This is a genomic window from Roseibium sp. MMSF_3247, assembly GCF_030733765.1.
GTDB lineage: Bacteria > Pseudomonadota > Alphaproteobacteria > Rhizobiales > Stappiaceae > Roseibium.
Map to the genome: position 1 here is coordinate 168602 of NZ_JASHII010000006.1, position 57333 is coordinate 225934.

56 protein-coding genes and 1 pseudogene (2 of these 57 only partly in view) are annotated in these 57333 nt (G+C 56.3%); 20 read left to right on the forward strand and 37 right to left on the reverse strand.

What is annotated here, in order from left to right:
• The 3 genes in view from RBB44_RS19585 to RBB44_RS19595 are tightly spaced (at most 6 nt apart) and all read right to left on the reverse strand, a layout consistent with a single transcriptional unit that may run on beyond the window.
• A protein-coding gene (locus tag RBB44_RS19585; RefSeq protein WP_306149232.1) for a hypothetical protein crosses the window boundary here: on the reverse strand, positions 1-798 show its 5' portion. The gene continues 117 nt to the left of window position 1, outside the view; 798 of the gene's 915 nt are visible here — the first part of the coding sequence; it begins with the start codon at positions 796-798; the stop codon falls past the left edge of the window.
• Between the two features lie 6 nt (positions 799-804).
• The gene (locus RBB44_RS19590; protein ID WP_306149231.1) at positions 805-1512 is read right to left on the reverse strand and encodes a hypothetical protein; all 708 of its coding nucleotides are present in this window, start codon (positions 1510-1512) and stop codon (positions 805-807) included.
• Positions 1513-1517: 5 nt separating this feature from the next.
• Positions 1518-2312 (reverse strand): TIGR04255 family protein, encoded by a 795-nt coding sequence (locus RBB44_RS19595; protein ID WP_306149230.1) that lies wholly within the window; start codon positions 2310-2312, stop codon positions 1518-1520.
• A gap of 406 nt (positions 2313-2718) precedes the next feature.
• Between RBB44_RS19595 and RBB44_RS25545 the strand changes: the two genes are divergently transcribed.
• From RBB44_RS25545 to RBB44_RS19605, 3 genes are all read left to right on the forward strand, one after another.
• Positions 2719-2928: a Bro-N domain-containing protein gene (locus tag RBB44_RS25545; RefSeq protein ID WP_371932287.1), complete on the forward strand. Its 210-nt coding sequence runs from the start codon at positions 2719-2721 to the stop codon at positions 2926-2928.
• A 168-nt stretch (positions 2929-3096) separates the two neighbouring features.
• Positions 3097-3222 (forward strand): YHYH domain-containing protein, encoded by a 126-nt coding sequence (locus RBB44_RS19600; RefSeq protein WP_306156142.1) that lies wholly within the window; start codon positions 3097-3099, stop codon positions 3220-3222.
• Between the two features lie 295 nt (positions 3223-3517).
• The gene (locus tag RBB44_RS19605) at positions 3518-4567 is read left to right on the forward strand and encodes a hypothetical protein (RefSeq protein WP_306149229.1); all 1050 of its coding nucleotides are present in this window, start codon (positions 3518-3520) and stop codon (positions 4565-4567) included.
• Between the two features lie 25 nt (positions 4568-4592).
• Here the strand turns inward: RBB44_RS19605 and RBB44_RS25550 are convergent, their stop codons facing one another.
• Both RBB44_RS25550 and RBB44_RS19615 read right to left on the reverse strand, forming a co-directional pair.
• Positions 4593-5045 carry a thermonuclease family protein gene (locus RBB44_RS25550; protein ID WP_371932286.1) on the reverse strand — a complete coding sequence of 151 codons (453 nt, stop codon included), beginning with the start codon at positions 5043-5045 and terminating at the stop codon, positions 4593-4595.
• A gap of 236 nt (positions 5046-5281) precedes the next feature.
• Positions 5282-5926 (reverse strand): annotated as a pseudogene (locus RBB44_RS19615) (magnesium chelatase domain-containing protein); the annotation flags it as partial.
• 175 nt (positions 5927-6101) lie between these two features.
• Between RBB44_RS19615 and RBB44_RS19620 the strand changes: the two are divergent.
• On the forward strand, positions 6102-6923 hold the full coding sequence (locus tag RBB44_RS19620) for a cyclase family protein (protein WP_306149227.1): 822 nt from the start codon (positions 6102-6104) through the stop codon (positions 6921-6923).
• Between the two features lie 21 nt (positions 6924-6944).
• Here RBB44_RS19620 and RBB44_RS19625 read toward each other — a convergent pair whose 3' ends face one another.
• Positions 6945-7400 (reverse strand): Crp/Fnr family transcriptional regulator, encoded by a 456-nt coding sequence (locus tag RBB44_RS19625; protein ID WP_306149226.1) that lies wholly within the window; start codon positions 7398-7400, stop codon positions 6945-6947.
• 110 nt (positions 7401-7510) lie between these two features.
• Positions 7511-8194, reverse strand: a complete 684-nt coding sequence (locus RBB44_RS19630; protein WP_008195291.1) for a response regulator transcription factor — start codon at positions 8192-8194, stop codon at positions 7511-7513.
• 192 nt (positions 8195-8386) lie between these two features.
• On the opposite strand from RBB44_RS19630, the gene RBB44_RS19635 reads away from it, so the two are divergent.
• Positions 8387-8926 (forward strand): L,D-transpeptidase, encoded by a 540-nt coding sequence (locus RBB44_RS19635; RefSeq protein WP_306149225.1) that lies wholly within the window; start codon positions 8387-8389, stop codon positions 8924-8926.
• 72 nt (positions 8927-8998) lie between these two features.
• On the opposite strand, the gene leuD is transcribed toward RBB44_RS19635, so the two are convergent.
• The 3 genes from leuD to RBB44_RS19650 form a co-directional block, all read right to left on the reverse strand.
• Positions 8999-9604 (reverse strand): 3-isopropylmalate dehydratase small subunit, encoded by a 606-nt coding sequence (gene leuD, locus RBB44_RS19640; RefSeq protein ID WP_209176411.1) that lies wholly within the window; start codon positions 9602-9604, stop codon positions 8999-9001.
• Positions 9605-9642: 38 nt separating this feature from the next.
• The gene (argC, locus tag RBB44_RS19645; protein WP_306149224.1) at positions 9643-10593 is read right to left on the reverse strand and encodes an N-acetyl-gamma-glutamyl-phosphate reductase; all 951 of its coding nucleotides are present in this window, start codon (positions 10591-10593) and stop codon (positions 9643-9645) included.
• Positions 10594-10687: 94 nt separating this feature from the next.
• Complete coding sequence (locus tag RBB44_RS19650; RefSeq protein ID WP_209176413.1) at positions 10688-11254, reverse strand: peroxidase-related enzyme; 567 nt, start codon at positions 11252-11254, stop codon at positions 10688-10690.
• Between the two features lie 92 nt (positions 11255-11346).
• On the opposite strand from RBB44_RS19650, the gene RBB44_RS19655 reads away from it, so the two are divergent.
• Together RBB44_RS19655 and RBB44_RS19660 are read left to right on the forward strand one after the other, a co-directional pair.
• Positions 11347-16158, forward strand: a complete 4812-nt coding sequence (locus RBB44_RS19655; protein WP_306149223.1) for an NAD-glutamate dehydrogenase — start codon at positions 11347-11349, stop codon at positions 16156-16158.
• A 154-nt stretch (positions 16159-16312) separates the two neighbouring features.
• Positions 16313-17695, forward strand: a complete 1383-nt coding sequence (locus RBB44_RS19660; RefSeq protein ID WP_306149222.1) for an MFS transporter — start codon at positions 16313-16315, stop codon at positions 17693-17695.
• 35 nt (positions 17696-17730) lie between these two features.
• On the opposite strand, the gene RBB44_RS19665 is transcribed toward RBB44_RS19660, so the two are convergent.
• The 5 genes from RBB44_RS19665 to htpX all read right to left on the reverse strand — a co-directional run bounded on the left by RBB44_RS19665 (position 17731) and on the right by htpX (position 26141).
• Positions 17731-19836, reverse strand: coding sequence for a methyl-accepting chemotaxis protein (locus tag RBB44_RS19665; RefSeq protein WP_306149221.1), 2106 nt, complete (start codon positions 19834-19836; stop codon positions 17731-17733).
• Positions 19837-20000: 164 nt separating this feature from the next.
• Positions 20001-21617: a bifunctional phosphoribosylaminoimidazolecarboxamide formyltransferase/IMP cyclohydrolase gene (gene purH / locus RBB44_RS19670; protein ID WP_306149220.1), complete on the reverse strand. Its 1617-nt coding sequence runs from the start codon at positions 21615-21617 to the stop codon at positions 20001-20003.
• Positions 21618-21716: 99 nt separating this feature from the next.
• Entirely contained in the window at positions 21717-23531 is a 1815-nt protein-coding gene (locus RBB44_RS19675) for a heparinase II/III family protein (RefSeq protein WP_371932285.1), read from the reverse strand.
• Between the two features lie 138 nt (positions 23532-23669).
• Positions 23670-25046, reverse strand: coding sequence for a 16S rRNA (cytosine(967)-C(5))-methyltransferase RsmB (rsmB, locus tag RBB44_RS19680; protein ID WP_306149219.1), 1377 nt, complete (start codon positions 25044-25046; stop codon positions 23670-23672).
• 135 nt (positions 25047-25181) lie between these two features.
• Positions 25182-26141 (reverse strand): zinc metalloprotease HtpX, encoded by a 960-nt coding sequence (gene htpX / locus RBB44_RS19685; RefSeq protein WP_306149218.1) that lies wholly within the window; start codon positions 26139-26141, stop codon positions 25182-25184.
• Between the two features lie 145 nt (positions 26142-26286).
• Between htpX and RBB44_RS19690 the strand changes: the two genes are divergently transcribed.
• Positions 26287-26550 carry a DUF1674 domain-containing protein gene (locus tag RBB44_RS19690; protein WP_306149217.1) on the forward strand — a complete coding sequence of 88 codons (264 nt, stop codon included), beginning with the start codon at positions 26287-26289 and terminating at the stop codon, positions 26548-26550.
• Here the strand turns inward: RBB44_RS19690 and RBB44_RS19695 are convergent.
• The gene (locus RBB44_RS19695) at positions 26547-27209 is read right to left on the reverse strand and encodes an SGNH/GDSL hydrolase family protein (RefSeq protein WP_306149216.1); all 663 of its coding nucleotides are present in this window, start codon (positions 27207-27209) and stop codon (positions 26547-26549) included. The genes RBB44_RS19690 and RBB44_RS19695 overlap by 4 nt on opposite strands.
• Before the next feature lie 171 nt (positions 27210-27380).
• Here RBB44_RS19695 and RBB44_RS19700 point away from each other — a divergent pair, with 171 nt between their 5' ends.
• The 4 genes from RBB44_RS19700 to RBB44_RS19715 all read left to right on the forward strand — a co-directional run bounded on the left by RBB44_RS19700 (position 27381) and on the right by RBB44_RS19715 (position 33131).
• A complete protein-coding gene (locus tag RBB44_RS19700; RefSeq protein ID WP_306149215.1) occupies positions 27381-28604 on the forward strand; it encodes an aminotransferase class I/II-fold pyridoxal phosphate-dependent enzyme in 1224 nt (407 codons plus the stop codon).
• Positions 28601-31372 (forward strand): DNA translocase FtsK, encoded by a 2772-nt coding sequence (locus RBB44_RS19705; protein WP_306149214.1) that lies wholly within the window; start codon positions 28601-28603, stop codon positions 31370-31372. Before RBB44_RS19700 ends, RBB44_RS19705 begins: the two co-directional genes overlap by 4 nt.
• 84 nt (positions 31373-31456) lie before the next feature.
• Complete coding sequence (locus RBB44_RS19710; RefSeq protein ID WP_306149213.1) at positions 31457-32095, forward strand: outer-membrane lipoprotein carrier protein LolA; 639 nt, start codon at positions 31457-31459, stop codon at positions 32093-32095.
• A 28-nt stretch (positions 32096-32123) separates the two neighbouring features.
• Positions 32124-33131, forward strand: a complete 1008-nt coding sequence (locus RBB44_RS19715; RefSeq protein WP_306149212.1) for an ATP-grasp domain-containing protein — start codon at positions 32124-32126, stop codon at positions 33129-33131.
• Here the strand turns inward: RBB44_RS19715 and RBB44_RS19720 are convergent.
• Both RBB44_RS19720 and RBB44_RS19725 read right to left on the reverse strand, forming a co-directional pair.
• Positions 33125-33328, reverse strand: a complete 204-nt coding sequence (locus tag RBB44_RS19720; RefSeq protein ID WP_133952789.1) for a DUF1737 domain-containing protein — start codon at positions 33326-33328, stop codon at positions 33125-33127. The genes RBB44_RS19715 and RBB44_RS19720 overlap by 7 nt on opposite strands.
• 19 nt (positions 33329-33347) lie before the next feature.
• Positions 33348-34232, reverse strand: coding sequence for a CoA ester lyase (locus RBB44_RS19725; RefSeq protein WP_209176427.1), 885 nt, complete (start codon positions 34230-34232; stop codon positions 33348-33350).
• A gap of 301 nt (positions 34233-34533) precedes the next feature.
• Here RBB44_RS19725 and RBB44_RS19730 point away from each other — a divergent pair, with 301 nt between their 5' ends.
• Positions 34534-34995: a GNAT family N-acetyltransferase gene (locus RBB44_RS19730; RefSeq protein ID WP_133952787.1), complete on the forward strand. Its 462-nt coding sequence runs from the start codon at positions 34534-34536 to the stop codon at positions 34993-34995.
• Positions 34996-35005: 10 nt separating this feature from the next.
• Here RBB44_RS19730 and RBB44_RS19735 read toward each other — a convergent pair whose 3' ends face one another.
• Positions 35006-36055 (reverse strand): DUF2125 domain-containing protein, encoded by a 1050-nt coding sequence (locus tag RBB44_RS19735; RefSeq protein ID WP_306149211.1) that lies wholly within the window; start codon positions 36053-36055, stop codon positions 35006-35008.
• A 126-nt stretch (positions 36056-36181) separates the two neighbouring features.
• On the opposite strand from RBB44_RS19735, the gene RBB44_RS19740 reads away from it, so the two are divergent.
• Positions 36182-36712, forward strand: a complete 531-nt coding sequence (locus RBB44_RS19740) for a gamma-glutamylcyclotransferase (RefSeq protein WP_306149210.1) — start codon at positions 36182-36184, stop codon at positions 36710-36712.
• A 2-nt stretch (positions 36713-36714) separates the two neighbouring features.
• On the opposite strand, the gene RBB44_RS19745 is transcribed toward RBB44_RS19740, so the two are convergent.
• From RBB44_RS19745 to ftsE, 4 genes are read right to left on the reverse strand one after another with little or no spacing between them, the layout of a single operon-like run.
• Positions 36715-37482 carry a 1-acyl-sn-glycerol-3-phosphate acyltransferase gene (locus tag RBB44_RS19745; protein WP_306149209.1) on the reverse strand — a complete coding sequence of 256 codons (768 nt, stop codon included), beginning with the start codon at positions 37480-37482 and terminating at the stop codon, positions 36715-36717.
• Between the two features lie 55 nt (positions 37483-37537).
• Positions 37538-38269 (reverse strand): YdcF family protein, encoded by a 732-nt coding sequence (locus RBB44_RS19750; RefSeq protein WP_306149207.1) that lies wholly within the window; start codon positions 38267-38269, stop codon positions 37538-37540.
• Between the two features lie 53 nt (positions 38270-38322).
• Positions 38323-39363, reverse strand: coding sequence for an ABC transporter permease (locus tag RBB44_RS19755; RefSeq protein WP_306149206.1), 1041 nt, complete (start codon positions 39361-39363; stop codon positions 38323-38325).
• A gap of 7 nt (positions 39364-39370) precedes the next feature.
• Entirely contained in the window at positions 39371-40030 is a 660-nt protein-coding gene (gene ftsE, locus RBB44_RS19760; protein ID WP_133952781.1) for a cell division ATP-binding protein FtsE, read from the reverse strand.
• A gap of 196 nt (positions 40031-40226) precedes the next feature.
• Here ftsE and RBB44_RS19765 point away from each other — a divergent pair, with 196 nt between their 5' ends.
• Genes RBB44_RS19765 through RBB44_RS19775 form a run of 3 tightly spaced genes read left to right on the forward strand, consistent with a single transcriptional unit; the run spans position 40227 to position 42141 of the window.
• Positions 40227-41180: a zinc-ribbon domain-containing protein gene (locus RBB44_RS19765; RefSeq protein WP_306149205.1), complete on the forward strand. Its 954-nt coding sequence runs from the start codon at positions 40227-40229 to the stop codon at positions 41178-41180.
• A gap of 2 nt (positions 41181-41182) precedes the next feature.
• Complete coding sequence (gene hpt, locus RBB44_RS19770; RefSeq protein WP_306149204.1) at positions 41183-41743, forward strand: hypoxanthine phosphoribosyltransferase; 561 nt, start codon at positions 41183-41185, stop codon at positions 41741-41743.
• A 2-nt stretch (positions 41744-41745) separates the two neighbouring features.
• Entirely contained in the window at positions 41746-42141 is a 396-nt protein-coding gene (locus tag RBB44_RS19775) for a response regulator (protein ID WP_008196491.1), read from the forward strand.
• 77 nt (positions 42142-42218) lie between these two features.
• On the opposite strand, the gene RBB44_RS19780 is transcribed toward RBB44_RS19775, so the two are convergent.
• The 4 genes from RBB44_RS19780 to argH all read right to left on the reverse strand — a co-directional run bounded on the left by RBB44_RS19780 (position 42219) and on the right by argH (position 47984).
• A complete protein-coding gene (locus RBB44_RS19780; protein WP_306156143.1) occupies positions 42219-44810 on the reverse strand; it encodes a TIGR02302 family protein in 2592 nt (863 codons plus the stop codon).
• 138 nt (positions 44811-44948) lie between these two features.
• A complete protein-coding gene (gene lysA / locus RBB44_RS19785; RefSeq protein WP_306149202.1) occupies positions 44949-46223 on the reverse strand; it encodes a diaminopimelate decarboxylase in 1275 nt (424 codons plus the stop codon).
• Between the two features lie 48 nt (positions 46224-46271).
• Positions 46272-46496: a hypothetical protein gene (locus tag RBB44_RS19790; protein ID WP_306149201.1), complete on the reverse strand. Its 225-nt coding sequence runs from the start codon at positions 46494-46496 to the stop codon at positions 46272-46274.
• 102 nt (positions 46497-46598) lie between these two features.
• Positions 46599-47984, reverse strand: coding sequence for an argininosuccinate lyase (gene argH / locus RBB44_RS19795; RefSeq protein ID WP_306149200.1), 1386 nt, complete (start codon positions 47982-47984; stop codon positions 46599-46601).
• Between the two features lie 41 nt (positions 47985-48025).
• Between argH and RBB44_RS19800 the strand changes: the two genes are divergently transcribed.
• Positions 48026-48688, forward strand: a complete 663-nt coding sequence (locus RBB44_RS19800; RefSeq protein WP_133952776.1) for a TlpA disulfide reductase family protein — start codon at positions 48026-48028, stop codon at positions 48686-48688.
• A gap of 58 nt (positions 48689-48746) precedes the next feature.
• Here the strand turns inward: RBB44_RS19800 and RBB44_RS19805 are convergent, their stop codons facing one another.
• From RBB44_RS19805 to RBB44_RS19845, 9 genes are all read right to left on the reverse strand, one after another.
• A complete protein-coding gene (locus RBB44_RS19805) occupies positions 48747-48959 on the reverse strand; it encodes a hypothetical protein (protein ID WP_008196545.1) in 213 nt (70 codons plus the stop codon).
• Positions 48960-49001: 42 nt separating this feature from the next.
• Positions 49002-49259: a hypothetical protein gene (locus RBB44_RS19810; protein ID WP_133952775.1), complete on the reverse strand. Its 258-nt coding sequence runs from the start codon at positions 49257-49259 to the stop codon at positions 49002-49004.
• Positions 49260-49579: 320 nt separating this feature from the next.
• On the reverse strand, positions 49580-49777 hold the full coding sequence (locus RBB44_RS19815) for a putative motility protein (RefSeq protein WP_055673057.1): 198 nt from the start codon (positions 49775-49777) through the stop codon (positions 49580-49582).
• Positions 49778-49858: 81 nt separating this feature from the next.
• Positions 49859-51346 (reverse strand): acyl-CoA synthetase, encoded by a 1488-nt coding sequence (locus RBB44_RS19820; RefSeq protein WP_306149199.1) that lies wholly within the window; start codon positions 51344-51346, stop codon positions 49859-49861.
• 14 nt (positions 51347-51360) lie between these two features.
• Positions 51361-52242, reverse strand: coding sequence for a 3-hydroxybutyryl-CoA dehydrogenase (locus tag RBB44_RS19825; protein WP_133952773.1), 882 nt, complete (start codon positions 52240-52242; stop codon positions 51361-51363).
• A gap of 136 nt (positions 52243-52378) precedes the next feature.
• Entirely contained in the window at positions 52379-53311 is a 933-nt protein-coding gene (locus tag RBB44_RS19830) for an electron transfer flavoprotein subunit alpha/FixB family protein (RefSeq protein ID WP_306149198.1), read from the reverse strand.
• A 23-nt stretch (positions 53312-53334) separates the two neighbouring features.
• Positions 53335-54084, reverse strand: a complete 750-nt coding sequence (locus RBB44_RS19835; protein WP_008197339.1) for an electron transfer flavoprotein subunit beta/FixA family protein — start codon at positions 54082-54084, stop codon at positions 53335-53337.
• A 161-nt stretch (positions 54085-54245) separates the two neighbouring features.
• Positions 54246-55052, reverse strand: a complete 807-nt coding sequence (locus RBB44_RS19840) for a hypothetical protein (protein WP_306149197.1) — start codon at positions 55050-55052, stop codon at positions 54246-54248.
• Complete coding sequence (locus tag RBB44_RS19845; RefSeq protein ID WP_209002679.1) at positions 55049-55591, reverse strand: RNA polymerase sigma factor; 543 nt, start codon at positions 55589-55591, stop codon at positions 55049-55051. Before RBB44_RS19845 ends, RBB44_RS19840 begins: the two co-directional genes overlap by 4 nt.
• Positions 55592-55680: 89 nt before the next feature.
• On the opposite strand from RBB44_RS19845, the gene RBB44_RS19850 reads away from it, so the two are divergent.
• Together RBB44_RS19850 and RBB44_RS25555 are read left to right on the forward strand one after the other, a co-directional pair.
• Positions 55681-56589 carry a hypothetical protein gene (locus RBB44_RS19850; protein WP_306149196.1) on the forward strand — a complete coding sequence of 303 codons (909 nt, stop codon included), beginning with the start codon at positions 55681-55683 and terminating at the stop codon, positions 56587-56589.
• Positions 56590-56617: 28 nt separating this feature from the next.
• On the forward strand, positions 56618-56977 hold the full coding sequence (locus tag RBB44_RS25555; protein WP_371932284.1) for an RT0821/Lpp0805 family surface protein: 360 nt from the start codon (positions 56618-56620) through the stop codon (positions 56975-56977).
• 51 nt (positions 56978-57028) lie between these two features.
• Here the strand turns inward: RBB44_RS25555 and RBB44_RS19855 are convergent, their stop codons facing one another.
• Positions 57029-57333 carry the end of a rhomboid family intramembrane serine protease gene (locus RBB44_RS19855; protein WP_306149195.1) on the reverse strand. It continues 388 nt past the right edge of the window, so only the last 305 of its 693 coding nucleotides appear in the window; its start codon lies off the right edge, out of view; its stop codon occupies positions 57029-57031.

The window sequence follows — 57333 nt, forward strand, 5'->3', positions numbered from 1 at the left end:
CTTCGAAAACTGTATTTTACCAATTTGTTCCTCAATCTCCGCATGTATTTTACTCAACTCAATGAGGGGTTTTTTGCTTACAAAAAAAACTAAAGTAATTTCTACTTCTTCTGCATCCCAATGGGGTGAAGCAACAACTCTAATTTGCTCGATTGATCTGTAAATTTTACCGTGATCTGAGTCTTTCTCATGTTTTTGGATTATTCGGCCACGCCACTTGCGTAGTGCAGCAACAAATTCATCCGGGAAGGCAAATCGACCGTACTTTCTTTCCAAATCATTCGCGAACTTTTCTCGGCGATCCACAGATGTTATGCCCTCTACCCGGCTCCACCTTCCGAGTACAGATTTTTTAACTGACATCATCCTCGATAAATCTACGATGATATCTGAAGTAGGACTGTGTTCGAGTATCGCGAATGTTGGTGTAGTTCCTTTCTCTACTGCCTTGAGTAAATCCGAGTCCACTTTGACCAACGGGCAAACCACTACGTCCTCTCGACCAGGGCCGTCGTTAACAATATCGCAGGTCTGCGTTACTACGACCAACCCTTCGACATCTTTAGCGACGGCTTGTATCTGATCGTCCTCGACGATGAGACAAACAAAGTCCCGTGTATCAACTGTATAGTCACCCTGTCGCCAGGCCAAATGAGGTTGTTCGCTGTCAGTTTGATCTTCTTGTTCATTTGAAGCCACACCGGCGGCGGCAACAGCAGGCGACGGTGCAATGACATCTGAAGCCAGAGATGCCTCAGCAGGCACTCCAGCTTCGGCTTGCGGTAAACTCTTGGGCAATGCGAATTACCTTTTCAGCAAAGAAATCCTTTTGTTGATCCCACCGGTCAAAATCCGGCCTTCGCTTTCTTGAGCTTGATCGGAAATATTTTGGGCAATCTCATACCAGTTAGACGGCATTCCACCCAAAACAGGAGTCCTGTCCCTATCAATATGGGGAATCGGCGCGGAGTGTCCGATGCCTGGGCCCAGCAAAGATTTCAGATCTTCGAAACATTCATCACGAAGCATCGCTATCCCGGTCAATCCGCCAGGAAAAGAGTTGTGAAGAAGTCTGTTGTTGTTGTCCCCGGCGTTACCGCTGTCCACATAGCGAATAGTCGCCAGGACCTTTCCGAGCTTGTCTCTCTTGGATGGCCTGATATTCCCACCCGCAACCCAACTGTGAACAGATCGCCTAGACACACACATTATGTCCGCCAATTGTTCGAACGTAAGCTCAGTCAGGCGGCGAATTTCATGTATCGCATCTACGGCCTCGACTGCGACTGCATAGCTTTCTGGCAATCGCACCCGTCCAATTTCTGACGAGGTGTTAGTTCCGCGTCGATATTCATTTGATAGCTCTGCAGTAGTGCCTTTCCCGATGTCCACTAGAGAGTCAATATATTTAGGGCTGTTAAGCCAAAGATCTGATGCTTCGGCACTTTGATATTGTGCGGTTAGATAAGTCTCTTGAACATCAGCAGGGTGATATGCGGCAGCCTCAAGCATATACATTATCCTTCCCTATATTCATTTAGAAAATCGTCTGTTACAGCCCACCGGAAAAATGCGTACGCCCGCTCCGCCAATTCTCGTGAGACGGTGACCGCATCTTGAGAGTGAATCTTTCCATTATATAATTCAGGGGTAGTATAGACATCAATATCTAATACCCATGACTTTTTGTCTAACGGGCTCAGGAGCTGCTCATACACAGAATTAGCGGGCACAAATCCCCAGCGGGCGATTAATTCACCGTTTGATACTTTTGCAAAAAATTCAGTCATAGACCTATCGATATTCTCAGAAAATTCTGAAGCGAGAATCCCCACCACATGTTGGTTCAGAATTTTTTGCAGACGTCGTGGTTCTACAGTCAATATCCGATCTATGTAGCGAACTCCAATTCTCTTAATTGGATCAATTCCAATTGTTTTCTGCGCTGAGTTTACAACTTTTCCTATTCGATCAACAAAATCATTCCGTGATGAGTAATTAAGTGTTTCAATAGAAACAAAATCATGAGTTAAACTGACTCTCCAGATCGTATTCTCGTCGTAAAAACGCCAAAGAGTCTCTTTTTTTACTTCCGGCCTACTCCCCGCAAGACTAACAACCTCAACCTCCTCCTTCCTTAGAACCGGATAAATCTGTCGAATCTCCTCCTGGAACGCCGCAATGAAACGCTCATCAGAAATCGACAACACGTCATTGAATTGAACTTGACAAAGCACCCTAGCCAACGGTGCGTTTTTTAGCGGAATTTCCTTGGGTGGATCGCCAGCCAGGGGAAAAATTTGGTTAACCATCACAGCCTCCGAATCACACCCATGTCTATACCATGTGAAGTGGGATGTGAAGTAGTGGTTGCATACCTGATAATAGATTAATTATTCGTGATCTTGGTTAGGGCGCTGGGCAGTGCACCGCGGCCGGGGAAAGCAATTACACAATTGATTGGTCTTGAATTTTTAAAATTGGGCAGTGGTAACACACCAGGTCAGCAACTGCCTTCGCGAGTATCTAGGAAATGGTTTCAGCCGGAACTCCGCGCAGGGTGCGAAGAAGTTTCGTGATGACCAAGCTGACAACCTTCAACTTCCAGTACAATGAGATCCGTGTAGGCGAAATCAATGGTGAGCCGTGGTTCCCGGCTAGGGACGTGTTAAACGCCCTCGACAGCAAACAATAGACAATCATCTCTCTGAAAGCATTGTGAATTCGGAATTGAGTAGGTCTGACCTACCGATTGGCCGGGGACCACGTCCGCTTCTTGTCGCGAAGTCTGGAGTCTACAAGCTGATTTTCAGTTCCGATAAACCTGTCGCTCGTCGGTTCCATAACTGGCTGGCTAAGGAGGTTATTCCATCGATAGATAAACACGGCGCATACATCTCTGCCCAAAAGAATGTAGGGACCGGTTAAATGACTCGTGAAGAGTTGGTAGCCAAGGCGCTAATGGCTACGAACGACACCTTGAGAGAGATCGAAGAGCGAGCAGAACGTCATTTCACGTAAATCGTTTCTCTGGACATTCTGCACCCATCGAATAATTTGGTTGTGCATATTTGTGAAACAACCAAAGGGATTATTATGAAGACCGCTCTTATTGCCGTTCTATTCGCATTTGTTTCCTCTACGGCCTTTGCACATAGCGGAGGAACGAATAGTCAAGGATGTCACAACAACACTAAGACTGGCGGTTATCACTGCCATTGATCGGAAGACTGCGGACCGAACAGTCAGCGTAGCCTCAGAGGACCACCTCTGGGGCTTTTTCGAACGCGAACAGTACAATGACCGGAGATTAACTCGGCAACGATGAGGTCATTGTGAAACAGATTCACAAAAGTGGTACGGCCGCAACACCTAGCCTCTACAAACTGGTCATGCGCCCGGACAGCGAGCTTCAGGAGGTGACCACATCCCTTCGCTCAGTATTTTTGCTATTGCATATTGACGGAGATTCACAGCGCTCGTTAAATCAAACCATTGATTCAATGGAGGTTTTGAAGTGGCAGTACCCCGTTCTCTCGCTGTTACAGGATCGCTGACGAACGATATCATCGATGTGTCTAGCTACCTTGAGTACTATGGACTTTCAGGCGACGACACATTCAACACCAGCAGCTCCATCTATGGGAGTTTGTTGTCCGGTGGCCTTGGCAACGACAACTACAATATCGCCTACGGCGCGAACGTGATTGTTCATGACACTGGAGGCATTGATACGATCACGTCCTACAGCACATACCTTTCCGATCCATATCTTTACATTGGCTTCCTAGACAATGCTCATATGGTCGCTGCAAACACATTAACCGGACAGTTTTTCGCTGTTGCTGATTGGTTCGACCCTGAAAAGCGGATCGACACCTTCCGCATTGCCGACGGCACATACACTTACGATCAGATCAATCACTTCATCCATACAGCCCCCAACTTCTTGGGCTACATCAGCACGGAAAGCTACGGACCAAGCATTCTTGGCACGAGCGTCAACAGTGCTGATGTCCGAAATTTCGTGACCAGCATCACCCAAGACGAGGACAGCTATACAGGGACAGCCTTCACAAGCTATCTACCAAGCACCTTGAACGAAGAAGGCGTCAATCTGGTCCGGTTTTATAACACCGCTCTGGAAGCGTTCTTTTACACGGCGTCTCCAGCAGAAGCAGAAGCAGTCAGAACCATCCTTCCCTATTTCCAGGAGCATGGGCCTGTATTTAACGTGTTAGACGCACACGACACCACCACCGCAGACACGTTGGAAGTCTATCGTTTCCTGAACACCTCCACTGGCGGTCACTTCTTCACGTCCAATCAAGAGGAACGCGACATCATCATCGACAACGTAAACGGTGACGGTTTCCTAGCGAGTCTCCAGTACGAAGGGGTCGCATACAAGGCGTTCAACACCGATGCAGCAGACCGAACAGCAGTTTACCGCCTGTTCGACCCAGAGAGTGGATCCCATGCTTTGTCTGCCTCTTCAGCGGAGATAGTTGGTATGCAGGCCAATGGCTTCCAAATGGAAGGTGTAGCATTCTGGGGTTACAGCTAAACTGCGTGGTCGTAAGGTCAAGGCCTTAACGCAGACAGTATGACGGTAAGTCATATATCTTCGAGATATCTGAACCGGCCTCTCTGGCGGTTGTCTCTGCATCACGATACCGACCTTTTGAGAATGCAGGACAATCACGGGCGTGGCCGGTTTCCACCTGATAACGGTTGATCTCAACACCATCTACAAAACACACGCCGACTGGACGCTTACCGGCTACAGTGCCATCCAAGTGACACACCACGTACTTGCCGTTCACGAGTTGTCTTAGGTTCGATGTCGATTCTGGCCCTCCGGGTTGCGTTTTTCGGGAATTATCCTCTGGAGCGGCTATTCCCTGTAGCCGAACTTCCACTTCTCCGAACAATACACCGTCGCCGTCAATCACAGTACCTAAGCCCGACAGGGTGGCTTTAGTCTCGTAAGCTTGTGCTGTCGCGACAATCAGGGTGAGTAGTATAGAGATCCTTAATAGCATTATTATAAATTATCCTTAAGAGCATGTGTTCGTGGACATAATTAACGTGTAGTGTGCGACTACAGGATACGAAATAAACATTAGATAGGCTTTGAAATTTACTTGGTGATTTATAACCTATCTTCCCTCTAGGTCGCTTTTCAAGTGTCCCCCCATACCCCCGGTCAACCACAGAGAAAACTTTCACAACTGCGTTCAGCTGGGCAAGATGATATGTATTGGTCTTGCATTTACGACAGGAGCAAGTTATGTCCACCGGCCGCCGCGATCTCCAAAGCACGCTTGGCGCTTTCCTGACCCTTGACATCTGCAAGATCCGGTATGCCTTGCGGATCGCCCCGGAGTTTGGCTGCGGGCCTGGAGAGGACCTGCGTTCCCTTGAAATGATTGGCGAGCTGGATCAAGGACCGCGGCGCCAGAATATCCATCTCCCCGTCCGCCCAGGCGGCTTCTCCGCCGCATTCAAACGGACAGATCAGCCCCTTTTCCAATGCGTTTGCGCCCATGGCGGCTGGCAGAACTCCAGCGACGGGAGCCAGGGTCCCATCCAGCGCCAATTCGCCCAGAATGACGTAGTTTTCCAAGAACTCTGCCGGAATTGCGCCTATGGCTGCCATCACCCCGAGCGCGATCGGGAGATCGTAATGGGATCCTTCTTTCGGTAGGTCCGCGGGCGCCAGATTGACCGTGACACGCTTGGCCGGAAGCGCGAGACCTGAGGCGGACAGAGCCGCACGGACCCGCTCCCGGCTTTCTGCCACCGCCTTGTCCGGCAAGCCCACGATGGTAAAGGCGACCATGCCCGGGCCGACATGCACCTGCACGTCGACCGGAACCGCCTCTATGCCTTGGAAGGCCACCGTGGTCACCCGGCTGACCATCAAACTCTCCTATAAATTTAATATGACGGTATTGCAATTTATAAGAGAGAACAAGACGCGTGTTAGAATGGCCATGCGCACTGCCAGTTGGTGCCTATCGGACTTGCCACTTGCCGAAAAGCTTGGACCCTCGCACACTGATTAGGAAGCCAACACGGAACCGGAGAACGAAGCCATGTGCGATCTTTGCATCATCAAGTCGGTGAAAGACAAAATGCTGTCACGGCGCGATGTTTTCAGGGCTGCAGCCGCCGGAGCCGGCGTTGCGGCGGCGACCACTGTTGCAGGCGCTCTTCCGGCAATGGCGCAGACACCAGCGCAAATCCTGGATCTCACACACGAACTCTCTGAAGACTTTCCAACATTTGGGGGTGAGCCTGGATACAGGGCAGAGAAAATCTTCGATTTCGCCAAGGACGGGTACAATCTCTACAGCCTTTCAATCGATGAGCATTCGGGCACACATCTCGACGCACCGCTGCATTTTTCCGCAGATGGGCAATCCGTTGCCGAAATACCGGTCGACAAACTGGTTACGCCACTCTGTATCATCGACATCAAGAAGCGCGCCGCTGATAACCCGGACGCACAAGTCACTCCGGACGATCTCAAGGCGTGGATTTCGGCAAATGGAGACATTCCGAACGGAGCGTGTGTTGCGATGAACTCTGGCTGGAGCGCACATGCGTCTTCAGACATGTTCCGCAATGCGGATGCCAATGGTGTCATGCATTTTCCCGGCTTTCATATAGAAGCGGTTCAGATGCTGATGGAAGAAGCCGACGTTGCCGGGCTTGCCGTTGACAGCCTGTCACTCGATCATGGAATTTCGCAGGATTTTGCCGTCCATTACGTCTGGCTTCCATCCGGCCGCTGGGGCCTGGAATGCATCGCCAATCTTGATGCGTTGCCGCCGAGCGGCGCAACACTCATTGTCGGCGCCCCGAAAAACCGCGGCGGCACTGGCGGCCCGAGCCGGGTCATGGCGATGGTTTAAGGCAGGAGTTAAAAAGAGGGCTTAGCCCTCTTCTTTAGCCCGGCGCTCTGCATTGAGCTGTTCCAATTCGGCCAACTTGTCGCCGATGGGCTTCAAACGGCCCATGGTCGTGCGGAACCGGGCGGCCCGCTGATCGAACAGACGCTGCGCAAGTTCCGGGTATTCGGACACCATGCGTTTGAAGAGTGCTCTGCGAATACGGATGATCCGGACAGGTTCGGCAGCTTCTGCGCGGCAGGGACGCTTGGTTTCCACCAGCAGCGCGCTTTCGCCCAACAGCGTTCCCGGACCGACCTTGTCGACTTCTTCAAAGCCGTCTTCGCCGCGTGTTGACAGCGTCACCAGACCATCGGTGATCACAAGCCCGCCGTCCGCCCGCTCATCCTGATCGAAGAGGCGCAGACCGGCACTGTAATCCATGCTTTCGGCACTGAAGGCGAGCAGGCGAAGCTGATCGTCCTGAAAATCCGAAAACATCGGTATCTTTTTGAGAATCGCTATATCTTGGGCAAGGCTCATGCCCAAGATTTACGCTGATTGATCGTGTCTGTCCAAGCGAATATGCGCTTCACAAACAAGTCTGTGGCTCAAGGGACGAGCTTATAGCCGCCTGCCTCAGTCACCAGAAGCTCGGCATTGGACGGGTCCCGCTCGATCTTCTGACGCAACCGGTAGATATGCGTTTCCAGAGTGTGGGTCGTCACGCCGGAGTTGTAGCCCCACACTTCATGTAAGAGCACATCCCTCGTGACCGGTTTCTCGCCGGCACGGTACAGGAACTTCAGGATCGAAGTTTCCTTTTCTGTCAAGCGCACCTTCGAGCCATTGTCTTCCTGCATGACCTTTGCAGCCGGGCGGAAGGAATAGCGACCGATGGCGAATGTTGCATCTTCGCTTTGCTCGTGCTGGCGCAAATGGGCGCGGACACGGGCAAGCAGCACTGCGAACTTGAACGGCTTGGTGACATAGTCATTGGCGCCAGCCTCAAGGCCAAGGATCGTGTCGCTGTCCCCGTCGTGTCCGGTCAGCATGATGATCGGAGCCTTGAACCCGTTTTTGCGTAGGAGCTTGACTGCTTCACGGCCATCAATGTCCGGCAAGCCGACATCCATCAAAAGAAGGTCGATGTGCTCTTCCTTGGCCATGCCAATTCCGGAGGTCGCCGTGTCCGCCTGAAGGGTCTCAAATTCGTCGTAAAGGGACAATTGTTCGACAAGCGCTTCGCGCAGTTCAGTATCATCATCGACAATCAAAATGGTGCGGGCGGTCATCTTGTCGGGTCCTCGCCAAAAATCTTCAGTGTTCACGCGGGTTTGTGCAATCTACACAAGCGCGTTGCCGTCTCTATGTGCGCGGGAAAGTGTCGCCTTACAAGCAGGGTCCCGTCAATTCTTCTTCACGCGGGCTTTAGCTCCGGTTTATCAAGACCTTTTACGGCACCGAACAAACAAGCAGGATGAACCATGCAGGAGAGCACAAAACCGGCAGATATCCTCGAGGTTCACGCATTACCGCGCGACCGGACCAAAGGAATTCTGCGATGTGGATCGATCACAGTTCCGTGTGCATTGGGCCGTTCCGGCATCATCACACGCAAGCGGGAAGGGGATGGAGCGACCCCGACCGGGACGTTCGAGCTTCTGCAGGTCTACTATCGTGCAGACAGAAGCCAAAGGCCGCAAACGGTTCTTCCCCTTGAAGTTTTGAAGCCCGAACTCGGCTGGTGTGATGATCCGGGCCATCGCCGCTACAATCGTCTGGTGGACTTGCCGTTTCAGGCCAGTCACGAGAAAATGTGGCGTGAGGACAGGCTGTACGACATCGTCGTCGTTCTGGATTGCAACATGTACCCGCCGGTCAAAGGCAAGGGCAGCGCCATCTTCTTCCATATCGCCCGGGAAGATTACCGGCCGACGGAAGGTTGTGTCGCGGTCTCTCCGCAGCATATGCGGCTCATCCTGTCGAAAGTCTCTCTAGGGTGCCGCATGGAGGTGCGGGGATAGGGCACAGCCTGCGCTAACAAAAAGCCCGGCGCAGCGCACCGGGCTTTTGGATTTGCATAGACCAGACGGCGTTTAGACCCAGGGGCGGCTTTCGCTCATCTTGTCTTCAAAAGTGTCGATCTGGCCGGCCTTTTCCATGGTCAAGCCGATGTCATCGAGACCGTTGATCAGGCAATGCTTGCGGAAGTGGTCGATCTTGAAGGCAATGTCGCCGCTCTCCAGGCCCTTGATCTCCTGGTTCTCCAGATCGATCGTCAGGGTGAAGTTGGCGCCGCGCTCTGCAGCATGCAGCAGCGTTTCCAGTTCGTCTTCAGAGACCTGGATAGGCAGAATGCCGTTCTTGAAACAGTTGTTGTAGAAGATGTCGGCGAAGGACGTGGAAATCACGCAGCGGATACCGAAATCCAGCAGCGCCCATGGCGCGTGTTCGCGGGATGAGCCGCAACCGAAGTTGTCGCCTGCGATCAGGATCTTGGCATCGCGGTACGCAGCCTTGTTCAAAACGAAGTCGACATTTTCAGACCCGTCGTCATTGGTGCGCATTTCATGAAACAGCGCAGTGCCGAGACCGGTCCGCTTGATCGTCTTCAAGAACTGCTTCGGGATGATCATATCCGTATCGATGTTGACGATCGGCATCGGTGCTGCGACCCCGGTGAGGGTCTCGAATTTTTCCATGGTTTCCTCTCCTGAAAACGGGTTCCAGCCCGATCACCTCAAGCAGCAAGACTTGTGGTCTGATCAACACCGAGCATGAGATTGAGGTTCTGGACGGCTGCGCCCGACGCGCCTTTGCCGAGATTGTCGTAAACGGCAATGATGGCTGCCTGGGCCCGCGCATCGTTGGCAAAAACATGCAGCCGCAGCCGGTTGGTGTCGTTCAACGCCTGCGGATCTAGATCATCGGAGCGCTCCAGACCATCCAGTGGCGCAACATCGACAAAACCGCCAGGCGCAGCTGCGAAGTGATCGGCCAGAGCAGCGTGTATCTGCTCGCCAGTGGGAACCTTGTCCAGACGTGCAAGATTGAGCGGCACCACGGTCAGCATGCCCTTGTAGTAGTTGCCGACAGCCGGGGTGAACAGCGGCGCGCTGTCCACAAGGCCATATTCGGTCATTTCCGGCAGGTGCTTGTGGTTGAAGCCCAGCGCATACGGGGCAAACATGTTAGCGCTGGCGCCTTTCGCGTCGTAATCCGCGATCATGCCCTTGCCTCCGCCCGAATAGCCGGAAATCCCGTTCACTGTGACCGGAAAGTCTGCCGGGAGGAGACCAGCGGCAATCAGCGGGCGCACAGCAGCGATTAACCCCTGCGGCCAGCAGCCCGGATTGGCGACTCGCATGGCAGCCGCAATGATGTCAGCCTGGTCGGCGTCCATTTCCGCAAAACCATAGGCCCAGCCATCGGCGACCCGATGGGCGCTGGATGCATCAATCACGCGTGTCGTGTCGTTTTCGATGAGCGCAACACTTTCCTTTGCAGCCGCATCCGGCAGGCAAAGGATCGCAACATCTGCCTTGTTCAGGTAGTCTTTCCGGGCAGCCGGATCCTTCCGGCTGTCTTCCGGAATGGAGAGCAGCTCTATGTCGCGGCGCATGGCGAGGCGCTCGCGGATTTGCAAACCCGTCGTGCCAGCTTCACCATCAATAAATACGCGCGCGGTCATGACCCGCTCCTCTCCTCAAGTTCGAGAATTGAAAAACGAGTGGGTCATACACCCAATCGTGGGATTTGTCACCGGTTCGGCGCGCCCCAAGACCTCAACGGGCCATTGAGTGATACTCATCATTCGGGCGCATGTCGCTGGCAGCAGCAACCCGGTTGGTCATATTGAAGAAAGCGGCAACGGAGGCAATGTCCCAGATATCCCGGTCGCTGAACCCGGCATCCCGCAAGCCCTCCCGGTCGCTTTCCAGGATCTCCGCGGGCTTTTCAGTCAGCTTCACCGCGAAATCGAGCATGGCACGCTGCCGGTCTGTCAAATCAGCGACACGATAGTTCATCACCATAAGCTCACCGAGCACCGGATCGCCGGACAACTCGCGCACAGCCGCACCATGAGCTGTGAGGCAATAAAAACAGCGATTGACGGAGGATACCGCAACGGCAATCATCTCTCTCTCAAGCTTGCTCAGTCCGCAGTCCGCAAGCATGAGGTCGTTGTACATGTCGGTGAAAGCGCGCAGCTTGGCGTCATCAAAGGCATAAGCCTGGAGCACATTCGGAACCAGGCCGAGCTTTTCCTGACACAAATCGAAATAGGCCTGCGTTTTTTCACTTAATGTTACATTTGAATCGATTTGCAAGGCAGTGACTTTACTTGACAATTCGGGCCTCCCGTCCTGAAACAATTGTGTCGCGAATATAAAACGATAGCACGCGGCTGAGCCAAACCAAATGACCGCCCAAGGGGAAAAAAATGCCCGACAAGCACGACGTCGAGAAACTCAAGCTGATCGACGCGGTCCACCAGAAACTCTCCAAGAAAGATCCCAATCTCGCTGAATTCGTGAACGCCTTTTATGACCGGGGCGCGGCCGAAGATCTGGTGACCTATTCGGCGGAAGAGCTGACCGGGTTCGCCATGGATGCATGGCAGGACTTCCAATCGCACGATTTGGGCACCCACAGGGTGAGCATTTCCGATCCAAGTTTCAAAACGAAGGGCGGTAAAACCAAAAACCTGACCGTTATCGAGATCGTCAACGACAACATGCCGTTCCTGGTCGACTCGGTTATGGACGAGCTCCAGGACAGCAAGCTGGAAGTACACTTGGTCCTGCATCCGATTTTCATCGTTGAGCGGGACGAGAAGGGTGCCCTGATATCTGCCATCGGCCGGAAAAAGCCGGCGAAGCGGAAGGACCGTCAGGAAAGCCTGATCCATATCCACGTCACCCGTATTGACGATGCCGAACAGCGCGAAGCACTAGAAACAAGGCTCAACACGGTTCTGAACAACGTTCGCTCTGTTGTGAACGATTTCAAACCGATGCAGGAACGCCTCGGCGAAGCGATTGATACCTACAAGACAACGCAAATCCTGGGCAGCAGTGATGAATTGTGGGAAGCCATCCATTTCCTGGAGTGGATGGAGAAGGACAATTTCATTTTCCTCGGCATGCGGGAATACAAGTTCGAAGGCGGCGTTGAAGAGGGTGAACTCTCTCCTCACGAGGGAACTGGCCTCGGCCTTCTCACGGATCCCGATGTTCGGGTCCTGCGCCGCGGCTCCGAGTTTGTTCAGATTACCCCGGAAATCCGCGAATTCCTGAAAAAACCCGAACCTCTGATCATCGCAAAGGCCAATGTGAAGAGCACGGTGCACCGCCGGGTTCATATGGACTATGTCGGGGCCAAGCTCTACGACGACGACGGCAACATGATCGGAGAGCTCCGCATTGTTGGCCTGTTTGCATCAACTGCTTACACTGAGCCTGTCAGCACCATCCCGTTCCTGCGCCGCAAGGTGGCGAGTGTATTGGCGCGAGCCGGCTATCATTCAGAAAGCCATTCAGGACGGGCACTCAGAAACGTTCTTGAAGCTTTTCCGCGCGATGAGCTGTTCCAAATCGACCGCGACCGTCTCTTTGACTTCTCAACAGCCATCCTGCAACTGGACGAACGGCCGCGCATCCGTGTTCTGTCACGCCCGGATAAGTTTGATCGATATGTGTCGATCCTGGTGTTCGTGCCCAGGGACCGCTACACGACCGAAGTCCGGTTGAATGTCGGGACATATTTGGCCTCGGTCTATGAGGGGCGTCTTTCGGCCTGGTATGTAACTTATCCGGAAGGTCCGCTTGCGCGGGTTCACTATATTGTTGGCCGCGACAAGGGAGAAACGCCAACTCCACCACAAGAAGAACTGGAAGCCGCCGTTGCAGATATGGTCCGAAATTGGCCGGATGCGGTGCGGGGTGCGCTTGCCGCAGAATTTGCACCCGCCCAGGCCCGCCAGCTCGCCGACCGCTACGCGCTCGCGTTCCATGGCGGCTACAAGGAAGTCTATAACGCTCAGTCCGCGCTGTTCGACATCGTTCAGCTCGAAACGCTGAGCGACACCCGCAGCACCACAATTACTTTCCACCGTCCGGTCGGCACAAAGGACAACCGGCTGGCGCTCAAAGTCTATCACCGCGGTGCGCCGATCCCACTGTCCGCCCGTGTTCCACTGCTGGAGAACATGGGTTTCAAGGTCATCAATGAACGGACATACCGGATCACGCCGACCAACGCACCGTTCTCATACCTCCATGAGATGACCCTTGAAGCCCACACTGGAGACAGCATCGATTTCAGCGATGCTCTGCAGAGCCGGCTGGAAAGCATGTATATGGCTGTCTGGACTGGACGAGCCGAAGATGACGGGTACAACCGCCTTGTCATGAGCGCCAGTCTCGCGTGGCGCGATGTTGCGATCCTACGCGCACTGTCAAAATATCTACGGCAGGCCGGTATTCGGTTCTCCGAAGACTACATGTGGTCGACGCTGAACAACTACCCAGCCATCGCCTCAACTCTGGTCGATTTGTTCCATCTGCGCTTCAACCCGAACACATCGAAAGAAGACCGCGACGCAGGCGAGGAGCGGCTTGAAGCCGAATTCTCTGCAGCTTTGGAAGATGTCTCCAGTCTGGACGACGACCGCATCTTGCGGCGGTTCAAGAATGTGATTGAATCGATCCTGCGCACGAACTTCTATCAGCTTGATCAGGGCGGCCAGCCCAAGGCGACCTTCGCCTTCAAGATCGAAAGCCGGAAGATTGACGAGCTGCCGCAACCGCGTCCGTTCCGCGAGATTTTCGTTTACAGCCCGCGTGTTGAAGGGGTTCACCTGCGCTTCGGCATGGTTGCGCGTGGCGGATTGCGCTGGTCCGATAGACCGCAAGACTTCCGCACCGAAGTGCTGGGCCTCGTAAAGGCGCAGCAGGTCAAGAACGCCGTGATCGTTCCCGTCGGCGCAAAGGGCGGCTTTGTTCCAAAGCAATTGCCACCTGCGAGCGACCGCGAGGCCTGGTTCAAGGAGGGTACGGAGAGCTACAAGATCTTCATCAATGCGCTTCTTGATGTCACCGACAATCTGGATGAAGACAAGATCCTGCCACCGGACCGGGTTACCCGATTTGACGGCGACGATCCTTATCTTGTCGTGGCCGCGGACAAAGGGACTGCAACGTTCTCCGATACGGCCAATGCGATTTCGGAGGGGCGGGATTTCTGGCTCGGTGATGCGTTCGCATCAGGCGGCTCTGCCGGATATGACCACAAGAAGATGGGGATCACAGCTCGGGGTGCCTGGGAGGCGGTCAAACGTCACTTCCGGGAAATGAACCGAGACATCCAAACGGAGCCGTTCACGGCAGCCGGTGTTGGCGACATGTCCGGCGATGTTTTCGGCAACGGGATGCTGCTCTCCAAAGCGACAAAACTGGTTGCTGCCTTCGACCACCGGGACATCTTCATCGACCCGGACCCGGATCCGGAAATAACCTGGGTTGAGCGGAAACGCCTGTTCGATATGGGCCGCTCGTCCTGGAAAGACTACGACACGAGCCTGATTTCACAGGGCGGCGGCATCTTCTCACGGCAGCTAAAGTCGATCCCGCTGTCACCAGAGATCCGCGCCCTAATCAACCTCGACAAGGCAACGGCAACGCCTCAGGAAGTCATGATGGCAATCCTGAGAATGAACGTGGATCTGCTCTGGTTTGGCGGCATCGGCACCTACATCCGCGCGACGACTGAAACAGATGCCGACGCCGGCGACCGGGCGAACGATCATATCCGGATCACCGCGCCACAACTTGGCGCAAAGGTCATCGGCGAAGGCGCCAATCTTGGCCTGACCCAGCTTGCGCGGATCGAATTCAACAAGAGGGGCGGCCGTTGTAACTCCGATGCGATCGACAATTCCGCCGGGGTGAATTCCTCGGATATGGAGGTCAATATCAAGATCGCCCTCGGAGCCGCTGTAAAGGCAGGTAAACTCGACATCGAGCAGCGAAATGAACTGCTGGCCCACATGACCGATGAGGTCGCCGACCTGGTGTTGCGGAACAACTACTTGCAGACGCTCGCGATTTCCATGACGCATCTGCAGGGAATGGAAGACTTTGGCTATCAGGTTCGCATGATGCGCCAGTTGGAGCGTGAGGGTCTCCTGGACCGCGTCGTCGAGCAGCTGCCGGATGATGTCCAGCTCGATGAATTGCGCAATGCCGGGCAGCTGCTGACCCGCGCCGAACTCGGCGTCCTGCTGGCATACGCAAAAATCACCCTGTACGACGCAATCCTGGAGAGCTCGGTCCCCGATGATGACTACTTGGCGCGCGAACTCTTCCGGTACTTCCCGGACGAAATGGCCGCCGACTACGAAGGTGAAATCAACGGCCACCGTCTACGCCGGGAAATTATCTCCACCATGCTCGCGAACTCCATGGTCAACAGAGGCGGTGCGACCTTTATCACCCGCCTGATGGATCAGACCGGCGCGACAACGACGGAAATCGCCCAAGGGTTCGTTGCCGTGCGCAACAGCTACGGACTAACCGAACTCAACGGAGAAATTGACCGTCTCGACACCAAGATCGACGGTGAGTTGCAATTGGAACTCTATTCGGAGGTCCAATCACTGCTTCTGGAACGCGTTGTCTGGTTCAAGAGGAATGTGTCCTTTGAACAAGGACTGGCAGCCGTCGTGGAGCGGTTCCACGCTGGCATTTCAGACCTTCGCGATCGGCTGGAGAGCTTGCTTCCCGAAGAACCTGCGGCAGAGCTCAAAAGCCGGGTGGAAACCTACGTCTCGAAAGGGGTGCCTGAAGACCTGGCACGCCGGATTGCCTGGCTGCCGGTGGAAGGTGCCATTCCAGACATCGTGATCGTTGCGGAAGAAACCGGAGCGGATCTCGACAAGGCCGCGGTGGCATTCTTCGATGTGGCGCATCATTTCCGTCTCGGCGCAATGAGCGAAATGGCGGGTGATCTGGAAGTCCATGACTATTACGATGGACTTGCGCTCGACCGCGCCCGGGCAACGCTTGCATCGGCCCATCGCGCGATCGCCATCTCTGCGATTCAGACGGACGGTTTTGCCAATTGGCTGGAGAAAAAGCAGTCGGTTGTGAACCGGACCACACAGGCAGTCGCCGAAATTCTCGACGGCGGCTTGAGTGTGTCCAAGTTCTCAGTCGCAGCAAGTCTTCTTGCTGAGATCAGCGACCGGACATGATCTGGGCGGTCATAACCGCACCAGAGGCAGACTAACTGATAAAAAAGGCCGGGAGTTTCGCTACCGGCCTTTTTGGTTGATGAGTGCGCTTGGCTCCGGGCCGTGCCATGATTGACGCTAAAATTCTCAGAGATCCCAGGAGAGCAGATATCTGATGACCGCCGCATCTGATACAGCATTTGTAGGTACGGGCCGGCGCGCAATCGTAGCCTGGGGTTTCTTTGACTGGGCCGCACAGCCCTTTTTCACCCTCATTACCACCTTTGTGTTTGCACCCTATTTTGCGTCCGCATTGGCCGACAATCCCACGCAAGGCCAGAGCCTTTGGGGATATGCCACCGCTGCGGCAGGGTTGGGAATTGCGTTGTTGGCCCCAATCCTTGGCTCCGTTGCCGATGCAACCGGCCGCCGAAAGGTATGGATCTTCTGCTTTTCGATCCCCTTTCTCTTGTGTTGTTGGGCCTTTTGGTACGCCGCGCCGGGCAATCCACATGGCGTCATGATTGCCCTTCTTGCCTTTGCGATTGGAACATTGTCGATCGAGATCGCAGCGGTCTTCAACAACGCAATGATGCCACAGCTGGTCCCATCGACACATATCGGCCGATTGTCGAGTTTTGGCTGGGCACTCGGATATGCAAGCGGACTTGTGACACTCGTTATCGTGCTTGGATTTTTGGCCGCGAACCCTGACACCGGGCGCACGCTGCTCGGGTTCACCCCCCTGTTTGGCCTTGATGCTGCGACCTACGAAGGCGACCGCGCATCCGGGCCGTTTTCTGCGATCTGGTACGTGATTTTCGCTTTGCCGATGTTTCTGTTCGTTCCGGACGCTCCATCACGCGGAAAGATCGGAGCAGCTGTTTCCAAAGGCCTCAGTGATCTGCGGCACAGCCTTCGGCACGCACAGGAAAACCGCAATATCTTCATGTTTCTGATCGCAAACATGGTCTTCAAGGACGGTTTGGTCGCCTTGTTTGCCTTTGGCGGGATTTATGCGGCCGGCCAGCTCGGCTGGGGATCCATCCAGATCGGCACTTTCGGCATCATCTTGACGATCACAGGGACGCTTGGCCTCTTGCTCAGCGGCAAGGTGGACGACCGGTTCGGGCCCAAGATCGTCATCGCCTTTTCGCTGATCGTTCTGATGATCTGTGGACTGGGCATGATCTCCGTCGACAGAACAACGGTGTTCTTTTTCATTCAGACACCAGCCGCGCCGGAAGGTGCGTTGTTCGCGTCCCTACCGGAACAAATCTTCATCACTCTCGGCGCAATCATTGGCGCTGTGTCTGGTCCGCTGCAAGCGTCCTGCCGGAGCCTTCTCATCCAGTTGGCACCGAAAGATCTGATGACCCAGTATTTTGGTCTGCTGGCGCTCTCCGGAAAGGTGACCAGCTTTCTGGCACCACTCGCCGTCGCGGTTGTGACAGCTGCAGCTGATAGCCAGCGGGCTGGTATGTCCGTCATTCTGGTTTTCTTTGCTGTCGGCCTTAGTCTGCTGATGATGGTCAAAGAAAAACGCGCCGGGCAATGACCCGGCGCGCTTTCTCAATCCAAAAATGCTGAAGCTTAAGCGACGTCGCGAACCCCTACGAGGAAGTTGTCGACTTCCTGTTTCAGGCGCACAGCCTCGCTCTGCAGGACGTTGGCCGACTGGCTGACCTGACGAGCCGCGTTGCCGGTATCGTCCGCGGACGCTGCCACCTTGACGATGTTCTGGGCTACTTCCTGCGTACCGTTGGAGGCTTCCTGAATATTCCGCGCGATTTCCTCGGTCGCCAGCCCCTGTTGTTCCACAGAGTACTGAATGCTGGAGGAGATCTCGTTCATCTTCTCGATCGTTTCCGAGATGCCCTTGATCGCATCTACTGAACCTGCGGTCTCGGACTGGACCGATTGAATCTGCAGGGAGATTTCTTCGGTCGCCTTGGCCGTTTGGTTGGCGAGTTCCTTGACCTCGGCTGCAACAACGGCGAAGCCTTTGCCGGCTTCCCCTGCCCGGGCTGCCTCGATCGTTGCGTTCAGGGCGAGAAGGTTGGTTTGTTCGGCAATGTCCGTGATCAGCTTGACCACTTCACTGATGCGGTGCGCTGCTTCCGCCAGACCTTCGATCTTGGCATTGGTCGACTGCGCCTGATCCACGGCATGAGACGCGATCTCTGTTGATTGGGTCATTTGACGCGAGATTTCGCCAACAGACGCCATCAACTCTTCAGCCGCGGAGGCAACTGTTTCCACGTTGGAGGACGCTTCCTCGGACGCAGCGGCCACCGTCGTACTCTTCTCGCTGGTATCATCCGCGCCTGCGGTCAGGGTCACGGAAGCGCCGTTCAGATCCTCGACCTGGGACATGACTGTCGCGGTCAGTTCTGTGATCTTACGATCGAAGTCTTGCGAAATTTCGCTGATCTTTTGGGCGCGGGCGAGCTGCTGCCGCTGGGTCTCTTCCTGTTCGGCTGCCAAGGCTTCCGCCTGCTGTGCCTTGTCGCGGAAGACTTCCAGAGCCTTGCTGATCTCTCCGATTTCATCCTGACGATCCGTGTCATGGATCGGCTCTTCATAGCGGCGGTCAATCAAAGCCTGAATGCTGCCGACTGCACGCTCCAGCGGGCGACGCACAATGTTCGTACCCACAATATAGATCGAGGTTGCCACAACAAGCAGCAGAACAAGACCAACAACCGCGATCATGGTTATGATCTGCGTTGAAGCTGCGTTCAAAGTCGATACCGGTACGTTCACGACCACGGCCATTTTGGCGTCGGTCCGGCCAATGCTGACCGGCTTTACAATCCGCAAAACATCGGTGCCGAGTGTGTTTGAGTAGCCTTCATACACATAGCTCTCGCCATTCTTGACGGCTGCAAGCAACTCATCCTTGACCGCCAGATCGGTATCAGACCGCCCTTCGCTCCACTCTTTACCGAGGAGTGCACCGTCCGGATGCGCGATCCAGGATCCGTCTTGAGAGATCAGATGGACAGACCCTGTACCAAGCGGCTTTTGTTCACCCAAAGCACTCGACAAGGGAGTCAGCATGATGTCCCCACCGGCGACACCAATGACTTTCGAGCCCTCTTTGACCGGAATACCGAAGGACACGCCGGTCACAGTCTTTCCATCAGCTTCCCAGCTGTATGGCTCTGTCACATAGTCTTTGCCGGTTTCGTAAGGAACATTGAACCAGAGGCTTTTGCCGGGCTGATCCATTTCCAGATCACCCATCGGACGGTACCCGAGCTTGCCATCGGCGAGCCTGAAGAAATACGGCCGCCACATGCCGCTCTCGTCGTGCTTTTCAGCACTGACATATTCCGCGTCTTTACCGTCCAACCCATCGAACGGAATAGCACCCCAGGTACCAGAGAAGTCGACGTTCTTGTGCAACGTCTCTTCAACGATCGCCATCCACTGATTGCGATCCTGATTTCCTGTGCTTTTGAGGCCGGTCAGAGCAGCTGCAAGCGATTGAGCGGTGACAAGGCCGTTCTCCATGGTCCGCTGGACCAATTCCGCTTGATCCTCAGCAACGGCATCTGCTTGAGCGACAGCAAGAGATTGCGTCATCTGTGAGGCTTGCCAGCCAATGACCCCGATCCCACCGACCAAGGCCAAGGCAAGCGCTGCAACACTAACGCCTACGAGTTTTGTTGTGACCTTCGCATTTTTAAACACCGGATCTTCTCCGTTAGCCAATCGATTCGCCGCAGCAGTCGCACTGCTGCATTTGCGAACAAATTAACTTGCGGAGATTAACAAGGTATTCAAAAGCCTAGGCGTTATTTCCGAAGCTGAAGAAATGCATCTCCTACCATCAGTAAAAGATGCATTTTGTTCAATCAGTGCCGGAAGTGCCGCATACCGGTCATGACCATCGCAAGACCAGCCTCATCAGCCGCTTTGATCACATCATCGTCGCGCATGGACCCACCCGGCTGAATGACCGCCGTGGCACCCGCTTCGGCGGCAGACAGCAATCCATCGGCGAACGGGAAGAAAGCATCTGAAGCCACGACACAGCCTTTGGTAAGTGGCTCGGACAATCCGGCAGTTTCCGTCGCATCCAAGGCCTTTCGGGCAGCAATCCGAGCCGAATCCACACGGCTCATCTGACCAGCCCCGACGCCAACTGTTGCGCCATCCTTGGCATAGACGATTGCATTGGATTTGACGTGCTTGGCAACCCGGAAGGCGAACTTGAGATCCTGCATTTCCTGATCACTTGGCGCCCGCTTGGTCACGACTTTCAGATCAAGATCATCGACAACGCCATTGTCGCGTGATTGGACCAGCAGACCCCCAGCCACGGATTTCACGAAAAGCCCCTTGGCCCGGGCGTCGGCGAGGCCACCGGTCACCAGAAGCCGAAGGTTTTTCTTCGAGGCAATGATTTCGCGGGCGGCCTCATCGGCATCAGGTGCGATGATGACTTCGGTGAAGATCTTGACGATCTCCTCAGCCGCCGCAGCATCCAGTTTTTGGTTCAAAGCAACGATGCCGCCAAAGGCAGAAACCGGGTCACAGCGGAGCGCTTTTTCGTAAGCGTCTTTAAGGCTGCCGCCTTCAGCAACACCGCAGGGATTGGCGTGCTTGATGATCGCAACTGCGCTCGTGCGCGCCGGGTCGAACTCGCTGACCAGCTCAAAAGCCGCATCGGTGTCGTTGATGTTGTTGTAGGAGAGGGTCTTACCCTGCAACTGCGTTGCGGTTGCCACGCCCGGCCGCTTTTCGCCCGTTTTATAGAAGCCAGCGGTTTGGTGGGGGTTCTCGCCGTAACGCATGACTTCCGAGAGCGCACCGCCGACAGCCCGGTGGGCCGGTGTTGCCTCATCCAACTGATCTGCCATCCAGTTTGAAACGGCGGCATCATAGGCGGCCGTGCGCGCAAATGCCTTTAGGGCCAGTTTCTTCCGCAAGTCGAGCGGTGCCTTGCCGCCATTGGTGTCCAACGCCTCAATAACAGAGCTATAGTCGGCCGGGTCTGTTACCACGGTGACATAGGCATGGTTCTTCGCGGCGGCCCGTGTCATGGCAGGCCCGCCAATATCGATGTTTTCAATCCCCGTTCCATAGTCCGCACCGGACGCAATCACCTCTTCGAACGGATAAAGATTGCCGCAAAAAAGATCGATGCCGGTGATGCCATGATCGGCCATCGCCTTTTGATGATCTTCATCATCCCGGATCGAAAGAAGACCGCCATGCACACTTGGATGAAGCGTTTTCACGCGGCCATCCATGATTTCCGGGAAATTTGTAACTTCAGAGATATCAAGAACGGTCAGTCCGGCATCTTTCAAAGCCTTATAGGATCCGCCTGTCGACACCAGCTCAACGCCGCGGTCCGCCAACGCCTTTGCGAAGTCGACAAGACCGGTTTTGTCAAAGACAGACAAAAGGGCACGTTTGACAGGGACGAATTCTGGAACGGGTACGGCTTTGGACACGATGGCCATGAAGACTGCCTCTCAGCTGGAACGGGGCGGGAAAACGTGGCGCCCCCTAACACGTCTGACTGGAAAGCGGAAGGTTTCAGATCATCCTGGGGAATAAAGTCAGTCCAAAGACGTATCGTCTGCTGCTTCCTCAGCGTCTTCGATTGCGTCCGCGGGCGGATCTTCGAGCGGCAGTTCTTCCGTCTCATCGAAATCGCTGGTTCCGCGCCGGCTCAGTTTGGCCGTGGCTGTTCGCCGGAATTGCCACCCGACAGAGGGCGCTGCCTCCAACGGACCGGAGATGACAATCTGCTCGGACTTCCTATGACCATAAACATCTGAAAGATAAATGCTTTCCTCCAGGGCAATCTCAATACCAGGCGCCTCGAATTCCCACGCTTCGCCGTCACGGCATACCAGCAACAAAGCAGATCCAGCCCGGATCAAGGATGCCTTGATCGCCGGATGAAGATGGAAGCGGATGGTATAGAGCGTATCCGGATCGACAGAGTCGACAGCCTGGAACGTATCGATGCCGTCGAGAACGGTTCCGTCGGCCGACAACCGCAAATCCCGCTGATGCAGGACGTTGAATTCCGCCGTATAGCCGTCGTGAGAGGCAATTACGCGGCAGCCCGCAGCATCATCTTCCCTAGAGACGTCAATCTCCCGCGGCCCGGACAGGATCGGGGCACCGAGCAAATGGCCGAAGGGTTTTTCAGAAAGAAATCGGCAAGAGGAGGTTTCGTCGACCGACGCGGTCGAATGCGCCGCCGTGGACCGGCTCACTTTGCGCCAGACCGGGTTCGATTTTGACGAAACCCCGCAATTGACCACCATCCGATGAGCGCCGGTAGAAAACTCGAACGACAAACATCCGGCGTGGGCATTACCGGAGAGGGCAATTTCCGGCGCAGGGCCCGTGTCGACCAAAACCACCGATGATCCGCCGCTCAAGCGTTGATATCCTGAGTGCGGTGCATTGGTCGGCGGTGCCCCGCGGGCATCATCGTAAGCGAGGATGGTTGCGACCAGATCGCTCGGCGTAGAGCCCATGCCATTGAAGTGGGCAAGCGCTCCATCGCCATGGCGGAAGAACTTCATCAGCGGCATCATCCGGTCAACCGACTGGACCATGGCCGCCGGGACTTCGAGTCCCTGCGCCACAAAGGCCTGACGCACAGGCAAAAGATCGGCAAGGATGTCGATCAAGGCCCGCGGATTTCTTGAGATATGCCCCCCATCTGGCAAGATCTGTCGTGACAGCTCCTGATCGAGCCGGCGAATGCTTTGACGCGCAAAACGGCCTTGTCCCGCCATGGAAATACAGGCTGATGCGATAGCGAGCGCTGCATGAAGCCGCTCAACCCCATCTTCGGTCTCATTGATCGTCTGACGGAGATACTGCACCTGGCGCGCCAGAGACTTGATGAAGGTCCGGTAGAAACTGTGATCACCGTCTTGCAGGATGAACGGAGAGTGCGCAAGCCAGGACAAGATACGCCGCGTGACAATGGGCGCTTCCCACCCGATCGGATGCCAGCGGCCACAATACTTGATCCAATCCTCCGCCAGAGCACGGGCATTCTGCCGCGCGATCTGGCTGTCGGCTGCCCGCAGATCCCTCAGCCATCCAAAGGCATGAAGTTCGCGCTGCCAGTCTTCATGCACCGCCTGAAGCTCAAACGGAGACCGGCCTTGTGTCTCAACGAGATGACCAGAGAATAGAAAACGCCCGCCATAAATATCGGCTGCGTTTGTTGCATCGGCCGTTCTGAGATCTTGTGGGGCAATCAGCAAGCGCTCGGGCACGGCCGAAAATGGCTGCAAGCGGGAGATTGGTCCGCCATGCATCCATTTCCGGGTCCGTTGCCAGATATACAGCGCCACCAGGCCCCAAATGCGCCCGCGCTCAGAAAGGGTGGCATTGCTCACCGGACCATCTCCAACATCGATGGTCTATGCGTGTCTATAACGATCTCCATTCAAGCTGCCGGCCCCATCGTTCCAGCTCAGCCGTTAAGGTTAGCAAATCATTTATAGAATCATGACAGTTGAAGAGTTTATTCCGCGTTAAGAGATCCTGAACCGCGCGGCGAAAAAACCATCCATGCCGAAAAGCCCGGTTTCGGGGCCTGCAGACTGATCCGGCCGGCAGCGAAGATATCCCTCTGGCGTGACACTTTCGGCAAGGCCGCCAATTTCATTTGCGTCGACCGGCACCAACGCCACGCGCTCCTTGTTCCGCTCCAAAAACGCCTCTGCCTGGCCTTCGCCCTCGGCCCGCTCCAAGGAACAGGTGCAATAGACCAGAACGCCGCCCGGCTTGAGCCAAGACATGACGCGGTCCAGGAGAGCTGTCTGAATTTCGCTCAGCTTTTCAATGTCGTAAGGCTTCTTGATCCAGGGCACATCGGGATGACGCCGGATGGTCCCTGTTGCGCTGCATGGCGCATCGAGCAGGATCGCGTCAAACAATGCCTCCGGTTCATACTCCCGCAAATCGGCTGTAACGGTCGTCACAGATAGTCCAAGACGGGTCATGTTTTCCGCAAGCCGTTTAAGCCTGGCCTTTGAAATATCGATGGCCGTTACATCGGCACCGCTGGCTGCTAGCTGTGCTGTTTTTCCACCGGGCGCTGCGCAGAGGTCGGCAACCTGCTTGCCCGAGATATCGCCCAGGAGTTTGGCCGGAAGGGAAGCAGCGGCATCTTGCACCCACCAAGCACCCTCTTCGAACCCTTCCAGTGCATCTACGGCACCTTTTTTGGTGAGCCGAACACTGCCAGCGCCGACAACGACACCATCGAGCTTTTCCGCCCATGCTGCTGGATCGGCTTTCACAGTCAAATCAAGCGCGGCCTCACTCTCATGCGCCTTTGCGATTGCGCGTGCACCTTCCTCGCCATAAGCCTCCTGCCAACTTTCCCAAAGCCAATCCGGAGTGTTGAGCCGGGGGGCATCGAGATCTGACGTGATCTCGTCCCGCTCGCGCCCAAGACGGCGCAGGACACCATTGACCAGGCCTTTGTAAGGCCGGGCCCGGCGATCCATGGAGGCATGATCAACGGCGAGCGACACGGCAGCGCGGTCGGGAATGTCCAAAAACTGCATCTGCGCGACGGCGACATGGAGAATGTCGAGCACCCGCCCAGTTTTTTCCGGAATATCGCGATCCAGCAACCGGCCCAGGATTTCCGCAATTTCACCGCGGTGACGGAGGGCGGCCCCCGCGATGGCGCGCACCAGGGCCCGATCATTGGCGGCCAAGGCCCGGAAACCGGAATGTCCGGATGCCATATCAAGCTCGCCATCCAAGGGACGCTTCTTGTGCACCACATTTCCCAGGATATCGGCGGCGACTTTGCGAGCCGCAAAACCTGGTTTTTCTGACCTTTCAGCCAGAGTACCGTTCGAAGGCTTGTTGTTTTTTTTAGGTGACTTGCTCACGAGATCGTCCTGATGGGCAGACCCGCACACTTCAGCGGGTGTCAAAATCAAGCGCCGCAGTCCGGGCTTCCGGCTGCGGCGCGTTGACGATCATTCTAGATCCAACCCCGGCTGACGCCAAGGTGTTTTCAAAGTTTAGCCCCACGGGCCCTTTGGGCGGGGCGGCTCCTCATAAGACCGGCCACCAGTCGTGCCGCCCCATGGGCCTGATTGCGGAGCGCGGGATTGAGCAAATGTCCCGCGTCCTGCGGTGCCCAATCCGGTTTCCGACAATTTGCGCAGCTCATCAATCCGGTTCTGGGTGTTCGGGTGCGTGGAGAACAGGTTGTCCATGCGCTCGCCGGACAGCGGGTTCATGATGAACATGTGCGCCGTCGCCGGATTGGCCTCAGCATCCGGATTGTGAATCCGCTCTACACCGCCGGATATTTTCGCCAAGGCAGACGCCAGCCACATCGGTTCACCACAGATCTGCGCGCCCATGCGATCCGCGGCATATTCGCGGGTCCGGGAAATCGCCATTTGCACGATCATCGCTGCCATCGGCGCAACGATCATCATCAAGATAACGCCGACAAAGCCCAGGGGATTGTTGCGATTGCCCCCGAAGAGAAAGGCAAAGTTCGCAAGCATCGAGATCGCACCGGCAATGGTCGCCGTGATCGTCATGATCAAGGTGTCGTGGTTCTTCACATGCGCCAGCTCGTGCGCCATCACACCGGCCACCTCTTCCTTGCTGAGCATGTCCAGCAAGCCTGTGGTTGCAGCAACGGCTGCATTTTCCGGGTTCCGCCCGGTCGCAAAGGCGTTCGGCTGCGGGTTGTTGATGATATAGACCTTCGGCATGGGCAAATCGGCATTTTGCGCCAATTGACGGACCATGCCGTAATACTCGGGCGCCGAGCGCTCATCGACTTCCTGTGCATGGTGCATGCGCAGGACCATCTTGTCCGAATTCCAGTAGCTGAACACGTTCATCGCGGCCGCAATCGCGAGCGCGATCAACATGCCCGACTGACCGCCGATCATGAACCCAAGGCCCATGAAGAGCGCCGTCATACCTGCAAGCAACATGGCTGTGCGAACGTAATTCATCGATGCCTTATCCGTTTCCGTTTGAAGCTGCGGACGAAAGTCGCCGCAATCTTTTCTCAACGTTCAAGATGGGGATGCCTGCCATTCTTGGCAAGTTTGTCCTATATAACGCGAAAGTTTTGAAATCTGGCTGACAGCGGAAACCATGACCGACACGAAAGATACGGAAACGGCGCAATTCACGGCAACCGAAGTGCCCTCCCTGAAGACAGACGTGGCCGAAGTTCCAAAACGCAAATTCGAGGATCTGCCGCCTGCGGCCCAGCGCGCCCTTAAAGAAGCCCAAGACCGGCGCAAGGAAATCGACGCCAAACACAACGCCATGGCACCGGAGGTTGACGGCCGAGGCGGCCTGGAGCCAACGCGTTATGATGATTGGGAAATCAAGGGGCTGACGGTCGACTTTTAGGTGTCATCCTTCGCCAGCTTCCGCACTTCCGCTGCAATCGCCTTGGCCAGATCCTTTTGCGGTTCGGCTGCCAAATGAACCGCATCCACGTCGCTCACGGACACAACGCTACCCGTATCGAAAAAGGTAACGCCGTAGGTTTCCGCCAGCGTCTCATAGACGCCCGCCAGCAGCTTGGACTGGGCCACACTGTGGTCTTCTGAGAAAAGGCCGGCATATTCCTTGCCCGTAAAATCCCCAAGCGGCGGCGGCGACATCAAAAGTACTTTTGGGGCGCGACCTTCGACATCATCGGTCGCTTGCGTGGCGGCGAACAGCAGCCGGCCCATCGCAAGACCGATCGCATCAGCGCTCATCTGAAACCGGTCCTGGAGATCATTCGTTCCGAGCATGATGATCAGGATGTCGATTGGCATGTGCGTCTTTCGTACGGTTGCCAAGTGCTCAAGACCGTTTTTATCGCCGCGGGCAGGGTCTTCGAAAACAGTTGTCCGCCCGTTTACGCCCTCTTCGATGACATAATAGTCAGAGCCAAGTTCCTTTTGCAGGAGGCGTGTCCAGCGCTCGTCGTGGCCGTAACGGGCCTTTGTTCCCGGCACAAACCCCCAAGTGAGCGAATCACCGAAACAAACGACGGAGAGGGGGGTTTTTCCCGACATATTAAATCCATAGACCCGCGTGTGAAATCCAAGCCTCGGACCCTAGTGGATCCTTTAAAGTGTGGCAATCGCATGGATATTGGCGGCGATATTCTGCTTGGTTAATAAGAGATTTACCAAGGTCGGGATAGGGTCGAGCAAACGTTTTGCGTAACGACTGCCGGATCTTAAATGACTGCCAGCCAGACCACCTACAAGCGCGGCGCCGCGCTGCCGGGTTCCAACCCTTTCCAACGCCTTGCCGACTTGCTTGACGGGCAAACTCCGGGCTTCGATCCGATAATGATGACGATCGGTGAGCCCCAGCATCCGATACCCGATTTCACGGCAGACGTGCTGGCGGAAAACATGGCCGATTTCCGCCGCTATCCGCCGATTAACGGCACACCGGAGTTCCGCAGCACGATCGCGGACTGGCTCGACAAGCGCTATGGCCTGAATGGCGCCATTGACCCGGATTTTGGCGTCCTGCCGCTGAATGGCTCCCGTGAAGGCCTGTCGTTCGGCGCAATTGCCGCCCGCGATCAACTGGACAAGGGACTGGATCATCCGGCTGTCATTCTGCCGAACCCTTTCTATCAGACCTACGCGGCCGCAGCTCATGTCGCAGATGGCGAGACCGTTCTTCTGGATGCGGTTTCTGAGCACCAGTTCCTGCCGGACCTGGACGGCCTGGAACCGGCGCTTCTGGACCGGACTGTCGCCTTTTACGTTGCGTCCCCGACCAATCCGGAAGGCTCGGTCGCGACGCTGGAATACTGGCAGAAACTGATCGGCTTGGCCCGCAAGCACCGCTTCATGATCTTCGCAGACGAGTGCTATTCGGAAATCTACCGGACAACCCCGCCCCCGGGCGTTCTGGAAGCCGCGCATCGCATGGGCACGGATTTTTCCAATATCGTTGTTTTGAATTCCCTGTCGAAGCGCTCCAATCTTGCCGGGCTGCGGTGCGGATTTGCAGCCGGCGATCCTGTTTTCCTGAAGAAATGGGCAAAATTCCGCGGTCTCGCAGCGCCACAAGTGCCCTTGCCGGCGCAGGCCGTCGCGGTCCGCGCCTATCGCGACGAAGCCCATGTTGAGGAAAACCGACGGCTTTATAACGAGAAATATGAAGCCGCAGAGCGCCTCCTTGGTCCAATCCTCGGCCCTGTAACAACCGAGGCTGGGTTCTTTCTCTGGCTCAATGTCGGAAAGTGGGGAGACGGTGTTTCCGTCACACAGGCCCTTTGGCGCGACACAGGCGTGAAGGTCTTGCCGGGCAGCTATCTGGCATCTGATCAATCAGATTGCAGCAATCCGGGCCGGAATTACATCCGCGCGGGGTTGGTGGCGCCCCTTACGCAGACGGAGATCGCTCTTGAGCGTGTGGCAAACTGGTTGGGAGACAAGGCATGAGACGGGCCAGTGCAGTGCGCGGATCGGGCCGCCGGTCCGCAGTCGATCTTCTGGACACGGAAAGTCCGGCCAAGCGTTTTTTAAGACGGAACCTGACCGGCGCGGCTGGCCTCGGGATCATCTCTATTGCGGCAGCCCTCGCAGCCGCCCTTGCCACCTGGTCTGTGAATGATCCGAGCCTGAACCATGCGACGGGTGGACCTGTGCGCAATGCGCTCGGCGCTCCAGGCGCGATCGTCGCCGACGTCTTGATGCAGACGATTGGCCTTGCGACGGCTGTTTTTCTCGTTCCCCTGGTGTTATGGGGCTGGCGGCTCTTGACCGGCCATGCCCTCGGCATCGGCCGCAAGCGTCTCTTTTATTGGATTCTCGGATCCGGGCTTTCGGCTGGCGCGCTGGCGGCGCTTCCCGTCCCGCAAAGCTGGCCGTTGCCGACAGGCCTTGGCGGGTTCTTGGGAGACATGATCCACGGTGTCCCGGCCATTTTAACCAGCAACCTGACGAGCGGCGCTGCGACAATCATTGGCGGCCTTGGACTCGGCGTTCCAGCCGGTCTTCTCCTTCTTGCGTCTGCTGGCTGGCTGGGCCGCGCAGGTGAACCTGTTGAGCATATCGAGCCACGCAGGACCCCGGCCGGACATGGCAAATCCATCGAAGACGATCTCGGCCTTGATGATGAGGAGGAAGGCGAAAGCCGCTTGTCTCTGATGGCGACGGCTTTTGCGGGACAAGTCAGCCACATCGGCCTTTTAGCGGTGACACAGGTCCGCCGGATGACCGGCTTGAAACGCGCGCCCGTCCATGAAGACGATGAGGACTGGGACGGTATCGACGAGCACGATGACTACGAGCCGGAAGAACCTGCTCAGAAGAGCCGTCTGCAATCGTTCCGCCGAGCACTCACAGGCCGTTTGATGCCGGAAGACGATGACGGTCTGGACGAATTCTACGAGCGCGGTCATATGACTGAGCCCGACACCCATGATCTGGATGATCCCTTTGGCGAGGACGGCGAAGACTTCGGCCCGGACGATTTCCTGATCGACAAGGGCCCGGTCTCTGGCGAGCCGCTGCCAGGTGAAACACCAAGGCCGGTTGGTATTGCAGCCCCAGAACCAGCTCCAGCACCATCCGGGCGAGCAGCTGCTCAACCCGTACCGACCGGCCGTGTCATTCCACCGGCTCCAAAACCGAAACAAAGCAAACGCGCGATCGAGGAAGCGCAGCCCTCTTTCCTCGGTACCCAGGAAGAGTACGAATTGCCGCCGCTGCGCCTGCTTGCAGAAGCCAAGGCCGCCGGCAAGGTTCCAGGTCTTTCTGCGGATGCTCTGGAACAAAATGCCCGTATTCTGGAAGGGGTTCTGGAAGACTTCGGTGTACGCGGCGAAATCATTGAAGTGCGCCCGGGCCCGGTTGTCACACTCTACGAACTCGAACCCGCACCCGGTATCAAGTCGTCCCGAGTTATTGGTCTGGCAGATGACATTGCCCGTTCCATGAGTGCTATTTCTGCCCGTGTTGCGGTCATCCCCGGCAAGAATGCCATTGGCATCGAATTGCCGAATGCGCGCCGCGAAACCGTTTACCTGCGCGAAATGCTCGCCGCTCAGGATTTTGAAAAATCGAAATCCAAGCTGGCACTTGGCCTTGGAAAGACGATCAACGGTGAAGGTGTCGTTGCCGATCTGGCCCGCATGCCGCACTTGCTCGTTGCCGGTACGACCGGGTCGGGTAAGTCGGTCGCCATCAACACCATGATCCTGTCGCTGCTGTACCGGCTGACACCGGATCAGTGCAAGATGATCATGATCGATCCGAAAATGCTGGAATTGTCGATCTATGACGGTATTCCGCATCTTCTGACCCCGGTTGTGACCGACCCGAAAAAGGCCGTTGTTGCGCTGAAGTGGACCGTCCGCGAGATGGAGGACCGCTATAAGAAGATGTCCAAGATGGGCGTCCGCAACATCGACGGCTACAACACCCGGATCAAGCAGGCCCTGGAAAAGGGCGAGGAGATGACCCGCACCGTCCAGACCGGATTTGATCGGGATACGGGAGAGCCGATCTACGAGGAAGAACAGCTGCCGCTGGAGACGATGCCGTATATCGTCGTCATCGTCGATGAAATGGCCGACCTGATGATGGTGGCCGGCAAGGACATTGAAGGCGCGATCCAGCGCCTTGCGCAGATGGCCCGTGCCGCAGGTATCCACTTGATCATGGCAACGCAGCGTCCGTCCGTCGATGTCATCACGGGCACCATCAAGGCGAACTTCCCGACCCGGATTTCCTTCCAGGTCACATCGAAGATCGACAGCCGGACAATTCTGGGCGAAATGGGCGCGGAACAGCTGCTCGGTATGGGTGACATGCTGTTTATGGCCGGTGGCGGCCGGATCCAGCGTGTTCACGGGCCTTTCGTCTCTGATGACGAAGTGGAGGAAGTCGTCAAACACCTCAAGGTTCAGGGTACGCCGCAATATCTGGAAGCTGTGACGGAAGAAGATGAATCTGCCGACAGTCCTTATGATGGCGGCGCGGCCTCCGGCAGCGGAGACAGCAACGATCTTTATGACCGGGCCGTTGCAATTGTTCTGAAAGACAAGAAAGCTTCTACTTCCTATGTCCAACGGCGTCTCTCGATCGGCTACAACCGGGCCGCGTCGCTTATTGAGCGCATGGAGCAGGAAGGCTTGATCAGCGCGGCCAACCATGCCGGTAAACGCGAAATTCTGGTGCAAAATGGGTTGGATGAGGATTTCTGATCCTCGTTCGCCCAAGGTTTGCCATAGACACTTCCTAGTTAAGATGAAACGGTTGAACCTAGCACCAGATTAGGACTTTGAATCATGCTGACTCGCTTCGTTTCCCGCATCGCCAAGTCAACAATCCGGCCGGTCGTCGCTCTGGCAATGGCCGCTGCCATGACCCTGCCGGCTCTGGCCTTGAGCGATCAGGAGCAGCAGACCCTTCAGGATCTGAACGCGTATTTCAACTCCGTGAAGACCATGCACGGCGACTTCATCCAGTTTGGTCCGGACGGGAGCCAGTCGGATGGGAAGTTCTATATGGCGCGCCCCGGCAAGGTCCGGTTCTATTACAACAAGCCTTCCGTTCTGGACATTGTGGCCGACGGCAAGTCGGTATCGGTGCGGGACCGCAAGCTGAACACGCAGGATATCTGGCCGCTTGGACAAACGCCGTTGCGCTTTCTTCTGTCTGATTCCATTGATCTCCAACAAGACACCAACGTGACGAATGTGCTCGTGGAAGAAGATCTCGTCACAGTGACGATTTTCGACAAGACCAAGTTCAACTCCGGAACCCTGACCCTGATCTTTGACGCAAAAGACTATGCGCTCAAGCAATGGACCGTGACTGATCAGCAGGGATACGATACGTCGGTAGCCGTCTATAATGTTGTCTCGAACGGTCCGACCAATCCGGATCTTTTCAAGATCGACTACCTGGCAAATTCACGCCAGTAACTCGAACAAAGCGCAGTCCTATAGGACAATGGATAAAACGCCGTCCCTTCCTTTGGTCCGCAGGATCTTTGCCGACTACTGCGACCGGCATGGCTTGTCGCTCATTTGTGACGAAGGATCAGGGCAGGCGGGCTATATAGAGCTTGCCGACGGACGCCGCCGCTTCTTTCGCGGAACCCACTTCGATCTCAACCCGCTCGGCGCTGCCGAAATCGCAGACGACAAGGCTTACACACTCGGCTTTTTGGAACGGGACGGCTTCACTGTCCCGGATAGCATCCTCGTTCATGGCTCTGACGTCTTGGCAAGCCTGCGGGTTCAAAAGCCCGGGATTGCCGAGAAGATGCACTCGGCCGAGGACGCACTGCAGTTCGCTGTAACTGTCGGATATCCGGTTTTTGTCAAACCGAACAGCGGACAGGAGGGAGAGGATGTGGTGCGCCTGGACAAACAGGCAGACCTTCAGCGCACCCTGACCGATCTCCTAATGCGGCATTCTTCACTTCTCATCCAAAAAGCCGTCGAAGGTGCAGATCTCAGGATCATGGTTCTGGATGGAAAGGTTTTACTGGCACTGGACCGCCAACCAGTTCAGGTGGAAGGAGACGGCAAACGGACCGTCGAACAACTTGCCATCGGTGTCGCCGGCCTGAATTTCCGCGATCCGCGTGTTGAACCTGAAATCACACGGCAAGGTCTTGGCCCCGCGTCCATTCCGGACAAAGGCCAGATAGTCGAGCTTTTGCCGAATAAGAATTTGTCCGCCGGAGCAAAAGCCAAGGATATCACGAACAGCGTTGCGGATGATCTGAAAGAGACCGCAGTTTCGATCTGCGGTAGCCTTGGTTTGCGCTATGCAGGCATCGACTTGATCGCAGAAAACCCTGAAAAGACTGGAAGCCGTTACGCGGTTCTGGAGGTCAATGTAGCGCCCGGGCTCAACCGATATGCCGCCCAAGGCGCGGAAGAACTTGCGAAGGTAACAAGGGTTTATGAGCGCGTCCTCGACGCGCTCACAGGCAAAAGCCCTCAGTAGTCGCCGAGCTTGATGTCCCGGGAATACTCGCCGTCGACTTCTTTCGTGACAGCCTGACCGCAGATGGTTTCACCCTTGGTCGCGTCATAGGTCAAGGACGGGGACCCGCTGAGTTCCCAGCCCTTGTTGAGCGCTTCGGTGACCCGGTGGCAGAACTCGCTGCTGTCGACATTGGTGATGAAGCGATAAAGTTTCATGCGGTACTCTCTGAATTGTCTACGAGCGGGCCGCAATGGCGTCTGCAATCGCAATCACCCGCTTGCCCATGTCCGCATGTAGCCGTTCGACCATCTTTCCGTCCACCTGAATTGCGCCTTTCGATGCATTTTCAGGAAGATCGAATATCTCGTTGATTTTGCGCGCCCAGGCCACTTCGTCCTCAGTCGGGCTGAACGCCGCGTGGCAAGACCCGATCTGTTTCGGATGGATCAGGGTTTTTCCGTCCATGCCCATTTCAGCGCCCTGCGCACATTCTGCTGCAAAGCCTTCCTCGTCCTGGAATGCGTTGTAGACGCCATCTAGGATGTCGATGCCACCAGCCCGCGCAGCCGCGACACAGGTCATCAGCCACGGCATCATGACCGCCCGGCCCGGCGCCAACCGCGCGCGTGTTTCCTTGGCCAGATCATTGGTGCCCATGACAAAGCAGGACAGGCGGACTTCCGGATCCCGCCCGCAGGCGCCAATCGCACCGGCATTGAGCATGGCTTCTGGCGTTTCCATCATCGCCCAAAGCTGGATTGAGCTCGACGCGCCATGCATCGACAAAAGATGCGCGACTTTTTGCAGATCAGCCGGGCCATTCACCTTGGGAACGAGGATCGCATCCGGATTTGCTTTGACGGCAGCCTTCAGATCGTCATCGCCCCAGACAGTGTCCAGACCATTGATCCGGATGACCACTTCCCGCTCGCCATATCCGCCTTCCGAGACCGCAGTCACGATCTGCTGACGCGCTGTTTCTTTTGCATCTGGCGCCACTGCATCTTCGAGATCCAGAAGCAGGCAGTCCACATCAAGGGTTTTCGCTTTTTCGAGCGCGCGGGCATTGGACCCCGGCATGTACAGGGCGGAGCGGCGGGGCTTGAAAGTCTCACTCATGAAAGGCGTCCGTGGTTCTTGTTGCTGCGCAGCACGCTAACGGCAACGATCAGTGGAATCCACTCGCCTTTTGGCTCACTCCGCAGCGGTACCCGGCGCGGATTTCTGAAAGGGCAGATTGAGCGGCCAGAGCGTGGGCTCCGAATTGAAACCTTCCTTTCGCCCCCTTGATTTGGGCAGATGAAATCATGATTTCCGGAAAAATAAACGACCATCAGGCTATTTTGATTCAAGTCCTTGATCACCGAACGCCTTTTGGACATGTTGGGCGTCTCTTCTGTTCCTTATCTCCGGAGATTTCATGAGCAAGACGGAAATCAAGGCTCTCGGGCTGGATGACGCCCATCAGCTTGCCCCGCTCATTGCCGAAAATGCGCAGGCCTTGAAGCGCGGCGCACCGCGCCGGCCTGATGAGTTCTATGCCGAACGGATCCTCGGCGACAAAACCGCAGAGGTACTTGGCGCGTTCAACGGCGATGCGCTGATCGGGTTTGCAGTCTATTTCGACTTGCCGGAACTGATCACAGGCCTCCGGATCGGCCAGCTGGACGATATTTATGTCCACCCGGACCATCGCAATCAGGGTATTGGCCGGAAACTCATCGAAACACTGGTGAGTGAAGGTCAAAGCCGTGGCTGGCTGCACTTACGCTGGATAGTTCCGGGTAAGAATACGCCTGCGGTCGCACTTTATGAAAAGATCGCAGAACCAGATCACCGCAAAAGCTACGTCATTCCGATCGACCGGATTGCCGGCGACTGATCCATCGGCCTCAGGATCCCGCCTGAAACAGGGGTGGGATCCGGCCAAGCGTGACAAATCCCATTCGCATCAGACCGTTGTCGATCAAAAGCGGTATCTCAATCGCGGGATCACCGTGATGGTCCGTTCCAGTCGGTTGAAGACTGGATAGCAGGCTTTCTACAATGCTGAATTCATTGCTGTTCGGCGGAAAGAGTGGCCGGATGGAGTTCAGCATGTCGCCGGGTTGAACGAGGGTAAGCGTCAATGTGCCGGACAAAGCCCCGGCCCCGTCCACAGTCAGATCGCCCCTGCCGCCAAAACGGCTCGCGCCTAGCGCAACTTCAGCCAGGACCAATCGCACTGGCAATTCGCCGCCATTTGCCAGCACAAGCGAGCGCAGGTCGGCACCAGACAACAACGGTGCGCCATTGAGGACCTGTAGATGCATCCGTGCATCCACCGGATTGGTCAGGGACGGCAGCTGTTCCACCATCAAGCCATCAATGGAGAAAAACCCATCGACTGCACCGGTCGTCTCTGGCGATGGACGCAAATGAAATTCAGCCTTTTCGGACACGACTCGTGCTTCGGCGGCAGGGTTTTGAACTCTCAAAGCCGGCTTGGTAACAACGACATCGACCTTACCGAGCGCTTCGGTGGAGTATCTGGCGCTGGCTCGAGCTGTTTCCCAGGTCAAATCACCGGAAACACCTGCCAAGGGCAAAGACACGGCTGCCGGTGTTGCGGCCTCCAGAATGACATGCCAGGGATTGTAGACCAGTGCGACTGCGGTCAGACCGCCCATGGCACCTTCGCTGCCGGACAAATCACGTGACTTCAGATCATCACAGCGAATCTCGTAGCGCCATGGATAGCCGCCAATTGTCAGGTCAGTGCACGTGACTTCTGTGCCTTGCTCGGAGAAGCGGCCGAATTGCATGTCCAGCTGATCGGCCAGAACAGTGCGTCCGTAAGCCCAGGCTCCGGACCAACCGGCAACCACGATGACGATGACCCCGATCAGAACAAGGTACTTACGTTTGCTTGGTGTTTTTCCGGCGGCAGTATCAGAAGACACGAATGAATTCTCCTTCAGACATCAAACAAATCGCGGCAGCATTGAAACGACCGGCAACGCTTGGTATCCCGGCATGTCCGTAACCACATGGCTTGAGACCGGGCGGCAGCGAAGAGACAGGATGATATGAGCGATTTTTGGGTGTTTGGCTACGGGTCATTGATGTGGAACCCGGGATTTGACCACTTGCATGCCGAACCTGCCCTTCTGCACGGCGCCCATCGGTCCTTATGCGTTTATTCGTGGGTCCACCGGGGCACTGAAGCCCGGCCTGGGCTTGTCTTCGGACTCGACAATGGCGGCACCTGTCGGGGCATGGCCTATCAGGTCGCAACGGAGAACTGGCCGACAACGCTCGAATACCTTCGCGCCCGCGAGCAAACGACCATGGTCTACAAGGAGCACTGGCACAACATCTCTCTGGACAGTGGCCGGAAGGTGGAAGCCCTGGTTTACATGGTCGATCATGACCATCCGCAATATGCAGGTGCCTTGCCCCTGGAGAAACAGCTCGAAATCGTCAACGGCGCCGTCGGGAAATCCGGACCGAACCCGGAGTACGTCATCAACACGGCGGCTCACCTCGATGAGATGCAGATCACCGATACCGGGCTGACTTGGCTCGCCGAACAGTTAAAAACTGTCACGAAACGTTAGGGTCAGGCACCTGTCGAGGCTGGAATGTTTTTCAAAACCGGCGACGGGTTATCGGCGGAGCGGGCTTCCTCGATCAGGCGATTGCTGGCGGTTTCGATCTTTTCGATCATTGTGTCGTAGAGCTCTTGCGCTTCCAAACCCGGCAGGATTGGCGGCAAGATCTCGACAATGACCGTTCCAGGGTGAACCATGAAGGATGCCCGCGGCCAATAAACGCCCGCGTTATGCGCGATAGGGACAACAGGGCACTCCAGGTTCTTGTAAAGATGCGCAATCCCGAACTTGTATTTGGGCTCCGCACCGGCGGGACGGCGCGTGCCTTCCGGGAAAATCAGAATCTGGCGTTTATCTGCAATCTTTTCCTTCGCGGCTTCCATCATAGCAGCGAGTGCTTCGGAGCGTTTGCCGCGATTGATCGGGATCTGATCGAACTTCATTGTGTACCAGCCGAAGAAAGGCAGCCAGTTGAGTTCACGCTTCAGGATGAATGCCGGCCTTGGAAACAACGGAATAAGACCCACGGTTTCCCATGCGGACTGGTGTTTCATCGCCGCGATGTAACCAACACTCGGCAGGTTTTCCCGGCCGCGGATCTCCACATTGAGTCCCGCCACATATTTCATCAGAAGGATCAACGATTTGGACCAGACATGCGGGATCCACCAGCCCCATTTGCGGGGCAACAGGAGAACCGGCAGATACAACAGCATCTGAATCAGCGTGACTGAGTAGAACAGGATCTGAAAAACCGTTGAGCGCAGTACGAGCATGGGACCTGTGAAGCTTGCAAGGATCAACTGCCGCTGAAACGCCGCAGATAAGAGCTCAGCTCATGCTGCGCACGGCAATACGAAGTCGTGCGACGGTATACTTCACATATTCGCGGATGAGAAGACGGATCGTGGCGGGCTTGGTGTGCCAGGCCTCAAGTTGAAGATCCTTTGCAAAGACCGGGTAGCCGATCAGCGTCACATCGGGCAGCGCACCGGACAGTTCTGCAGTTGCGCGTGGCAAATGATACGCGCTTGTGACCACAAGGAGAGAATCAAACCCGTTCTTGCGAACCCAGTTTGCAGTCTCGGTCGCGTTGCCAGCCGTGTTCAACGCAACCCGGTCCAGCTCCACGCTGCCTTCTTCCAGCGGTTTCGCAGATGCGGTGACGACAGCAATCTGTTTCCGCGTAGTTCCAGGATGCACGCCCGAAATGAGAAGGCGTCCGGCATGGCCTTCCTCGAGCAATCGGACGGCCTCGCTGACACGTTCCTGACCACCGGTCAAAACCACGATCGCATCAGCCTGCGGGCTCAAAGGAACGGTTGCCGTTGAGACCCTGTTGGCAAAGTTCGCAAATTGGATCGTTGTTCCAACGACGAAAACGGTGACACACGCCACAAGAAACGTTCGCAAAGCGAAACGTCGTTTTTCCCGTGCATCTTCCGTCACAGAGGCGCAAGAAGCGGAACTCCCCGGCGCATGTCCGCCAGGGTCGAGCCGGGTGACCGGCAGGGTTGTCCCGTTTTTGCCGCCCGCATCAATCGCGGGATCTGCCTGTGTCATAAGGAGACCGTAGAAGATGATTCGGCCAATTTCGCGGCATTTTCATGCAAAAATCAATCCACTTTTGCCAAATGTGCCTTCACCGCGAGACCGGATGTCAATGCCGTCAGCACGGCGACCAGAAACACAACACCAAAGACGCCAAAGTAGCCCGGCAGACTCACAGATACTGTCCCAAATAGGGCGGAGAGCTGGTCGGAACCAGCCTGTCCAGTTCCCTGGCGGGTCATCATATCCAAAAGCACAAAGCAAGCGATCGACGCCAGGCCGCCCGAAACGCCACCCTTTAGGCCCAGCACAAGGAAGTGCCGCTGGAATTCCCGGGCAATGAAGGTGTCTTCTGCGCCGACAAAATGGAGCACGGAGACAACGTCCTTGTTTCCAGCCATCGCTGCCTGCGTTGCAAAGACAACACTGAGGACCATGGATCCCAAGACAAGAAGCATGATCGCAAATCCACCAGCAACGACTGTTCCAGCCATCGCAGATAGTCTGGATGTCCAGACCGAATGGTCATCTACGCTCGCGCCCGTCACATTCTGGCGGATGGTCGCCCGGAGTTGCTCAAGATTCAAAAGGGATGGATCTGCAATGGTAATCTGAATAAGCCGCGGCACCGGCAAGCCGTCGAGCTGCAGACCATCGCCAAGCCACGGCTCCAAGAGTGCCTTTGTTTCGGAATCTGAAAGCGCGCGCACGCTATCAATTCCGGAGAACTCTTGTGCAAGCGCAACAGCCTTGTCGATCTCGCGCAGCATATCGACGCCTTCTGTCGGGCGGATCTGGATCGTGATCTCGCGCACGAGATCGTTTTGCCACGCGTCGGCGGCATCCCAGACGATCGATACCGCACCAACCGTCAGGCAAGCGAGGAAACTCATAATCGCAACAACGAGCGTCAGCGCGCGCCCTGCCACCGACTGCGGTGGTACAATCGCTGCGGATGGACGGAGTTTTGCGGCATCGCCTTTTGGGGCCGATTTCGATTTCGGCGCGGGCTTACGGGCAGGTTTCTTGGGCCGGCCCGTCTTCCGCTGCGGCCGGACTGAGATTTCCGGAGCTTTTTTGCCGTCTTGGTTTTTGGACCCTGCCATTGCCAGCCTAATCGAAAATGGTAAGGCGACCCTCGGCAAGAACCATCCGCCGGGCATCCACCTGTTCCAAGAGTGCAATATCATGCGTTGCAATGACAACGGACGTTCCAAGTTTGTTGAGTTCGATAAAAAGGCGCAATAGACGCCGGGCAAGGGGCGGGTCAACGTTGCCGGTCGGCTCATCCGCCAGCAGGACTTCCGGACGGGTGATCAAAGCGCGGGCAATCGCGGCGCGCTGCTTCTCTCCGCCGGACAAGACTGGCGGTAAAACATGCATTCTGTCGCCAAGCCCAACCCATTTCAGCAGGTCGATCACATCGGAGCGATATTCAGCTTCGTCCTTTCCGGCGACCCGAAGTGGCAAGGCAACATTTTCGTAAGTCGTCAGATGATCCAGCAAGCGGAAGTCCTGAAACACTACCCCAACCTTGCGCCGGAGGGCTGGCAGTTCCTGCTTGCTGATCACACTCATGTCGCGGCCAAACACGTTGATCAGCCCGCGCGTCGGGCGCAAGGACATGAACAGCAGCCTGATCAAACTTGTTTTCCCGGCACCTGACGGCCCGGTCAAAAACTGAAAGGATTGCGGCTCGATCTGAAATGTGAGGTCCTGCAGGATCTCCGGACCCATGCCATATCTTAATCCGACATTTTCGAAACGGATCACGCCCGCGACTCCTGTTGATGGGCTGCACGCTAACCGCGCGCCGTTAACGAAGCATTAAACATATAAAGGTCCACTATGCGGTGGAAAGTCCGTGATCGAACGCACTGGCCGTTGTCCAATATTTCATGCCGGAATCCACGCTGATCGATTACACTGTGACACAGTTTGAAGATGCCATGGCGAAAGGTCTTCTCAGATGAAGATCACCTGTCCGGACTGCAATACCTCCTACGGAATTAAACCTGAAGCCCTTGGGCCAGAAGGTCGCAGTGTGAAATGCGCCAAGTGCGGCAACCGGTGGTTCGTGTCTCCCAAAGATGAAGACAAGGACACGGCCGCATTCGAAGCGGATGCCGCGGAAGACGATAGCCCCGGCAAACCGGCGGCTGACAAGAAAACAGACACCGCCAAGGACGAAGAAGATTGGGCCGCCGATGCTGATGCTGGCGTAGACGATCAGGATGACTTTGCCGCAGAGGACGACCCAGGGCCGGTTGCGGACGTCAAGCCACCGAAAAAGGACACATCGCCGTCCAAGGCTGAGGCCAGCTCTCAAAAATCAGCCGCAGAAGCGGCACCAGACGCCGATCCCAAATCCGCAGATATCGAGACGCTGGCAAAGCGGCCCAAGATCATAGTCAATCCGGACAAGTTCCGGACAAACAGAATTGGCGCAATCATTGATTGGCTCTTGCGGCGGAACTACCGCCGTATTGGGGGCGTATTGCTGCTCGGCGGAGCGCTTGCCATGACTGTAATGCTGGTTTTGATGCGCGATACGTTGGTCAAACAATCCCCGGACCTTGCGAGCCTGTACAGCATGGTCGGCCTGGATGTGAACTTGCGCGGATTGGAATTCAGAAATCTCAGAACATTTATGGAAGTAGAAGACGGGCGGCGTGTTCTTGTAGTAGAAGGCTCCATTCGAAACCTACAGAAAGAAAGAAACAGCGTCCCCGCGGTCCGGTTGTCCATACGAAGCGCAGACTTTCAGGAGGTTTATGCCTGGACCGTCGAACCCCGAACCAAAAACCTGAACGCCCTTGATGAAACCCGGTTCAGAACCATTTTGGCGGATCCGCCGGACGGGGCTTCCGACATTCAGGTGCGGTTCGTAGATCGCGACCAGCGCAATATTGTTCTCGAGTGACCATGACAGCCAACATTTTCACGCTTTATGACGAAGACACCATTGCAGAGCGGGTCGCCTCGCTCGCGGGGGAGATCACCAAAGCCGATCCGGACCGCTTGCTGGTGGTCGCCGTTTTGAAGGGAAGTTTTATCTTCGCAGCCGATTTGGTGCGCGCCATGCACCGTGTGGGTCTTGAACCAGAGATGGAGTTCATCCATCTATCTTCTTATGGAGCTGGCACCGAAAGCCAGGACATCCGCATATTGCGCGATGTCGAAAGTGACGTTAACGGCCGGGACATAATTCTCGTGGATGATATCCTGGAATCCGGCCGGACACTGGCGTTTGCGAAAGATCGATTGATCAATCGGGGCGCCAAATCGGTACAGATCGCAGCCTTGCTGGACAAGCCTGAGCGCCGCAAAGCTGCCATATCTGCTGATTACGTTGGCTTTACCTGTCCTGATAAGTTTGTCGTCGGATACGGTATGGATATGGGGCACGCCTGGAGGCAATTGCCCTTCATTGGTTACGTGATTCCGCCAGAGGCGGAGGCAACGGACGACAAGACGGGAGAGTGAGCATGGCTCGCATTCTTCTTACAGAAGATGATGAAGCAGTGCGCAGCTTCGTGAAAAGAGCGCTGGAACTCGACGGCCACACTGTGGACCCGGCGGAGGACGGCGGCGAAGCTGTGGAGATCCTGACCAGAGAAAAGGGCAGCTACGACCTGCTCCTTTCCGACATCAAAATGCCTGTGATGGATGGGATCGCATTGGCGCTTCACACAGCGCGAGACTACCCAAACCTCCCAATTCTCCTGATGACAGGCTTTGCAGACCAGCGGGAGCGCGCCAGCGGGCTCGATGCTCTCGTGCATGACGTGGTCACAAAGCCGTTTTCTCTTGCAGATATTCGCGCTGCGGTTCGTGGTGCAATCTCGGGTGTGCAGCCACAGGCGAACCGCCGTTACGCCTAAACGTTTACAGCAGTGATCGAATAAAAAACCCCGCCAGGAGCGGGGTTTTTTGTGCTTTACTATATACCGAACTCAAGTCAGTACCGCTTCAACAGGCGCTCAAGGTATTCCAGCTCAAGCTGCGGGCGGGAGGGATCTGAGAACCGCCGGCGCAGTTCTTCGAGAATCCGCCGGGCCCGCTGAACATCAATCTCGTCAGGGATCTGAACACGATTATTGAAGTCAGGCCCCTCGGTTCGGCGCGGACGGCCGAGCGGATCCTCGTCCATCGGCGACGGTCCGCTTGGATTTCCAGCTCCTTCGCCCTGGCCCATCATTTGTTCCGTCATGCCTTGCGCGCCGCGCCGCAAAGCATCCAGCGCATCACCCTGCTGACCGAGCGCTTGTTGTCCCTGACCTTCGCCGAGCGACTCCTGGGCTTGTCCCATGGATTCACCCGCCTCACCGAGCGCCTGGTTCTGACCCATGCCATTCTGGTTCATCTGCTCCATGAGTTCCTGGAGCTTTTGAGCCAATTCGCCCTGGCCCTGCTGAAGCTGATCCAGCATCTGCTGTAGTTGCTCTTGCGTGAGCTGTTGCTGCTGCCCTTGTTGTTGCTGACCCTGCTGACCGGGCTGGCGCTCACCCTGACGCTGTTGCTGCTGGTCCTGATTGAACTGATGGGTGTCGTCCATGAGCTGCTGCTGGCGTTGGATCATCTCGCCAAGCTCATTGAGCATCTCCATCATTTCGCTGGACATGTTGTTTGGCATCATCTGCGGCCGACCGGCCTGCAGATTTTCCAGCATTTGCTGCATTTGAGCCAAAAGTTCACGGGCAGCATCCCGTGACCCGGTGCGGGCGAGTTCTTCAATGCGGTCCAGCATCTCGCTCAAGTCCTGCTGGCTGAGGGACTGCTGGTCACCGTTGAAGGGCTGCATGGCTTGCGGATTGCGCTGCATTTGTTCGGCGAGCGCTTGCATATACTCGCTCAGCGCCTGACGCAGTTCCTGGGTAAGCCGCGCGATTTCCTCGTCACTCGCCCCTTCTTCCAACGCCTTGCGCAACGCCTCCTGTGCCTCGCGCAGCTTCCGCTCTGCCATCGAAAGATCGCCGTCCTCGATGGACAGCGCCAGATCCCACAACAACGGCAGAAGCGCTTTGAGCTCTTCTTCCGTATTCGCCTTGATCAATTGGCGATAGGCGAAGTCCATTCCGAGATAGGTGCGCGCCTGGACGTCGAAGACATCCGGGGCCAGCATCAGGGCGTCAAACGACGTGATTACCGTCGGATGGTTTTGCGCATCCAGAGCCAGATTGCGCCGCTGTTCCACAACTGCACGCGCAAGCGGTTTGCTGAACCGGCGTTGCGGCAACGTGATCCGGTAGTGTGGTGAGATGCCTTCTTGTCCGGCCTGATCACGCGCCAGAAGGTTCAAATCCACTTCAGACCCGGCCCAGGGGTGAGATGTCAGATCCCTGATTGTTTCGCCTGTTTTCGCAGTCCCAGCCTGCGGAGGCAGGGAAAGCGGAAAAATAGGGGCATCCACCAACGGGCGCGGCACATGACCGTCAACCCGGTTGGGATCCGGCAACGGCGTGATACGGGCTTCGGCCGAAACGACGCCGTAGTCGTCGTTGACGAGATAAGAAAACTTCAGCGCCCCGCTCAACTGCTCTTCCGGGTCGTCCGTCAGGCGGATAACCGGAGCATCATCCGGGCGGACGGCAAAGACAAAGGTGAGGAACGGATCGTTACCAGACTTCAGATCGACAATACCGGTCGTCTCAAGCGTCAACCGGCGTTCTTCTGGAAGCAGCATCCCCGCCTGCGCACTCGACTGAGGCCCATCCGTTGCGGGATCAATGACTTCAGGTTCGCCCTCAGCCCCTTCCGAGAAGGTCATTACAAGCTCTTTCGCACCTTGTGTGCGAACAACGAGAACAGAGCCTTCCGGGACCGAGATAGGGGCGCCCGGCTCTCTCAACTGCGCGCTTTCACCAGTCAGATAGATTGGTGGCTCGCTGGTATAGAGCGGCGGCGTCACCCAGGCATCCAAGCGGCTGGGCGGTTCAACGGTCGTAAACGGATTGCGGAACGCAGACCCCAAGCGTTCATTCAATTGCGGCCCGGCTGCAAAAAAGCCTATCAGAACAAGGCACACCGCGACAACGCGAATGGCGAGAGGGTCACGGCGGTAGGCTTTGGGCTGCGGGCCTTTGGAGCGGATGTCGGCCAGCGCCTGTGCCGTGCGCCGCTGATGCAGCATCCAGATTGCTTCACTCTGGCGATCGCCGGCACCGACTGACAGTTCATCCTCAAGCGTGGTCAGCGGTCGGTGACCATATTCAGAGGATTGTTCAACCCGGGTCAAAGCTTCGCCGCGGGTCGGCCAGGAGATCTTAAACAGATCACGGGACACCCAAATGGCGGCCCCCAGGAACAGGACAACACCAATCGGCCCCATCCAGACCGGCAGGACCAGCCATAGTCCAAGCCAAGAGACACCGACAAACAAAACAACGACGATCAACAGAGGGAACAGGGCCCGCCAGCAACGCTCGGCAAACAGCGCCCATGTGCTGTGCCGAACAAGACGGTTCAGCCGTGACCGGATCAGGGCAGGCCAGCCAGCATGTTCCACGGACTCGTTCCGGATGGGATCCGGCTTGTCGTCATTGGTGTGCAAAGGCACCTCCAGATGCTCACAGAAGCAAGGCCGCCGGATAGCGTCCTGCTGCTCCTAGCTTTTGTCCACCCTTATAAGAGTGAGGCATCAGGGGCGCTCCGGCAAGTTGCTGAAACAACTAATTGCCGGAGAATTATGTCAAGAAGTCTTGAGCCAATCGGGAATTTTGTCGAGATCGAGCAGTTCTTCGTAGCTCGGTCGCGGACGTATGACCGCGAATTGATCAGCGTTTACGAGCACTTCCGGCACCAAAAGGCGTGAATTGTATGTGCTCGACTGCACCGATCCATAAGCCCCTGCAGAATAGACAGCCAGCATGTCACCGGCATTTACCTTGGGTATATCCCGGTTCTGGGCCAGAAAATCGCCGGTTTCACAGACCGGACCGACAACATCTGCCGTGAATCGATCAGCATCCACATCCGGCTCCGAAACCGGGCGGACCTCGTGATAGGCTTCGTAAAGGGTCGGCCGGATCAGGTCATTCATGCCTGCATCGACAATAACGAAGTTCTTGTCGGCACCTTCCTTCACATAGATGACCTGTGTGACAAGGATCCCGGCATTGCCCGCGATCATACGGCCCGGCTCAAACATCACCTTGCAGTCAAGTTCGCGGACGTGCTTCTTCACGACTTCCGCATAGGCATCCGGATGCGGTGGTGGGTCGTTGTCGGTGACATATGGAATGCCCAATCCGCCACCAAGATCGACATGGTCGATGGCATGGCCCTGGCCACGCAGATCCGTGATCAACTCGCCCAAACGCGCAAAAGCGCTGTCAAATGGCTCAAGCTCGGTGATCTGCGAACCGATGTGCATGTCGATGCCGGTGACCTTCAGGCCCGGCAGGCTTGCAGCAGTTGCGTAAACCTCGCGGGCGCGCTGCCATGGGATGCCGAATTTGTTTTCCGCCTTGCCGGTCGCAATCTTCGCGTGGGTCTTTGCATCCACATCAGGGTTGATGCGCATGGAGACCCGGGCTGTCTTGCCCATCTGGGTCGCGACGCGGGAGAGCTGATGCAATTCAGGCTCGGATTCCACGTTGAAACAGAGGATGTCCTCGGTCAGCGCATAGGCCTGCTCGGTTTCCGTCTTACCGATGCCTGAGAACACGATCTTGTTCGCCGGAACACCTGCTGCCCGCGCCCTGCGCAGTTCACCTTCCGATACAACGTCCATTCCTGCGCCCAATTGGGCCAGTGTTGCCAGAACCGCCTGATTGGAGTTGGCTTTCATCGCATAGCAGACGAGCGACGGGATGTCGGCAAAGGCTGACGAAAACACCTCATAGTGCCGGGTCAGTGTCGCCGTCGAATAGACGTAGAACGGCGTTCCGACTTCCCGGGCGATTTCCTCGATGGCCACGTCCTCTGCGAACAGGACACCGCCTTTATAATCAAAATGATGCAAGGGTTTTACTCATGCAGATTTGTGTTCACTAAGTGTCTGTGATGACTGTCAGTTGCCGATCAACGGATCGAGAATAAAGCCACCGGAGCTTGCCGTCGGTGCCGGTTGTTCAGGCGTATAAACGCCTTGCGTTTCAGCTTGAACCTTCGCCGCACTCGGCTGTGCGGCGGCCGTGGGCGTGTCCAAGGCCGCTTTTCGGCCGCAACCGGTGAGCAGCAGACCAAGACATAGTCCTGTCATCGCGAAAGTCATCATGCGGCGCGTGGTCACCATTACAGCCCTTTTGGCGGAGAGTTCCTGTTGCTTTCTCCTCGCATGACAGACCCGATTGGGCAAGACCAGTCTTGGCTGTCATGCGGCAAATGGAGAGAGGGTTCAGCCCTTGGCCAGATCTTTCAGCCAGCGGCGCGCCTGTTTGCGCACATTCACCGGCGATGTGCCGCCATAGCTCACCCGGCTGCGGACCGACTTGTCGACCGACAGTACCGAAAAGACCTCTTGGGTGATCTTCGGTTCAACACCCTGCATCTCTTCCAAAGAAACCTTATGCAGTTCGATGCCTTTGCTGACCGCAATCGCAACAATCGCGCCGGTCACATGGTGGGCGTCCCGGAACGGCAGACCCAGAACCCGCACGAGCCAGTCCGCCAGATCGGTTGCCGTGGAATAACCGGAGCCGGCGGCCCTTTTCATGGCCTTCGTAACTGGTTCCAGATCGCGCATCATGCCGGTCATTGCCGCCAGAGCGAGGGAGATGCTGGCAAGCCCGTCAAAAGCCTGTTCCTTATCTTCCTGCATGTCCTTGGAATAAGCCAACGGAAGACCCTTCATCATAACGAGAAGCGCCTGCAATGACCCATAGATCCGGCCGGTCTTGGCGCGCACCAGTTCGGCGGCATCCGGGTTCTTCTTCTGCGGCATGATCGAAGAGCCGGTCGAGAACTTGTCGGACAGCTTCACGAAGCCGAACTGAGCCGAGCACCAAACTACGATTTCTTCCGCCAGCCGCGACAAATGCATGGCTGTCAGGGACGCTGCGCTCAGTGCTTCAATGACAAAGTCCCGATCGGAAACAGCATCAAGCGAGTTTGCGGTCGGACGATCGAAACCAAGCGCTTCGGCCGTCATTTTCCGGTCGATCGGAAAGGACGTTCCAGCAAGAGCAGCGGATCCGAGAGGGCATTCGTTCATGCGCTTTCGCGCATCCCGGACACGGCCGCGATCCCTGGCGAACATCTCGACATAAGCCAGCAGATGATGACCAAAAGTGACCGGTTGAGCAGATTGCAGGTGCGTGAACCCGGGCATGACGTCACCGGCGTGGATCTCCGCCTTTTCGGCCAAAACCTGCATCAGTTCCGTCAGCTGAGCGTCAAGCGTGTCAAGCGTGTGGCGGACCCAAAGCCGGAAATCGGTGGCAACCTGGTCGTTGCGCGAGCGTGCCGTGTGCAAACGGCCGGCCGCCGGACCAATCAGCTCCGCCAAACGGGCTTCGATATTCATATGAATATCTTCCAAGCCCCGCGAAAACTTGAACGCGCCGTTTTCGATCTCTGACAGGATTGTGTCTAGACCTTGAACGATCTTGTCGGCATCGTCCCGCGTCACAATGTCTTTTTCCGCGAGCATGCGCACATGGGCTTTTGAGCCATCAATGTCTTGCTTATATAGCTTCTTGTCGTAGTCGATGGAGGCGTTGATTTCCTCCATGATGGCGTCCGGTCCCTCAGCGAACCGGCCTCCCCACATGCGATTGCTCATGTCCTGTCCTTTGAAAGGCGCCCCTTGCGAGGTGTGAACGAATGACGAAGCCAACCGAACCTGCCAAGTCCTCCAATCGGAAACTCTATGCCGCCGGGCTTGCAGGTGCAGTGGCTGCTGTAGCGGCTCTATACGTGATCAACGGCCAAAATGGCAATATTGGCAGCGGCGAAAGCTGTTCGGCCGCCCTTGTTTCTGCAGAAGCGGTGGCCCCGCATGCCAAGGGAGAGGTCGCGGCCTTCCTTCCGGCCAGTCAGCCGCTGGACCTCAGCAACCTGACGTTCCTGGGCCCGGATGACCAGCCCATCACGATGGCGGACTTTGAGGGCCGGACTGTGCTTATGAACCTATGGGCCACATGGTGTGCACCTTGCCGTAAGGAAATGCCCGCCTTGGATGAGCTGCAGGCCGAGCTCGGTAACGCGGATTTTGAAGTGGTGGCGGTCAATCTTGACCGCGGCGGTCCTGAAAAGCCAAAAGCGTTTTTGGAAGAAATCGGGGTCGGCAACCTGGCTTATTACCACGATGCCAAAAATGGTCTGTTGAAGGACTTGCGGAAAGTCGCCCGTGCCACGGGGCTTCCAACAACAATCCTCATCAGCCCTGATGGCTGTGAAGTTGGGACCATGTACGGTCCGGCGGAATGGGCCTCTGGCGAGGCCAAGGCCTTGATCAATGCGTCCATGACAAAACCGGAGGCGTGATCCGCCACCGGTCTGACCAACTGATCATATTGGCGGGGTGTGGATCCCGCCTGTTTCTTTAAACAGTGATGTCGACAGCTTCGCCGAGGCCTGGAATCTGCCGCTGTTCACGGCGGTCCTGCTCGTCTGTTGCCTGTGACTCTTCCAACTGCTGCGCAACCTGACGCTCTTGTTCGTTCTGATCACGAACCGCGTTGGTTGCCAGTTCACTGCGGACAGCGGCAGCGCTGTAGGCTGCAGATGAAGAGGTGCTGTCTGATACACTCGCCATATCGGATCTCCTTTGGCGTTGTATGGGCGAACGCTCTGCGTTCTAAACTGTTATGTCCACAACATCGCCGACCCCTGGGCCGGCATCTGTCTGCGCGCGCTGCTCGATTTGTTCAGCGACCCGGGCAAGACTTTCGGCCCGGTTTGAACTGAAATCCGCCTGCCGCTGCACTGTCTCTGCGACGACTGCAGACTGCCGCGCGTTGATTTGTTGTGCCTGCTGCGCAAGCTGGTCGCCTCTCGGCACCGCCAGCGAAGGCTGGAATGCCGGGGACGCCCCATATCCAATTCCTTCTGGCATGACGGCACCGTTCGTTACGTAAAACACAACAACTCATATTGTGCCGAAGTCAGAGAAAATAAAGTAAATACAACAAGTTACTTGGCTTGAAGCCTTATGAAAGCCTACTAAAGTCAAGACAAATTGATTAAAATTTTAGCTATCAGATTTAAGTTACTGACTTGATTTGCATTTATCAGAAGCCGTGCTGCCGACACGTGTCAGGAAATAAGGAACTCAAGAACCGCAACCGGCATGGTTCCGAATCCGAATGGGGAGTTTCTTCAGAAATGTTAAGGAATGACCGCTGACGCGCGGACAAGGCTGCAATGAAGAACTGATCAGGCGCTGACGTCCACCTGGGTTCCAAGACCCGGGGGCGGGGCGGCGGCCTGAAGGCTCTCAGCACCCTGCTGGAGAAGTGCCACAAGATTGGCGTCTTGCTGGGCTGCCATCTTCATCATTTCAGCCTGAAGCGCCTGGCCGGTTTGGGCCTGGGTCATGGCTACAAATGTGTTGGCGATCCCAACGCTGTCCATCTCGGTCTCCTAGTTATAGGCAAACACTAACCGCGCCGCCTTAAACACACGTTAACAAAAACTTACGGCATTTTTCCGAGTTTAATTTTTAGAAAGCGCCTTGCGCTGCACTTTGCCCGACGGTGTGCGCGGCAGTTCAGAAATGATTCGGTAAACCTTTGGACGTTTGTAGTCCGCCAACCGGTCGACCGCAAAAGCAGCAAGATCAGTTTCATCGAAACTGTCCGGGTCCGCGGGAACAACAAAAGCAGTGATCAAGTCGACCCCGGACCCGGAGGAAACCGTTGTTACGGCAACTTCAGAAACTGCCGGATGCGCGACCAAGGTGCGTTCCACTTCTTCCGGCGCAACGCGATAGCCAAACGCATTCATGAGGTCGTCGGCCCGGCCCTCATACCAGTAGTAGCCATCTGCATCGGCCCGCGCCCGGTCACCCGTCAGGAACCAATCGCCTCGGAAAGCGGCCTGTGTTTCTTCTAACCGGTTCCAGTACCCGAGCATCAAACCGGGTTCATCCCGGTGAACCGCCAAAAGGCCGGCCGTATCCGGCCTCGCAAACTCCTCGCTTTCTACAGTTTCATCGAGGATCGCAACCTTCCGGCCGGATTGAGGCCGCCCGGGCGAACCAGGCTTCACTGGCACGATTGGGCTGCTGGAGAGGTAGGTGGAGATTTCGCTCATGCCCAGCGCTTCATAAAGCTCGCGTCCGGTGCGCGCCTTCCAAGTGTGATAGAGCTCTGCAGGAAGAGCTTCTCCGGCAGTCAGGCCATGACGCAAGTTTGGAAAAGATCCTTCTGAAACCTCACCGTACTTCAGGATCCGCCGATAAAGGCTGGGCACCGCAGCAAACAGCGTCGCATTGCTCGCAGTCAGAATTTCGGGCCAGACTTGAGGATCGCGCGGGCCGTCATAAACGACGCTGGTCGCGCCATTGGCCCATGGATCCATCAGCCCGACACCGAGCGTGTAGGTCCAGTTGAAGGCACCGGCGTGGAGCAAGCGGTCGTCAGCATGAATGCCATACCAGCCGAGATACATCGGCGCCCGGGCAACAGCAGCCCTTTGCGCGTGGAGGACACCTTTCGGAGTTCCGCTGGTGCCTGACGTGTAGATCAGAAACGCGGGGTCATCAGCAGCTGTATTTTCAAATTCTCCGGGATCAGATTGTTTGAGCTGAGCGATCCCCTCTGGGCCAATGACCCGCGCGGGCCCAGACGGCGGCAAGGCCGTTTTGCCGTCATGGACAACAACTGCAGCACCAGAGTCAGAGAGAATTGTATCCGTTTCGGTGCTCGTGAGCAGCGCAGAGGTCGGAACCGGAACGAGGCCAGCTGCAATAGACCCGAAAAAGAGCAGCGGAAAGTCACTGGAGTGTCCGATACGCAAGAGAACGCGGTCGCCACGCTCAAAGCCCTCAAGCCTCAAGCCATTGGCAACCGAGAGGATTGATCGCGTCAGATCCGCGTAAGTCCAGATTTCCAGACGCTCGCCCGCAGTACCGATGACTTCCAAAGCGATCTTGTCCAGATCGGAACTGGCGTTGGTCAGACAATAGCGGGCGAGATTCACGACAACGGAACCGGTTAGCGGGTCGGGACAGGAACCTCACCGCGGTAGTCGTAGAAACCGCGCTGCGTCTTGCGGCCAAGCCAACCAGCTTCGACATACTTTACGAGAAGCGGACACGGACGGTACTTGGTGTCGGCAAGACCTTCATAAAGCACCTGCATGATCGACAAGCAGGTGTCGAGACCGATGAAATCCGCCAGTTGCAGGGGGCCCATGGGATGGTTGGCACCAAGTTTCATAGCCTTGTCGATGGATTCAACCGAGCCGACACCCTCGTAAAGCGTATAGATCGCCTCGTTGATCATCGGCAACAGGATGCGGTTGACCATAAAGGCCGGAAAGTCTTCAGCAACAGCGATCTGCTTGCCCAACCGATCGCAGAACTTCTTGGACGCTTCAAACGTTTCGTCTTCGGTCGCGATACCGCGAACAAGCTCCACCAGTTCCATGATCGGCACCGGATTCATGAAGTGAATTCCGATAAACCGCTCTGGACGGTCGGTTGTCGCCGCCAGGCGCGTGATGGAAATCGAGGATGTATTGGTCGCGAGAATCGCTTCCGGTTTCAGGATCGGGCAGAGCTGGGAGAAAATCTTGCGTTTGACCTGCTCGTTCTCGACAGCCGATTCAATCACCAGATCCGCATCGCTCAGAAGATCTACATCCTCGGCAGGCTTCAGGCGGGCCAGAGCGCCCGTGCGCTCTTCTTCAGTGATGATCGACTTGGATACCTGACGGGCCATATTGCCGTTGATTGATGCCAGGCCGGATTCGATGCGCTCCATGGAAATATCGCTCAATCCCACTTCGTAGCCGGCCAGCGCACACACATGTGCGATCCCGCTGCCCATCTGACCCGCGCCAATCACGCCGATTTTCTTGATTTCGACTGCCATCTGAATATCCGATCTGAATAAAATGCCCGACTGGGCTTATTGCCGTTATTTTTGGCAAGTCTTTCGCCGAACAGCAAGAACCCCGGGGCGAAAACTGACATTCACCCCGGGGTCCGTGATCAATTTGCCGCAGGTCTTATTCGACTGACGCCTTCAATTCCGGCAGAACGTCAAACAAGTCGGCGACCAGGCCGTAATCCGCGACCTGGAAGATCGGGGCTTCTTCGTCCTTGTTGATCGCAACGATCACCTTGGAATCCTTCATGCCGGCAAGGTGCTGGATCGCACCGGAGATGCCGCAGGCAATGTAAAGATCCGGAGCCACGACCTTACCGGTCTGACCGACCTGCCAGTCGTTCGGGGCATACCCGGCATCAACAGCCGCACGGGATGCACCAACCGCTGCGCCGAGTGCGTCGGCAACCGGCATGATGACTTCCTGGAACTTCTCTTCGGAGCCCAGCGCGCGGCCACCAGAGATGATGATCTTGGCGGACGTCAGTTCCGGACGGTCAGACTTGGAAAGTTCCTCGCCAACGAATTCGGACAAGCCGGAACCCTCTGTGCCAGCAACGGTTTCGATGGCGGCAGAACCGCCTTCTTCAACTGCTGCGAACGTGGATGTCCGCACTGTGATGACTTTTTTCGCATCGCCGGATTTGACAGTTTGGATCGCGTTGCCTGCGTAGATTGGGCGTTCGAAGGTCTCAGCGTCGATCACTGCGGTAACGTCAGAGATCTGCATGACGTCCAGCAGGGCTGCAACGCGCGGCAAGGTGTTTTTGCCGTTTGCGGTTGCCGGAGCAACGATCGCATCATAGTCACCGGCCAGGCCAACAATCAGGTCAGCCATTGGTTCTGCAAGCTGGTGCTCGAGTGCGTCACTTTCAGCAACCAGAACCTTGGCAGCGCCAGAGAGCTTCGCCGCAGCTTCAGCCACAGCCTGAACGCCTTTACCGGCGACCAGAACATGGACGTCGGAGCCAAGAGCCGCAGCAGCGGACATAGCCTTTGATGTCGCATCGTTCAGAGCGCCACCAGCGTGTTCAGCCACAAGAAGTGTTGTCATTTTCTTTCCTCCTGCGACGGTCCTTAAAGGACACCAGCTTCGTTCTTGAGTTTTTCGACCAGTTCGCTCACGGAGCCAACCTTGATACCAGCTTCACGAGCAGCCGGCTCAGCCGTGGTGACAACCGTCAGACGCGGTGTGATGTCGACGCCGTAATCGTCCGGTGTCTTCTCGTCGATCGGCTTCTTTTTTGCCTTCATGATGTTCGGCAACGATGCATAGCGCGGCTCGTTAAGACGCAGATCGGTCGTAACGATCGCAGGCAGCTTCAACTTGACGGTCTGAAGGCCGCCGTCGACTTCGCGGGTCACATCAACAGTGCTGTCACCAAGATCAACCTTGGATGCAAACGTGCCTTGGCTCCAGCCAAGAAGGGCGGAAAGCATTTGGCCGGTCTGGTTGCAGTCATCATCAATTGCCTGCTTGCCAACAATCACAAGGCCCGGCTCTTCGGCTTCAACAATGCCCTTCAGGATCTTGGCAACAGCCAGCGGCTCGGTTGTTTCGTCCGTTTTGACCAGAATGCCGCGGTCGGCACCCATGGCAAGACCGGTACGAAGTGTTTCGGTCGCCTGCTGCGGACCAACGGAAACAACAACAACTTCAGTCGCCTTGCCGGCTTCTTTCAGGCGCAGGGCTTCTTCCACGGAGATTTCGTCAAACGGGTTCATGGACATCTTGACGTTGGCAAGATCCACTCCGGAACCGTCCGCTTTTACGCGAACTTTCACGTTGTAATCGATGACCCGTTTCACGGGTACGAGGATTTTCATTTGGTCTCAACCTCTTGCTGGGCCGGCTTTCACCGCACCGCATTAAAGGGCTTGCGCCCGCCCTGTAACGCTTCGTCACAAACGGCGGAAACAAGCCAACCGTGGCGCATGGCGCGGGACGGTACTGACCTGCGCGGCACCTGTCAATGACAGCAAAAGGGCTAAAGGCGCAATTTGCCGTGCTTTGCAAAAGTTGCGTCGCAAACATGACATTGCGGCAGCGCGGCAAAATGCAGCAGGCGCAGGCAATCAGCGCCATGCAAGTGATTGGAAAAATCAGATCCCGTTGGTTTGTGGAGGGAATTATCTGACACGGGCTCGGCAAAAACCGTGGTCCAGACACCATTTTCATCACGGCACGCAGTTCCGCGAATGGTCATATCCAGGTTCCCGAACCGGGTTTCCCTCAAGTACTGCCGGCACCAATGCCCGCTTTTGCTCTTGTAGGTCTTGATTGGCGTCAGGATTTCCGACCAGTCTCCATCCTGTCCGATCGCGACCGGTTCTCCACTGACCTTTGTTTCCAAGGCCTCCTGAACCGTCTGAGCAAGGGCAAGACGTTCCGTCTCCATATGGACCGCAAGCGAGGCCACGACCTGATCCATCCGGGACTGCATCCAGAAATTCGTGACGGCAAACGTTCCGGCCACCAAAACAAGGGAGGCCGCAAGATAAACAATGGCGCGGCTCCAGTGCCTGTCAGATCCGGCTTTCGGCGCCCGGCGGTCGAATTCGCGTTCAATGACGCTCTCAATCCTCTTTATGGTGGCATCCGGAACAGACGGCGGCAGCACCTCTTGAAGCAGCGCCTGATCTGCCGCCATTTGCTTCATCATTTCTGCGCTATCGGCGTCAGCCTGAAGACGGATCAGCAATTCATCCCGCGCTTCGGGCGGCATTTCATTGTCTAGGATCAGCCCGATATCCTGGGCTAAGTCCATTTGGCTTTTCTTTTCATCAAACGTCATGACACCACCCCCGTAGATGCCGATTGCGATGCGCCATCCGGTGACTTTCTGGCTTCCAGCCAGTCTCTCAATTTCAACCGTGCGCGGGCCAGCCGGCTTGTGACCGTGCCGATCGGGACCTGCAGCTCTTCGGCAACATCCTTGTAGCTGCGCCCATCTATGGCGATCATCATCAAGACCGTTCTGTTGTCGTCGTCCAACTGCTCGATAAATCGGCGAACCTGTTGCAATTCCAAGCTGGAAACTGCCGCCCGTTGGCCGTCAAACGTGTCGTCATAATCGAACATCGCTTTCTCAAACAGTCTTGCGCGGTTGGCCGTGTCCCGCTGCATGTTGAAATAAAGATTCTGCAGGATCCGGAACATCCAGCTGTCCAGACGGGTTGCCGGATCAAACTGATCCAGCGACCGAATGGCCCGCTCGCACGTTGTTTGCACCAGATCGTCTGCCTGATCCGGATTCCGGCATAGCCGCAGCGCGAAACTTCTCAGTTTCGGTATCAAGCGGATCATGTCCGCTTTCAGTGGTTCATCGGCCAAGAAGTTCTCCGCCACGCCTCTCTCAAACTCTACAACACGGGAGTTAGACTTTTGATCCCGGCTATTTTTTGACTACATTGCAGGAAGGAATGTACCCACTTGAGGGTTCTAGAGGGGAAAGCCGAAACAATCTTCAGATTGTCAGGCGCGCGCAAGCCTTGAAAGACAACGACTACATGGAACACACCCGCCAGACGCCATTGCATGACCGCCTCTCTGCGATGGTCCGACGTCTGCCCGGTGTGGTGGCTGCGGCGCTGGTTTTTTCCTGTGTCTACTTCAGCCCCTTGTTTGACCAGAAAACGACCATCGCCGCAGTCGCGGAATCCGACAGCCGCGGAGGTGGTGACCGGGGCGGCGGTGGCGGTGAAGGCCGTGGCGGCGGCCGCGGTGGCAGCGAGAGGGGTGACCGGGGCGGCGACGACGGCAATGGTCGCGGAGGCGGTGGCCGAGGCGGCAGTGAACGGGGTGGCTCCGACGGAGATAACGACAGCGACAACGACAGTGATGGCGGTCGCGGTGGTAGTGAAAGAGGCGGCAGCGAACGTGGCGGCGGTGAGCGCGGCGGCTCCGATGCAGACAACGACGGCGACAGTGATGGCGATGGCGGCCGCGGTGGCAGCGAAAGAGGCGGTGGCGACCGTGGTGGCAGCGACCGTGGTGGCAGCGATCGCGGCGGGAGCGACCGAGGCGGAAGTGATCGCGGCGGAAATGGCACTGAAAGCGAAGCCCAGAGCGATTCCGGAGATAATGACAACGACGGCGGCAATCGCGGAGGCTCAGATGCGGCTGATGGTGGACGGGCGCCTTCAAATGACAATGACGACGACAATCAGCCGGAGCAATCGCCTGCACCTACTCCTGCCGCACAATCGCCCGCTTCCCAAAGTAGGGGTTTGGTTCCAGGTCGGTCTCGGTTCCAGGGAAACAGCGCGCCTGGCGGCGAACCTTTGTCCGCCAGCGAAGAGAGAGAGGCGATCGACCGGGGGTGGCAATAGCGGGAGAGGTTAAGCGTTGCGAATTCGGGTGGATATAAGGGCGGCACGTATACTCCCGGTCCTAACACTGGTCACAGCTATCAGCGGATGCACAGCCTCGGCGCTTGTCGGGCCGGGTACCGACAGCGGTCTTGCGCGGTCCGATCAAACGATGGCCGAAGCCACGTTTCAAAATGCTCTAGAAACATCCTTGTCGGGAAAAACTAGCTCTTGGCGGAACCAGGAAACCGGCGCCAGCGGATCTGTGACCCCGGTCCGCACATGGAAAACCCGAAGCGGCGTTTATTGTCGGGCCTATCGGGAGAATATCCTGCTCGCATCCGGAACAAGGCGACAAGACAACGGCACGGCATGTCGCAACAAATCCGGCAAATGGCTGCTTGCTTGAGATCCAAGGTGAGGATTTAGGCTCTCGTTCCCGAGTTTAAATCAATCACCGTCACGCGAGATCCCGATCAAACAGCACCACTCCGCGTCGCCTCATGAAAAAGATGAGGATTGCACCTGCCGCCAAACCACCGATATGGGCAATCCAGGCGACTTGACTGTCGATCGATGTCGCGATCTGCACGAACTGATAAATGACCCACGCTCCCAAGATCCAGACCGCACGCAGCCGCAACGGAATACGGCCGAACGCGAGCACCCAGATGCGCACGCGCGGGTGCAGCATCAAATAAGCCGCCACCACACCCGATACGGCACCCGATGCGCCGATCAACGGGATTTCAGAACCTGGATCAA

Excerpts from the sequence above, each read along its gene's own strand:
- RBB44_RS19590 (WP_306149231.1), bottom strand. The coding sequence starts at position 1,512 with ATGCTTGAGGCTGCCGCATATCACCCTGCTGATGTTCAAGAGACTTAT.
- RBB44_RS19595 (WP_306149230.1), bottom strand. The coding sequence starts at position 2,312 with ATGGTTAACCAAATTTTTCCCCTGGCTGGCGATCCACCCAAGGAAATT.
- RBB44_RS19600 (WP_306156142.1), top strand. The coding sequence starts at position 3,097 with ATGAAGACCGCTCTTATTGCCGTTCTATTCGCATTTGTTTCCTCTACG.
- RBB44_RS25550 (WP_371932286.1), bottom strand. The coding sequence starts at position 5,045 with ATGCTATTAAGGATCTCTATACTACTCACCCTGATTGTCGCGACAGCA.
- RBB44_RS19620 (WP_306149227.1), top strand. The coding sequence starts at position 6,102 with ATGTGCGATCTTTGCATCATCAAGTCGGTGAAAGACAAAATGCTGTCA.
- RBB44_RS19625 (WP_306149226.1), bottom strand. The coding sequence starts at position 7,400 with ATGTTTTCGGATTTTCAGGACGATCAGCTTCGCCTGCTCGCCTTCAGT.
- RBB44_RS19630 (WP_008195291.1), bottom strand. The coding sequence starts at position 8,194 with ATGACCGCCCGCACCATTTTGATTGTCGATGATGATACTGAACTGCGC.
- RBB44_RS19635 (WP_306149225.1), top strand. The coding sequence starts at position 8,387 with ATGCAGGAGAGCACAAAACCGGCAGATATCCTCGAGGTTCACGCATTA.
- leuD (WP_209176411.1), bottom strand. The coding sequence starts at position 9,604 with ATGGAAAAATTCGAGACCCTCACCGGGGTCGCAGCACCGATGCCGATC.
- argC (WP_306149224.1), bottom strand. The coding sequence starts at position 10,593 with ATGACCGCGCGCGTATTTATTGATGGTGAAGCTGGCACGACGGGTTTG.
- RBB44_RS19655 (WP_306149223.1), top strand. The coding sequence starts at position 11,347 with ATGCCCGACAAGCACGACGTCGAGAAACTCAAGCTGATCGACGCGGTC.
- RBB44_RS19660 (WP_306149222.1), top strand. The coding sequence starts at position 16,313 with ATGACCGCCGCATCTGATACAGCATTTGTAGGTACGGGCCGGCGCGCA.
- purH (WP_306149220.1), bottom strand. The coding sequence starts at position 21,617 with ATGGCCATCGTGTCCAAAGCCGTACCCGTTCCAGAATTCGTCCCTGTC.
- htpX (WP_306149218.1), bottom strand. The coding sequence starts at position 26,141 with ATGAATTACGTTCGCACAGCCATGTTGCTTGCAGGTATGACGGCGCTC.
- RBB44_RS19690 (WP_306149217.1), top strand. The coding sequence starts at position 26,287 with ATGACCGACACGAAAGATACGGAAACGGCGCAATTCACGGCAACCGAA.
- RBB44_RS19695 (WP_306149216.1), bottom strand. The coding sequence starts at position 27,209 with ATGTCGGGAAAAACCCCCCTCTCCGTCGTTTGTTTCGGTGATTCGCTC.
- RBB44_RS19700 (WP_306149215.1), top strand. The coding sequence starts at position 27,381 with ATGACTGCCAGCCAGACCACCTACAAGCGCGGCGCCGCGCTGCCGGGT.
- RBB44_RS19705 (WP_306149214.1), top strand. The coding sequence starts at position 28,601 with ATGAGACGGGCCAGTGCAGTGCGCGGATCGGGCCGCCGGTCCGCAGTC.
- RBB44_RS19710 (WP_306149213.1), top strand. The coding sequence starts at position 31,457 with ATGCTGACTCGCTTCGTTTCCCGCATCGCCAAGTCAACAATCCGGCCG.
- RBB44_RS19715 (WP_306149212.1), top strand. The coding sequence starts at position 32,124 with ATGGATAAAACGCCGTCCCTTCCTTTGGTCCGCAGGATCTTTGCCGAC.
- RBB44_RS19720 (WP_133952789.1), bottom strand. The coding sequence starts at position 33,328 with ATGAAACTTTATCGCTTCATCACCAATGTCGACAGCAGCGAGTTCTGC.
- RBB44_RS19725 (WP_209176427.1), bottom strand. The coding sequence starts at position 34,232 with ATGAGTGAGACTTTCAAGCCCCGCCGCTCCGCCCTGTACATGCCGGGG.
- RBB44_RS19730 (WP_133952787.1), top strand. The coding sequence starts at position 34,534 with ATGAGCAAGACGGAAATCAAGGCTCTCGGGCTGGATGACGCCCATCAG.
- RBB44_RS19740 (WP_306149210.1), top strand. The coding sequence starts at position 36,182 with ATGAGCGATTTTTGGGTGTTTGGCTACGGGTCATTGATGTGGAACCCG.
- RBB44_RS19745 (WP_306149209.1), bottom strand. The coding sequence starts at position 37,482 with ATGCTCGTACTGCGCTCAACGGTTTTTCAGATCCTGTTCTACTCAGTC.
- RBB44_RS19750 (WP_306149207.1), bottom strand. The coding sequence starts at position 38,269 with ATGACACAGGCAGATCCCGCGATTGATGCGGGCGGCAAAAACGGGACA.
- RBB44_RS19755 (WP_306149206.1), bottom strand. The coding sequence starts at position 39,363 with ATGGCAGGGTCCAAAAACCAAGACGGCAAAAAAGCTCCGGAAATCTCA.
- RBB44_RS19765 (WP_306149205.1), top strand. The coding sequence starts at position 40,227 with ATGAAGATCACCTGTCCGGACTGCAATACCTCCTACGGAATTAAACCT.
- hpt (WP_306149204.1), top strand. The coding sequence starts at position 41,183 with ATGACAGCCAACATTTTCACGCTTTATGACGAAGACACCATTGCAGAG.
- RBB44_RS19775 (WP_008196491.1), top strand. The coding sequence starts at position 41,746 with ATGGCTCGCATTCTTCTTACAGAAGATGATGAAGCAGTGCGCAGCTTC.
- RBB44_RS19790 (WP_306149201.1), bottom strand. The coding sequence starts at position 46,496 with ATGGTGACCACGCGCCGCATGATGACTTTCGCGATGACAGGACTATGT.
- argH (WP_306149200.1), bottom strand. The coding sequence starts at position 47,984 with ATGAGCAATCGCATGTGGGGAGGCCGGTTCGCTGAGGGACCGGACGCC.
- RBB44_RS19800 (WP_133952776.1), top strand. The coding sequence starts at position 48,026 with ATGACGAAGCCAACCGAACCTGCCAAGTCCTCCAATCGGAAACTCTAT.
- RBB44_RS19805 (WP_008196545.1), bottom strand. The coding sequence starts at position 48,959 with ATGGCGAGTGTATCAGACAGCACCTCTTCATCTGCAGCCTACAGCGCT.
- RBB44_RS19810 (WP_133952775.1), bottom strand. The coding sequence starts at position 49,259 with ATGCCAGAAGGAATTGGATATGGGGCGTCCCCGGCATTCCAGCCTTCG.
- RBB44_RS19815 (WP_055673057.1), bottom strand. The coding sequence starts at position 49,777 with ATGGACAGCGTTGGGATCGCCAACACATTTGTAGCCATGACCCAGGCC.
- RBB44_RS19825 (WP_133952773.1), bottom strand. The coding sequence starts at position 52,242 with ATGGCAGTCGAAATCAAGAAAATCGGCGTGATTGGCGCGGGTCAGATG.
- RBB44_RS19830 (WP_306149198.1), bottom strand. The coding sequence starts at position 53,311 with ATGACAACACTTCTTGTGGCTGAACACGCTGGTGGCGCTCTGAACGAT.
- RBB44_RS19835 (WP_008197339.1), bottom strand. The coding sequence starts at position 54,084 with ATGAAAATCCTCGTACCCGTGAAACGGGTCATCGATTACAACGTGAAA.
- RBB44_RS19840 (WP_306149197.1), bottom strand. The coding sequence starts at position 55,052 with ATGACGTTTGATGAAAAGAAAAGCCAAATGGACTTAGCCCAGGATATC.
- RBB44_RS19850 (WP_306149196.1), top strand. The coding sequence starts at position 55,681 with ATGTACCCACTTGAGGGTTCTAGAGGGGAAAGCCGAAACAATCTTCAG.